This is a genomic window from Pseudomonas sp. CC120222-01a, from assembly GCF_003097235.1.
In the GTDB taxonomy this organism is placed as follows: domain Bacteria; phylum Pseudomonadota; class Gammaproteobacteria; order Pseudomonadales; family Pseudomonadaceae; genus Aquipseudomonas.
Genome location: NZ_QEQQ01000021.1, coordinates 57672 through 98828, shown reverse-complemented (window position 1 = coordinate 98828; position 41157 = coordinate 57672). Strand labels below are relative to the sequence as shown.

Annotated in this window: 41 protein-coding genes (1 of these 41 cut by a window edge); 20 read left to right on the top strand and 21 right to left on the bottom strand. The window is 62.9% G+C overall.

Annotation, left to right across the window (positions count from 1 at the left end; all coding sequences use genetic code 11):
- Positions 1-610 precede the first annotated feature (610 nt).
- Together rhtA and N430_RS23000 are read left to right on the top strand one after the other, a co-directional pair.
- Entirely contained in the window at positions 611-1498 is an 888-nt protein-coding gene (rhtA, locus tag N430_RS23005; RefSeq protein WP_110639085.1) for a threonine/homoserine exporter RhtA, read from the top strand.
- 190 nt (positions 1499-1688) lie between these two features.
- Positions 1689-1970 (top strand): hypothetical protein, encoded by a 282-nt coding sequence (locus N430_RS23000; protein ID WP_110639084.1) that lies wholly within the window; start codon positions 1689-1691, stop codon positions 1968-1970.
- Between the two features lie 52 nt (positions 1971-2022).
- Here N430_RS23000 and N430_RS22995 read toward each other — a convergent pair whose 3' ends face one another.
- Positions 2023-3831 carry an aminopeptidase P family protein gene (locus N430_RS22995; RefSeq protein ID WP_110639083.1) on the bottom strand — a complete coding sequence of 603 codons (1809 nt, stop codon included), beginning with the start codon at positions 3829-3831 and terminating at the stop codon, positions 2023-2025.
- Positions 3832-4051: 220 nt separating this feature from the next.
- Between N430_RS22995 and N430_RS22990 the strand changes: the two genes are divergently transcribed.
- Together N430_RS22990 and N430_RS22985 are read left to right on the top strand one after the other, a co-directional pair.
- Complete coding sequence (locus N430_RS22990; RefSeq protein ID WP_110639088.1) at positions 4052-5170, top strand: DUF3182 family protein; 1119 nt, start codon at positions 4052-4054, stop codon at positions 5168-5170.
- The gene (locus tag N430_RS22985) at positions 5154-5924 is read left to right on the top strand and encodes a S9 family peptidase (protein WP_110639082.1); all 771 of its coding nucleotides are present in this window, start codon (positions 5154-5156) and stop codon (positions 5922-5924) included. Before N430_RS22990 ends, N430_RS22985 begins: the two co-directional genes overlap by 17 nt.
- Here the strand turns inward: N430_RS22985 and N430_RS22980 are convergent.
- On the bottom strand, positions 5903-6283 hold the full coding sequence (locus N430_RS22980; protein ID WP_110639081.1) for an antibiotic biosynthesis monooxygenase: 381 nt from the start codon (positions 6281-6283) through the stop codon (positions 5903-5905). The genes N430_RS22985 and N430_RS22980 overlap by 22 nt on opposite strands.
- A gap of 86 nt (positions 6284-6369) precedes the next feature.
- Here N430_RS22980 and soxR point away from each other — a divergent pair, with 86 nt between their 5' ends.
- Entirely contained in the window at positions 6370-6822 is a 453-nt protein-coding gene (gene soxR, locus N430_RS22975; RefSeq protein WP_110639080.1) for a redox-sensitive transcriptional activator SoxR, read from the top strand.
- Here soxR and N430_RS22970 read toward each other — a convergent pair.
- On the bottom strand, positions 6814-7803 hold the full coding sequence (locus tag N430_RS22970) for a GlxA family transcriptional regulator (RefSeq protein WP_110639079.1): 990 nt from the start codon (positions 7801-7803) through the stop codon (positions 6814-6816). The genes soxR and N430_RS22970 overlap by 9 nt on opposite strands.
- An 82-nt stretch (positions 7804-7885) precedes the next feature.
- On the opposite strand from N430_RS22970, the gene N430_RS22965 reads away from it, so the two are divergent.
- The gene (locus N430_RS22965; RefSeq protein WP_110639078.1) at positions 7886-8434 is read left to right on the top strand and encodes a cysteine hydrolase family protein; all 549 of its coding nucleotides are present in this window, start codon (positions 7886-7888) and stop codon (positions 8432-8434) included.
- 12 nt (positions 8435-8446) lie between these two features.
- Here the strand turns inward: N430_RS22965 and N430_RS22960 are convergent, their stop codons facing one another.
- Positions 8447-9010 (bottom strand): helix-turn-helix domain-containing protein, encoded by a 564-nt coding sequence (locus tag N430_RS22960; protein ID WP_110639077.1) that lies wholly within the window; start codon positions 9008-9010, stop codon positions 8447-8449.
- An 83-nt stretch (positions 9011-9093) separates the two neighbouring features.
- Between N430_RS22960 and N430_RS22955 the strand changes: the two genes are divergently transcribed.
- The 7 genes from N430_RS22955 (at position 9094) to N430_RS22925 (ending at position 16251) form a co-directional block, all read left to right on the top strand.
- Positions 9094-10044, top strand: coding sequence for a DMT family transporter (locus N430_RS22955; protein ID WP_110639087.1), 951 nt, complete (start codon positions 9094-9096; stop codon positions 10042-10044).
- A 149-nt stretch (positions 10045-10193) separates the two neighbouring features.
- Positions 10194-13109 carry a monovalent cation/H+ antiporter subunit A gene (locus N430_RS22950; protein WP_110639076.1) on the top strand — a complete coding sequence of 972 codons (2916 nt, stop codon included), beginning with the start codon at positions 10194-10196 and terminating at the stop codon, positions 13107-13109.
- Positions 13109-13453, top strand: a complete 345-nt coding sequence (locus tag N430_RS22945) for a Na+/H+ antiporter subunit C (protein ID WP_003250128.1) — start codon at positions 13109-13111, stop codon at positions 13451-13453. The genes N430_RS22950 and N430_RS22945 overlap by 1 nt, the downstream gene beginning before the upstream one ends.
- A complete protein-coding gene (locus N430_RS22940) occupies positions 13450-15129 on the top strand; it encodes a monovalent cation/H+ antiporter subunit D (protein ID WP_110639075.1) in 1680 nt (559 codons plus the stop codon). Before N430_RS22945 ends, N430_RS22940 begins: the two co-directional genes overlap by 4 nt.
- A complete protein-coding gene (locus N430_RS22935) occupies positions 15126-15614 on the top strand; it encodes a Na+/H+ antiporter subunit E (protein WP_110639074.1) in 489 nt (162 codons plus the stop codon). Before N430_RS22940 ends, N430_RS22935 begins: the two co-directional genes overlap by 4 nt.
- Positions 15611-15889, top strand: a complete 279-nt coding sequence (locus tag N430_RS22930) for a K+/H+ antiporter subunit F (protein WP_110639073.1) — start codon at positions 15611-15613, stop codon at positions 15887-15889. Before N430_RS22935 ends, N430_RS22930 begins: the two co-directional genes overlap by 4 nt.
- Positions 15886-16251 (top strand): Na+/H+ antiporter subunit G, encoded by a 366-nt coding sequence (locus tag N430_RS22925; protein ID WP_110639072.1) that lies wholly within the window; start codon positions 15886-15888, stop codon positions 16249-16251. Before N430_RS22930 ends, N430_RS22925 begins: the two co-directional genes overlap by 4 nt.
- An 11-nt stretch (positions 16252-16262) precedes the next feature.
- Here N430_RS22925 and N430_RS22920 read toward each other — a convergent pair whose 3' ends face one another.
- Complete coding sequence (locus tag N430_RS22920) at positions 16263-16475, bottom strand: hypothetical protein (RefSeq protein WP_110639071.1); 213 nt, start codon at positions 16473-16475, stop codon at positions 16263-16265.
- On the bottom strand, positions 16472-16942 hold the full coding sequence (locus N430_RS22915) for a hypothetical protein (protein ID WP_085673022.1): 471 nt from the start codon (positions 16940-16942) through the stop codon (positions 16472-16474). Before N430_RS22915 ends, N430_RS22920 begins: the two co-directional genes overlap by 4 nt.
- 307 nt (positions 16943-17249) lie before the next feature.
- Here N430_RS22915 and N430_RS22910 point away from each other — a divergent pair, with 307 nt between their 5' ends.
- A complete protein-coding gene (locus N430_RS22910; RefSeq protein ID WP_110639070.1) occupies positions 17250-17447 on the top strand; it encodes a hypothetical protein in 198 nt (65 codons plus the stop codon).
- Positions 17448-17453: 6 nt separating this feature from the next.
- On the opposite strand, the gene N430_RS22905 is transcribed toward N430_RS22910, so the two are convergent.
- The 10 genes from N430_RS22905 to N430_RS22860 form a co-directional block, all read right to left on the bottom strand.
- Positions 17454-17648: a hypothetical protein gene (locus tag N430_RS22905; protein ID WP_110639069.1), complete on the bottom strand. Its 195-nt coding sequence runs from the start codon at positions 17646-17648 to the stop codon at positions 17454-17456.
- 186 nt (positions 17649-17834) lie between these two features.
- On the bottom strand, positions 17835-18239 hold the full coding sequence (locus N430_RS22900; RefSeq protein ID WP_110639068.1) for a TraR/DksA family transcriptional regulator: 405 nt from the start codon (positions 18237-18239) through the stop codon (positions 17835-17837).
- Positions 18240-18528: 289 nt separating this feature from the next.
- Positions 18529-19302 (bottom strand): enoyl-CoA hydratase, encoded by a 774-nt coding sequence (locus tag N430_RS22895; protein ID WP_110639067.1) that lies wholly within the window; start codon positions 19300-19302, stop codon positions 18529-18531.
- Between the two features lie 13 nt (positions 19303-19315).
- Positions 19316-20443 carry an acyl-CoA dehydrogenase gene (locus N430_RS22890; RefSeq protein WP_110639066.1) on the bottom strand — a complete coding sequence of 376 codons (1128 nt, stop codon included), beginning with the start codon at positions 20441-20443 and terminating at the stop codon, positions 19316-19318.
- Positions 20444-20451: 8 nt separating this feature from the next.
- A complete protein-coding gene (locus N430_RS22885) occupies positions 20452-21645 on the bottom strand; it encodes an acetyl-CoA C-acyltransferase (protein WP_110639065.1) in 1194 nt (397 codons plus the stop codon).
- Between the two features lie 11 nt (positions 21646-21656).
- Positions 21657-22424, bottom strand: coding sequence for an SDR family NAD(P)-dependent oxidoreductase (locus tag N430_RS22880; RefSeq protein ID WP_110639064.1), 768 nt, complete (start codon positions 22422-22424; stop codon positions 21657-21659).
- Positions 22425-22438: 14 nt separating this feature from the next.
- Positions 22439-24085 carry an acyl-CoA synthetase gene (locus N430_RS22875; RefSeq protein WP_110639063.1) on the bottom strand — a complete coding sequence of 549 codons (1647 nt, stop codon included), beginning with the start codon at positions 24083-24085 and terminating at the stop codon, positions 22439-22441.
- A gap of 90 nt (positions 24086-24175) precedes the next feature.
- Complete coding sequence (locus tag N430_RS22870) at positions 24176-28756, bottom strand: NEL-type E3 ubiquitin ligase domain-containing protein (protein WP_110639062.1); 4581 nt, start codon at positions 28754-28756, stop codon at positions 24176-24178.
- Positions 28757-28825: 69 nt separating this feature from the next.
- Positions 28826-29848, bottom strand: coding sequence for an AraC family transcriptional regulator (locus N430_RS22865; RefSeq protein ID WP_110639061.1), 1023 nt, complete (start codon positions 29846-29848; stop codon positions 28826-28828).
- Positions 29849-29886: 38 nt separating this feature from the next.
- Positions 29887-30750 (bottom strand): LysR substrate-binding domain-containing protein, encoded by an 864-nt coding sequence (locus tag N430_RS22860; RefSeq protein ID WP_110639060.1) that lies wholly within the window; start codon positions 30748-30750, stop codon positions 29887-29889.
- Positions 30751-30862: 112 nt separating this feature from the next.
- Here N430_RS22860 and N430_RS22855 point away from each other — a divergent pair, with 112 nt between their 5' ends.
- On the top strand, positions 30863-31969 hold the full coding sequence (locus N430_RS22855) for a 2-aminoethylphosphonate--pyruvate transaminase (protein WP_110639059.1): 1107 nt from the start codon (positions 30863-30865) through the stop codon (positions 31967-31969).
- Positions 31970-32004: 35 nt separating this feature from the next.
- On the top strand, positions 32005-32832 hold the full coding sequence (phnX, locus tag N430_RS22850; RefSeq protein WP_110639058.1) for a phosphonoacetaldehyde hydrolase: 828 nt from the start codon (positions 32005-32007) through the stop codon (positions 32830-32832).
- Positions 32833-32941: 109 nt separating this feature from the next.
- Here phnX and N430_RS22845 read toward each other — a convergent pair whose 3' ends face one another.
- Positions 32942-33502, bottom strand: coding sequence for an NADPH-dependent FMN reductase (locus tag N430_RS22845; protein ID WP_110639057.1), 561 nt, complete (start codon positions 33500-33502; stop codon positions 32942-32944).
- Positions 33503-33660: 158 nt separating this feature from the next.
- Between N430_RS22845 and N430_RS22840 the strand changes: the two genes are divergently transcribed.
- Positions 33661-33879, top strand: a complete 219-nt coding sequence (locus N430_RS22840) for a hypothetical protein (protein WP_027919089.1) — start codon at positions 33661-33663, stop codon at positions 33877-33879.
- Here N430_RS22840 and N430_RS22835 read toward each other — a convergent pair.
- The 4 genes from N430_RS22835 to N430_RS22820 form a co-directional block, all read right to left on the bottom strand.
- Positions 33863-36112: an Orn/Lys/Arg decarboxylase N-terminal domain-containing protein gene (locus N430_RS22835; protein WP_110639056.1), complete on the bottom strand. Its 2250-nt coding sequence runs from the start codon at positions 36110-36112 to the stop codon at positions 33863-33865. The two genes, N430_RS22840 and N430_RS22835, sit on opposite strands and share 17 nt — an antisense overlap.
- Before the next feature lie 159 nt (positions 36113-36271).
- Positions 36272-37036 carry a DNA polymerase III subunit epsilon gene (dnaQ, locus tag N430_RS22830; protein ID WP_110639055.1) on the bottom strand — a complete coding sequence of 255 codons (765 nt, stop codon included), beginning with the start codon at positions 37034-37036 and terminating at the stop codon, positions 36272-36274.
- Between the two features lie 51 nt (positions 37037-37087).
- Positions 37088-37534, bottom strand: coding sequence for a ribonuclease HI (gene rnhA / locus N430_RS22825; RefSeq protein ID WP_027919086.1), 447 nt, complete (start codon positions 37532-37534; stop codon positions 37088-37090).
- Between the two features lie 13 nt (positions 37535-37547).
- Positions 37548-38321, bottom strand: a complete 774-nt coding sequence (locus N430_RS22820; protein WP_110639054.1) for a class I SAM-dependent methyltransferase — start codon at positions 38319-38321, stop codon at positions 37548-37550.
- A gap of 85 nt (positions 38322-38406) precedes the next feature.
- Here N430_RS22820 and gloB point away from each other — a divergent pair, with 85 nt between their 5' ends.
- The 3 genes from gloB to N430_RS22805 all read left to right on the top strand — a co-directional run.
- Complete coding sequence (gene gloB / locus N430_RS22815; protein WP_110639053.1) at positions 38407-39186, top strand: hydroxyacylglutathione hydrolase; 780 nt, start codon at positions 38407-38409, stop codon at positions 39184-39186.
- Between the two features lie 100 nt (positions 39187-39286).
- Positions 39287-40711 (top strand): lytic transglycosylase domain-containing protein, encoded by a 1425-nt coding sequence (locus N430_RS22810; RefSeq protein ID WP_110639052.1) that lies wholly within the window; start codon positions 39287-39289, stop codon positions 40709-40711.
- Between the two features lie 178 nt (positions 40712-40889).
- On the top strand, positions 40890-41157 hold the beginning of the coding sequence (locus N430_RS22805; protein WP_110639051.1) for an extracellular solute-binding protein. It continues 1505 nt past the right edge of the window; the window shows 268 of its 1773 coding nt (coding positions 1-268); it begins with the start codon at positions 40890-40892; the stop codon falls past the right edge of the window.

Sequence of the window (41157 nt, the reverse complement as noted above, 5' to 3'; positions counted from 1 at the left end):
AGTTCAATACTGCTTGGGTTTTTAAGAAACCCTAAACTTGGCTCAGCAATCTCAAATGACTATGTGATTTCTCGCATGGCCACTTGTGATGCTGATAATCTTTGTGACTATCAGTCCGTACTCACAAGCACCCACACGAATTGCTTGATTCAATTTGTTAAAGAGCGTTTGGTTAAGATCTTTTCGTCTCAACCGAGGCGCGCATTCTACGCTTTCCTCAGAGCCTGTCAAGCGTTTATTTTGAAGTTTTTTGCGAGAAACTCGTTTAGCTTCAAACACTTGGCTCGCTGCGATCTCTCGTAGCGGGAGGCGAATAATACAGCGTTTAAAACCGCTGTCAACCTTCACCTCAACCGCTATCGACCTTTCGATCGAAGCCCCTCCAACACCACCTTAACCACCTAACTCATTGAATTTCAAGGAGTTTGTCGTTCCGATGTCGCTGGAAGTGGGGCGCATTATAAGGGGATTCGAAAGCGCGTCAACCCTTATCCTCATGAAATTGAAAAATTTACTGAAAAAGCCTAATAAAGGAACCTTGCACCTCGCACCACCAATTGCGCACTATATTGCACAACCCCGCACACCTCCCAAGGATAGCCGCGCAGAAATGAACACCCAACCCCGCAGCTTGGCCGCCACTCTCTTCCCGATCGGCCTGCTGCTCATCGCCATGGCCTCGATCCAGTCCGGCGCCTCATTGGCCAAAAGCATGTTCCCCATCATTGGTGCTCAAGGCACCACCGCCCTGCGCCTGATCTTCGCCAGCATCATCATGCTGCTGATCCTGCGACCATGGCGGGTGCGCATGACCGCCAACACCCTGCGCAACGTGGTCATCTACGGCATGTCTTTGGGTGGCATGAACTTCCTCTTTTATATGTCCCTGCAGACCACACCGCTGGGCATCGCCGTCGCCCTGGAGTTCACCGGCCCGCTGGCCGTGGCGCTGTTCGCCTCGCGCCGTGCGCTGGACTTCGTTTGGATTGCCCTGGCCGTCGCCGGCCTGCTGTTGCTGCTACCCGTCGGGCACGGCGGCCAGCCGCTGGATCTGCTGGGCGCCGTCTATGCACTGGGCGCGGGTGTGTGCTGGGCACTGTATATTCTGTTTGGCCAACGTGCCGGCGCCGAGCACGGTATCCAGAGCGCCGCTCTCGGCGTGGTGGTCGCGGCCCTGTTTGTCGCGCCCATAGGCATCGTGCATGCTGGCAGTGCATTGCTCACCCCTGCCGTCATCCCATTGGCCCTGGGTGTCGCCGTGCTTTCAACCGCCCTGCCCTACAGCCTGGAAATGGTCGCCCTGACCCGCATGCCAGCCCGTACCTTCGGCACGCTGATGAGTATCGAGCCGGCGATTGGCGCACTGTCAGGCCTGCTCTTCCTCGGCGAAGTACTGAGCACCACCCAGTGGCTGGCAATTCTTGCCATCATCGCAGCCTCGGTCGGCGCCACTCTGTCCATGCGCCGTGAGGCGAACCCTGCACTTGCTGCAGACTGATTTGAGAAGTATTTTCATTTAAGACAAGATTAATCATTGTCCCCGTTTGCCTTGCTGATTAAGCTGTCACAAAATCATAATCTTTACGCTATCTACTTGTGCGGACACGGAAGCCGAGGAACATTCAGGACGAACCGATGCGATAACGACAGGGCCAGACAGCTGATCAGCCCTGCATTTAAGGACAGGAATGAAACGTATTTTGCTCATCCTGGCCGTCTTGGCCATGGCCGGATGCGCCGCAACGGCCAAGACTGAGGTCAAGAAAGGGAAAAAAGGCTTGCATATCAATTGCTCCGGCCTGTCTTCGTCATGGGACAAGTGCTACAGCAAAGCGGCCACTTCCTGCAGCTCTCGCGGTTACAAGGTGATCGCCCGCTCCGGAGACACCGACGAGGAACCCGGGGATTACCTGTTCGGCATAAACCCCGCTGGTTATACCAGCCGCAGCATGATCGTCATCTGCAAATAAGAAAGGGCAGCCCATGGGCTGCCCTTCTTTTATCTACCTACCGCCAACGCAATCACAACGGCACTGTGCGCGCCTCCAACCAAGCCAGTGCAGCCCCATGCAGCAACGGCGAAAGGCGTTCGCGCACCGTAGCGTGATAGTGGTTGAGCCATTCCCGTTCATCCTTGGTCAGTTGCTCAACCAGCAAGCAGCGCGTATCAATAGGGCACAGCGTCAGGGTCTCGAAGCACAGAAACTCACCGAACGCACTCTTGCCCGCGTCGCGGTTCGCCACCAGGTTCTCGATGCGCACACCCCATGCGCCAGGCCGGTAGGTACCTGGCTCGATCGAGCTGATCATGCCCTCCTGCATTGCCGTCTGTGGCGCGGTTGCCGCCTGATAGGCAATCACCTGGGGACCTTCGTGCACGTTCATGAAGTAGCCAACGCCATGCCCGGTACCATGACCGTAGTCGACCTGGTCTGCCCAGATCGGCGCCCGTGCAATGGCATCGAGCAAAGGTGACAGGATGCCCCGCGGGAAGCTGGCACGCGACAAGGCGATCATACCCTTGAGAACGCGGGTGCAGTCCTGCCTCTGCTCCAGGGTCGGATTACCCACCGGGACCATCCGCGTAATGTCGGTGGTTCCGCCCAGATACTGGCCTCCGGAGTCGATCAACAGCAGGCCATCACCCTCAATGACCGCATGGGACTCTTCAGTGGCGCGGTAATGCGGCATCGCGCCATTGCCGTTGAACGCGGCAATGGTCGAAAAACTCAGCGAGACGAAGCCCGGTCGGCGGGCACGCGCAGCGCTCAACTGCTCATCCACAGTCAATTCGGTGATGGTCTGCTGACCCTGATGCGCCTCAAACCAGGCGAAGAATTCGCACAAGGCCGCGCCATCCTGCTCCATGACCTGGCGTATGTGCACCAGTTCCTCTTCACCTTTGCGTGATTTGCTCAGCGTTGTCGGGTTCAGCCCTTCGACCAGTTGCACCTGGGCATCCAGGTGCTTCAGCAAACCGCAGGTCACGCGAGCCGGGTCGACCAGCAGGCGAGTATTCGGAGCCAGCTCCGCCAACGCCTGCTGAACCGCGGTGTAGTCGCGCACTTCGATGCCGTCGACCGCAAGGACGTGGCGCAAGTGCTCATCGAGTTTTCCGGCACCGACGAACAGGGTCGCGTGGTCCTTTCCGATCAGAGCAAAGGCAACGAAAACCGGGTTGTAGGACACATCACTGCCACGCAGGTTGAACAGCCAGGCGATGTCGTCCAGGGTCGCTATAAAGTGCCAATCGGCCCCCTTTTCCTGCAACGTAGCCCGCAGCTGGCCAAGCTTCTCGGCCCGGCTGACCGTGGCATGGGGCGGCAAGTGCTGATAGATCGGATTGCCTGGCAGCCTCGGGCGGCCCTCCCATACTTCGGCTAGCAAGTCTCGATCGGTTAACAGACGCACTTCGCGAGCGTTGAGTCGCGCTTCGAGCTGGCGCGCCGAGGCCAGCGCCATGACCGCACCGTCCACCGCAACGGCGCCTTTCAGCCGAACATTGTCACCCAGCCATTCCAGCGCTCCCGGCTTGCCTGGTAGCAGTTTCATCAGGACGATGCCGCTACCGTCCAGCTCCTTCTCGGCTTGCTCCCAGTAACGGCTGTCGACCCAGACACCGGCAAAGTCCGCGGTAACCACCAGGGTGCCTACAGAACCATCAAAGCCCGACAGCCACCGACGCCCCTGCCAGTAGCCCGGCAGATACTCGGAAAGGTGCGGGTCGGCCGACGGCACCAGCAGGGCATCGACCCCCTCCCGAGCCATGACTGCGCGCACGCGCGCCAGGCGCTCCGGCACACTTTGCTGAATCGTGGTCTGAACGTTCATGCGCACTCCTGCGGACACATCGTGATTATTCCAGGATGAGAATAATGGAACAGCTGCCACGGTGCCGCAATCGTGGCGGCCGACTCACGGCACGCTATGCCCATCCCGCCACCTGCAAACAAGACGCTTCCTACAACCGGGCCGGGACCATCAGTCACTTCCAGCTGAACTTACCGCTGACAGGGGCTTCACAACCTGTACATTCATTGCACACAGGCAGATACCCATGCCCAGTGCCAACGACCGGAAGACCGCCGTGGTATTGCTCGATACCCGTGAGCACACCCCGGAACATGAACATGCCGTGCACTTGAAACTGGCTGACCGACTAGCCCGGTTACTCGGCTGCCACGCCGTACTGACCGATGTGCCAGCCAGGCAAGACTCGCACTTCTATTACTTGCCTACCGAAACCCTGGTCGGCCCTGAGCGTTATGCCGCCATGGGCATTTACAGCGAGCAGGACCTGTTCGGTGGATTGGTCAGCCACCCTTACATGGCCACCAAGGCCATTTCCCACCCGCTGCCGGCAGATGCCGAGTTCCCTCCGGGCTGGACCGATGCCTTCGCCCGCCAGGCCAGTGATGCCCTGCTCTGCGGCTACACCGCATTCAGCAAGGCCGATGCCTGGCGCGCGGCCCGATTGCTACTGCGTGATGGACCATTGCGGATCAAGCCAGTGCTGGCTTGTGCGGGCCGTGGTCAGCAAGTCATCACCCAGGCGGATCAACTGGAACCGCTGCTGGCCAACGTCGATGAACGGGACCTGGCCCTTTGGGGCCTGGTGCTGGAAGAAAACTTGAGCAACGTCGAGACCTTCAGCGTTGGCCAGGTTCGCGTCGGGGGCCTGACCTGCAGCTATCACGGCACCCAGCAGCTGACTCGCGATCACCAAGGTACCGAGGTTTACGGAGGCTCCGAACTGGTCGTGGTGCGGGGCGACTACCATGCCCTGCTGCAGTTGCCCCTGGAAGATCACCTGCGCCTGGCCATCAACCAGGCGATGACCTACGAACGAGCTGCCGAGCAGCACTTCCCAGGTTTCATCGCATCGCGACGCAACTACGACATCGCCCGCGGCACCACGGCCGACGGCCATCTGCGCAGCGGCGTGCTCGAGCAATCCTGGCGTCAGGGGGGAGCCAGCAGCGCAGAACTGCTGGCATTGCAGGCATTTGCCGACGACCCGGCACTGCAGCAGGTCTGCGCCTCCACCCACGAAGTATTCGGCACCCCCGAACTGCCTGCTGACGCCACCCTCTTCTATCAAGGAAACGACAGTGAACTCGGACAACTCAGCAAATACGCGCGGATTCGCCAGCATGAGCATTCAGAGTGAAACCGTGGAACTGCAGGTCGAAGATGACAGCATCGTCGGCACCCTGGTCAGCCCCGGCAGCAAGATGCCCGGCATTCTTTTCGTCCACGGCTGGGGCGGCAGCCAGCAGCGCGACCTGGCGCGCGCCCGGCACATCACCGGCCTGGGCTGCGTGTGCATGACCTTCGATCTGCGCGGCCACGAGAAAACCGAAAGCCAGCGCTTGACCGTCACCCGCGAGCAAAACCTCAAGGACCTGCTGGCCGCCTATGACCGGCTGGTCAGCCACCCGGCAGTGGACAGCAGCGCCATCGCCATTATCGGCAGCAGTTACGGTGGCTACCTGGCCACCCTGCTGACCTTGCAGCGGCCAGTGAAATGGCTGGCCTTGCGCGTGCCAGCAATGTACTGGGACGACGAATGGAACATGCCCAAGCAGGCCCTTGATCGCCAGCGCCTGAACGATTACCGGCTGCGCCTACTTGGCCCTTCCGATAATCGCGCACTGGCCGCCTGCGCCGAGTTTGCCGGCGATGTATTGCTGGTCGAGTCGGAGCAGGATGACTATGTGCCGCACGCCACACTGATGAGCTACCGCTCGGCGTTCGTCAGCGCTCATTCGCTGACCCATCGCATCGTCGATGGTGCCGATCACGCGCTATCCAGCGAAGAAAGCCAGAAGGCCTACAGTTCGATCCTGGCCGCCTGGATCAGCGAGATGGTGGTCGGCGCACGCCTGGACCGCTACCCGCACTACGCCCCCTGGTATGCCTGAGGGTCACCGACCTGGCAATGCAGACCACCATCAGACCCACGTACCAGGCTGCGCAACGTCTGGTACGCGGCAAAGTTGACACCACGCGCCTGATGGCGGCTGAGCAGGTCGAAGAATGGCTCTTCGGCAAAACAGTCCGCAGCCTCCACCCAGGCCAGGCGTGATTGCCATTGCAGGTACTGCAAGACCCGGCTGCCATCGTCACTGGCCTGGATGCTGACGCTTTGCAAACCGTGGCAACGCGCAGCCAACTCTTCACTGCGCGTGACCAATGCCTCAGCCAGCGCTGCCTGGCGCGAAGCGGGTACTTCATATTCGATCATCTGGGTGAACCACAGGGAATGCGGGCTGGCCGTCATGGCGAGTCTCCTTGCTGCGAACGCTTGCTTCGGAATGGACAGCAGGGTAAAACCTCCAGTTAACTCAAGGTCAAGCGTTTTTTCCCATGCCCAACACAGCACCTGCCGCGACGGAAAAGCTGCTCAGTGTCGGCCAGCTGGCTGCTCGCAGCGGCGTGGCAGTGACCGCGCTGCATTTCTATGAAACCAAGGGCCTGATCCAGAGCACCCGCAATGCGGGGAACCAGAGGCGCTATCCGAGGGCGATGCTGCGCCGGGTCGCGGTAATCAAGATGGCCCAGCGCCTGGGCATTCCGCTGGCCGAGATTGCCTCTGCCCTGGCCGCCCTGCCCAACGACCACACCCCGACCGCCGAAGACTGGCGGCTGCTCTCGGCGCGCTGGCGCGAGGACCTGAACCGCAGGATCGACGAGATGGTCAGGCTGCGCGACCAGCTCGATGGCTGTATTGGCTGTGGTTGCATGTCGCTGAAGGAATGCCCGCTGCGCAACCGCCAGGATCACCTGGCTGATGAGGGGCCGGGGCCGCACCTACCCTGAGCAGGGCAAGGCGAAGCGCTGCCGGTACTCGCTGGGTGTCAGGCCGGTGATGCGTTGAAACACCTTGCGAAAGGCTCCTGGGTCCTGATACCCGACTCCCCAGGCAATCTGCTCGACCGTGCGCCGGGTGAACTCCAGCATCCGGCAGGCACGCCCCACCCTTACCTGCTGGCAGTACTCGGTAGGTTTAAGGCCGGTGGCCGCACGGAAGCGCCTGAGGAATGTGCGCGCCTCCAGCCCGGCGCAGGCTGCCATGCCGGTGAGGTCGGCATCTTGCGCACCGTCTGCCTGCAGCCAGTGCTGAACCTTCAGCACCGCTTCGTCACCGTGATCCAGCCGTGGACTGAATAACGCTCCCGGCAAAGGCCTGGTAACCGGCTCGACCGACATATAGCGCGCCGTCTCCCAGGCCACCGAGGCGCCGAGATAGCGCTCCAGCAGGCGCAGGCCCAGTTCGGTCCATGCCATCAACCCGGCGGATGTCATGATGTCGCCGTCATCCAGCAGTGGCTGGTTGGCCTCCACATGGACCTTGGGGTAACGCTCGGCAAGGCTCTGCGCGTAATTCCAATGAGTGCTGGCTGCCCGGCCATCCAGCAGGCCACTGGCAGCGATGAAGAACACGCCGATGCACACCGACGCCAGCACCGTGCCCTGGCCATGCCGCTGGCACAAGGGCTGCTTGTGCCGCTCTAGCAAGTCTGGCAGCGGGGTCGACTCAAGGCTCGGTGGAATGATCAACACACGCAGCGGCTGGCTCGGTGGGCCAAGGCTATCCTCAATGAACTGCAACTGACCCGCTTCATCGACCTGCCAGTGGCTTACCCGGATCTGCGGCAGCCCGGCAGCGCCCAGCTCGGCGGCCACGCGATTGGCCACGCTGAACAGGTCGCTCAGACCATGCAACGCAGCGCGTTGCGCGCCCGGGTAATGCAGCAGGCCGATTTCCAGGCTGCCAGGGCTGTCAGTTTTTGCCGTCATTGTGTCGATCGCGCCAATCCTCAAGTCGATGCCCACAGCCTATAACTATCGTCATCCAACGACTACTGCCACAGGAGGCAGCATGAGCAAGCAGGCCCTGATCATCATCGACATCCAGAACGACTACTTCCCCGGCGGCAAATGGACCCTCGACGGTGCCGACAAGGCGGCTGACAACGCCGCACGCCTGCTCGCTGCGGCACGTGAGAAAGGCGACCTGGTGGTTCACGTGCGGCATGAGTTCGACAGCGCCGATGCGCCATTCTTCGCCCCGGGCACCCAAGGCTCGGCCATTCATTCGAAGGTTGCGCCAACGGCGGGCGAACCCGTGGTCCTCAAACACAAGGTCAACGCATTCCTCGGTACCGACCTGAAGCAGACGCTGGACCAGCATCAGGTCAAGGCCGTGACCATCGTCGGCAGCATGAGCCACATGTGCATCGACGCCGCCTCCCGCGCGGCTGCCGACTTCGGATTCGACGTCACCGTGGCACACGATGCCTGCGCCACCTTGCCGCTGGAGTTCGATGGCAAGCAGGTACCGGCCGCCCATGTGCACGACTCGGCCATGGCCGCGTTGGCGTTTGCCTATGCCAAGGTGGTGAAGACCGACGAACTGCTCAAGGGCTGACCTTCAAACCGGTCAGATCACCACATTACGCACGAAGCGCACGGGCACTGCTCCATCATTGCGGTAGGCATAGCGGCAGTTGCTGGGGAACACATGGAACTGCCCGACCTGCAGGCAGTGCTCGGCGCCTTCGATGATCAGCGTCAACTGGCCTTGAGCCACGTAGATCTGCTCACTCCAGCCCTCGGCATCGGCTTCGCTGGTGTAGCGCTCGCCAGGCGCGAGTGTCCACTCCCAGATTTCCACTTCGCGCCGGGCGCTGCTGCTGGCCAGCAGCACAGCCTTGCTCTGCGGGTGCTCGCCGGTCCAGGCAAGCTCGTCGATGCGGCTGGGGTCGCGCTGGTCCGGGGCCTGGATCAGGGTGCTGAAGGCGACCCCGAGGGCTTCGGCAATCAGGTCGAGGGTGGTCAGGCTGACATTCTTCTCGCCTGCCTCGATCGCCACCAGCATCCGCCGGCTGACCCCGGAGCGTTCGGCCAGGGCGCTCTGGCTCATCCCGGCCGCGTTGCGCAGGCTGCGGACATTGAGGCTGACGTGCTGCAGGACCGATGCACGGTGCGCGGAATCTTTGTGCACTATATTGCTCACTTGTACGGATTGCGCAGTATACTGCCCACTTTGCGGCGATTGTGCGCCGCCTCCTGCGAGTGCGCAAGACCATGAGCCAACCGACCAGCAGCCCACAGACCGCGGTATCTTTTCGCCTGAGCAAGGCGGAAATGGTGCTGGTGTTCATTACCATGCTGTGGGGCGGTACCTTCCTGCTGGTGCACAATGTCATGACCGTGAGCGGCCCGATGTTCTTCGTCGGCCTGCGTTTCGCCGCCGCGGCGCTGTTCGTCGGCCTGGCCTCGGCGCGTGCATTGCCTGGCCTGACCTTCACCGAACTGAAGGCCGGCGTGCTGATCGGCGTGTCCATCATGCTGGGCTACGGCCTGCAGACCATGGGCCTGCAGACCATCAGCAGCAGCCAGTCGGCCTTCATCACCGCGCTCTATGTCCCGTTCGTGCCACTGTTGCAGTGGCTGGTACTGGGCCGCCGCCCAGGGCTGATGCCGAGCATCGGCATCTGCCTGGCGTTCGTCGGCCTGATGCTGCTGGCCGGCCCCGAAGGCGGCGCACTGCACTTCAGTGAAGGTGAAGTGGTGACCCTGGTGAGCGCCGTGGCCATCGCCGCCGAGATCATCCTGATCAGCCGCTTCGCCGGCCAGGTCGATGTGCGCCGGGTCACCGTGGTGCAGTTGGCGACCGCTTCGCTGCTGGCGTTCCTGATGATCGTGCCGACCCAGGAGCGTCTCCCTGACTTTTCCTGGTTGCTGTTGCTCAGCGCGCTGGGGCTGGGCGCCATGAGCGCGGTGATCCAGGTAGCGATGAACTGGGCACAGAAGTCGGTTTCGCCCACCCGCGCCACGCTGATCTACGCGGGCGAGCCGGTATGGGCCGGCATCGTCGGGCGCATTGCCGGCGAGCGCCTGCCAGGCATCGCGTTGATCGGTGGGTTGCTGATCGTCATCGCCGTGGTGGTCAGCGAGTTGAAGATCCGCCGCAACCGCGAAACCAGTGAAGCCCTCGAAGCACCAGCCCACCGCGAAACCGAAGCCGGGCTGTGAAGTGTCCGGCAGCGTCTATGCTCTGTAAAAAACTGTTATAAAAAAACAGCTTGCCACAGCGCTTTTGTAGGATTCTGCGACAGCTTGCGTGTTGGTGATCAACGGCCCGGCACGTATGATCCTTGCAAACCTTTCCAGAATAGAACGCTATGTCATTGATAGTGCTACTGCTTCTGCCGTTCGTGGGCAGTTGCCTGGCAGCTGTGCTGCCACACAACGCACGTAACGCCGAGTCCATCCTTGCCGGGCTCGTGGCCCTGGTCGGCACCGTCCAGGTAGCACTGCTGTACCCTCAGATTGCCGATGGCGGCGTAATCCGCGAAGAACTGCTGTGGCTGCCCAGCCTGGGCATGAACCTGGTCCTGCGCATGGACGGTTTCGCCTGGCTGTTCTCATTGCTGGTACTGGGCATCGGCACCCTGGTGTCGCTGTATGCCCGCTATTACATGTCGCCGCAGGACCCGGTGCCGCGATTCTTTGCCTTTTTCCTCGCATTCATGGGCGCCATGCTCGGCCTGGTGATCTCCGGCAACCTGATCCAGCTGGTGTTCTTCTGGGAACTGACCAGCCTGTTCTCGTTCCTGCTGATCGGTTACTGGCATCACCGCGCCGACGCCCGCCGCGGCGCCTACATGGCCTTGATGGTCACGGGGGCCGGCGGTCTATGCCTGCTGGTCGGGGCTCTGCTGCTCGGCCATGTGGTCGGCAGCTACGACCTGGACAAGGTCCTGGCTGCCGGCGAAATCATCCGCCAGCACGCACTGTACCCGGTGCTGCTGCCGCTTATCCTGATCGGCGCACTAAGCAAGAGCGCACAATTCCCCTTCCAGTTCTGGCTGCCCCATGCCATGGCAGCACCCACTCCGGTTTCCGCTTATCTGCACTCGGCGACCATGGTCAAGGCCGGGGTGTTCCTGCTGGCGCGTCTCTGGCCCGTGCTGTCTGGCAGTGAAGAATGGTTCTGGATCGTTGGCGGTGCGGGTGCAATCACCCTGTTGCTGGGCGCCTTTGCCGCGATGTTCCAGAACGACCTCAAGGGTCTGCTGGCCTATTCGACCATCAGCCACCTGGGCCTGATCACTCTGCTGCTAGGCCTCAACAGCCCGCTGGCCGCGGTCGCCGCGGTGTTCCACATTCTCAACCACGCCACCTTCAAGGCCTCGTTGTTCATGGCCGCCGGCATCATCGACCATGAAAGCGGCACCCGTGACATCCGCCGCCTGAGCGGCCTGATCCGCCTGGTGCCCTACACCGCGACCCTGGCCATGGTGGCCAGCGCCTCGATGGCCGGCGTGCCGTTGATGAACGGCTTCCTCTCCAAGGAAATGTTCTTTGCCGAAACCGTGTTCATCAGCTCCACCGCCTGGGTCGAAGCGACCCTGCCGGTAATCGCCACCCTTGCCGGCACTTTCAGCGTCGCCTATGCCCTGCGCTTCACCGTCGACGTGTTCTTCGGGCCGACGGCAAAGGACCTGCCGCACACGCCGCACGAACCACCGCGCTGGATGCGCGCACCGGTCGAGCTGCTGGTGCTCACCTGCCTGGTGGTGGGTATCTTCCCGGCCCAGTCGGTCGGCCCGCTGCTGGCTGCCGCCGCTTTGCCGGTGGTGGGTGGCACACTGCCGGAATACAGCCTGGCCATCTGGCACGGCTGGAATGCCCCGCTGATCATGAGCCTGGTGGCCATGAGCGGCGGTATCGTGCTCTACCTGCTGCTGCGCAACCAGCTGCGCCTTGGGCGCTTCCCGTATCCGCCGCTGATCGAACGCTTCAATGGCAAGCGCCTGTTCGAACACGGTCAGGTCCGGCTGATGCTGCTGGCGCGACGCATGGAGCGGTTGATGACCAGCCGCCGCCTGCAGTCGCAACTGTTCATGCTGGTGCTGGCAGCCTTCCTCGCCGGCCTCACGCCACTGCTGTACAGCGGCCTGAGCTGGGGCGACCGGCCGAAGATCCCGGGCTCCGGCGTGTTCGTCGCGTTGTGGCTGATCGCAATTGCCTGTGCCATCGGCGCCGCCTACCAGGCCAAGTACCACCGCCTGGCGGCGTTGATCATGGTCGGCGTCTGCGGCCTGATGACCTGCATCACCTTCGTCTGGTTCTCTGCACCGGACCTGGCCCTTACCCAACTGGTGGTCGAGGTAGTCACCACGGTGCTGATCCTGCTCGGCCTGCGCTGGTTGCCACGGCGTATCGAAGGTGTCTCGCCGCTGCCCGGCAGCCTTGACCGCGCCCGCGCCCGACGCCTGCGCGACCTGCTGCTGGCGGTGCTGGTCGGCGGCGGCATGGCGGCGCTGTCGTACGCCATGCTGACCCGGCCAACGCCCAACGACATCTCGTCGTTCTACCTCAGCCGTGCCCTGCCGCAAGGTGGCGGCACCAACGTGGTCAACGTGATGCTGGTGGACTTCCGCGGCTTCGACACCCTCGGCGAGATCACCGTGCTGGTGGCCGTGGCGCTCACCGTTTTCGCCCTGCTGCGGCGCTTCCGCCCGCCGAAGGAGAGCATGCAGTTGCCGGCCCAGCAGCGCCAGTTGGCCCCCGATGTGGTCACCGACCTGATCAACCCGCGGCATGCCACCGACACCGCGCTTGGCTTCATGATGGTGCCGGCCGTACTGGTGCGCCTGCTGCTGCCAATCGCTCTGCTGGTGTCGATGTACCTGTTCATGCGTGGCCATAACCAGCCGGGCGGCGGTTTCGTTGCCGGCCTGGTGATGTCGGTGGCGTTCATCCTCCAGTACATGGTGGCCGGCACCCAGTGGGTTGAAGCACAGATGAGCCTGCGGCCGCTGCGCTGGATGGGCACCGGCCTGCTCTGCGCGACCTTGACCGGGGTCGGCGCCATGCTGCTCGGCTACCCGTTCCTCACCACCCATACCGCCCACCTGCACCTGCCGCTGCTCGGTGACGTGCACGTGGCCAGCGCGCTGTTCTTCGACATCGGCGTGTACACCGTGGTGGTCGGCTCTACCCTGCTGATCCTCACCGCCCTGGCACACCAGTCGGTGCGCGCCTACCGCCCGGGCAATCCGTCGAAGTCCAGCCAAGCAGGAGCCGCCTGATGGAAGAAGTCATTGCAGTCGCCATCGGTGTACTGGCCGCCTCGGGGGTGTGGTTGATCCTGCGCCCGCGTACCTACCAGGTGATCATGGGCCTGTGCCTGCTGTCCTATGGGGTCAACCTGTTCATCTTCAGCATGGGCAGCCTGTTCATCGGCAAGGAGCCAATCATCAAGGACGGCGTGACCCAGGACCTGCTGCACTACACCGACCCGCTGCCACAGGCGCTGGTGCTCACCGCCATCGTCATCAGCTTTGCCATGACCGCGCTGTTCCTGGTGGTGCTGCTGGCATCGCGCGGCCTGACCGGCACCGACCATGTGGACGGCCGGGAGCGTGACGAATGAGTGGCATGAGTCAACTGATCGTCGCCCCCATCCTGCTGCCGCTGCTGACGGCGGCGGTGATGCTGTTGCTGGGCGAGAAGCATCGCCAGATCAAGGCACGCCTGAACCTGCTGTCCACCTTCACCGGGCTGGCCATCGCGGTCTGCCTGCTGCTGTGGGTGCGCACCCAGGGGCAAGCGGAATCGATCGGCGTCTACCTGCCCGGCAACTGGCCCGCACCCTTTGGCATCGTGCTGGTGGTGGATCACCTTTCAGCCCTGCTGCTGACCCTGACCGGCGTGATCGGCATCAGCGCCCTGCTGTTCGCCCGCGCCCGCTGGGATGGTGCCGGCGCCAGCTTCCATGCGTTGTTCCAGATCCAGCTGATGGGCCTGTACGGCGCCTTCCTCACCGCGGACCTGTTCAACCTGTTCGTGTTCTTCGAGGTGTTGCTGGCTGCCTCCTACGGCTTGCTGCTGCATGGCTCGGGCCGTGCGCGGGTGCGTGCCGGGCTGCATTACATCGCCATCAACCTGTTTGCCTCATCGCTGTTCCTGATTGGCGCGGCGATGCTGTATGGGGTGACCGGCACCCTCAACATGGCCGACCTGGCCCTGAAGGTCCCGCTGGTACCAGAAGCCGATCGCGGCCTGCTGCACGCGGGCGCAGCGATCCTGGCCATCGCGTTCCTGGCCAAGGCCGGCATCTGGCCGCTGAATTTCTGGCTGGTGCCCGCCTACGCCTCGGCCAGTGCGCCCGTCGCCGCGCTGTTCGCCATCATGACCAAGGTCGGCCTGTATGCCGTACTGCGCCTGTGGACCTTGCTGTTCTCCGGGCAGGCCGGTGCTTCGGCGCACTTCGGCGGACAATGGCTGGTCTACGGCGGCCTGGTCACCCTGGCCGTGGCAGCGGTGTCGATACTGGCCGCGCAGCGCCTGGAGCGGATGGCCGCGCTGAGCATCCTGGTTTCCGCTGGCACTCTGCTTGGCGCAGTCGGTTTCGCCCAGCCGGCGCTCACTGGCGCAGCGCTGTTCTACCTGGTCAACTCGACCCTGGCGCTGTGCGCGCTGTTCCTGCTCGCCGAACTGGTCGAGCGCTCGCGCTCGGCCAACGAAGCGCCGCTGGATGAAGAAGAAGACGCCATGCCTTCACCGCTCGAGTCGCTGCACCCACCCAAGGGCATCAACCTCGACGACGATCAGAAGGTGGTCATCGGCCAGATCATTCCCTGGACCATGGCGTTCCTCGGCCTGAGCTTCATCGCCTGCGCCCTGCTGATCATCGGCATGCCACCGCTATCCGGGTTCGTCAGCAAGCTCAACCTGATCAGCGCACTGTTCAATCCGCAGGGTCTGGGCATGCCAGCCGAACAACCCCTGTCGGCAGCGGGCTGGGTGCTGGTGGCCCTGCTCATCCTGTCGGGCATGGCTTCGCTGATCGCCTTCGGCCGGGTCGGCATCCAGCGTTTCTGGAAGCCTGAAGAGCGCCCCTCGCCCGTGCTGCGCCGCTACGAGTGCCTGCCGATCGTGATCCTGCTCGGCCTGTGCATCATCCTCAGCTTCAGGGCTGAACCGCTGCTGCGCTACACCCAGGACACCGCGGCCAGCCTGCAGGCTCCGGACGCCTACATCGAAGCCGTGATGGCTGCCCGCCCTATCCCTGGCCCGACCACACTCGACGTACAGGTGCAGCCATGAGCCGACTGTTCCCCGCTCCGCTGCTGTCCGTTGCTTTGTTCGTGCTGTGGCTACTGTTGAACCTGTCGGTCAGCCCCGGCAACCTGTTGCTTGGTGCAGCACTTGGCGTGCTGGCTCCGCTGCTGATGGCACCGCTGCGCCCGCAATACGCGCGTGTGCGCAAACCCTGGGTGGTGGCAAAGCTGATTGGCCGGGTCGGCATCGATGTCATCCATTCCAACCTGCTGGTGGCCATCAGCGTGTTACGCGCCGGGCAACGCCCACCTCGCTCGGCCTTCGTGCACATCCCACTGGACCTGCGCGACGCCCACGGGCTCGCAGCCCTGTCGATGATCACCACGGTCGTGCCGGGCACCGTATGGTCGGAGCTGGCCCTGGACCGCAGCGTACTGCTGCTGCATGTGTTCGATCTGGACGACGAGTCGGCCTTCATCGAGCATTTCAAGCTCACCTACGAACGCCCGTTGATGGAGATATTCGAATGACTGGCCTGCTCGCCAACGCAGTCCTCGCCAGCCTGTTCATCTTCGCCCTGGCCATGGGCCTGGCGTTGATCCGGCTGTTTCGCGGCCCCTCCGCACAGGACCGGGTGCTGGCGCTGGACTACCTGTACATCCTGGGCATGCTGATGATGCTGGTACTGGGGATCCGCTATGCCAGTGACACCTACTTCGAGGGTGCGCTGCTGATTGCCCTGTTCGGTTTTGTCGGCTCGTTCGCCCTGGCCAAGTTCCTGTTGCGTGGTGAGGTGATCGAATGACCGAATCCCTTGAACTGCCGTTCTGGCTGGAACTGGTCACCGCCGCCCTGCTGCTGGTCGGCAGCCTCTTCGCGCTGATCGGCGCCATTGGCCTGCTGCGCCTGAAAGACTACTTCCAGCGCATGCACCCACCGGCACTGGCGTCGACCATCGGCGCCTGGTGCGTGGCCCTGGCCTCGATCATCTACTTTTCCTGGCTCAAGGGAAGCCCGGTGCTGCACGCGTGGCTGATTCCGATCCTGCTGTCGATCACCGTGCCAGTCACCACCCTGCTGCTGGCCAGGGCGGCACTGTTCCGCAAGCGCATGGCGAAAGAGGCCGTACCGGAAGAAGTGAGCAGCGGCCGCGATCGCGGCAATTGAAACGGCTGAACTCAGCCCTGAGTCAGGCGCTGCAACTCGCGCCTTACCATGGCGGCATAAGGTGGCGGACCCAGCTGATACAATTGGGCCGCCACCCAGGTCAGCCAGCCCGAGCCCATCGCCTCACGCTGCGCCAGCAAGCGCTGGGCCTCGGCCATGGCTTGCGCCTGGTGCTGCCGATGAAACTCGGCACGCGCCCCAGGCGCTTCGTCACTTGCGCTCATTCACTGGCCTTGAAGGTGGTCAGCTCGCCCTTGCGCCATTTGGCGACCTTGCCGGTCACCGCCTTGAGCAACTTGCCCAAGCCTTCCTGAACCTGTTGTTGCGCGGCGAACACCAACATCACGCCCTGGCCTTCGCGGAACACGATGCCCTCGCCTTCCGGCACCGATACAAATGCGTAGTCGCCCACACCGTAAACGTTCAGCTTGATTTCGCGAAAGCGCATTTCCAGTTTGCCGCCTTCGCGGCTAGGCAAAACGGCTGCACGGAAGTGATCACCGACTTTCAATTCCAGGCGTTGCTTGTCATCGACTACCAAGGCGCTCTCGGTGTCGATCTCGGCCATGTACAGACCTTCGGGGTTCTGTTCGGTGACATAGATGAAACGGCCCTGAAACAGCTTGGCCAACTTGCCGCGCAAATCGCCCAAGGCAAACAAGGCGTGGGTATCCAGTGTACTGACTGCCAATGAAGTAATCCTCAAACCGGTGACATCCGCCCTCACTCGGAGTCGGTGAGGCACGGCCATTTCAATTCGATAGGCGAAAAGAATAATAAAGTGATGCACGAAACGTCTGTATCTGCTGACGATGCAGCTCGCAGGAAACATTACTCTGCCGTGCCAGACGCGGCCTCAAAACAGGCTTTCGGCATATTCCCTGTCAGGGAAGCGTAATGTCTGACAACAAACCCGCCAGAAAAGATGCGATAGATAACTGCAAGCCCCTCGGCAGAACGGGCTCAGGTATCCATCAACGCATTACCGGGGAATAAATATGCACGAAAACACTGAAATCCGTCGAGAGGTAAAGAACATTTCTTACCTCGCGTGCGCCAATAACAGGCCTCGTTACGTCGTCATACCCGCAGGTATCGAGTTCTTCCACGTCACCGAAAGCGCCACTGGCAGGGTCAAAGGCTTTCGCCGGCTGCACCGTGAGGCCTGCGCGCTGGCCCGCAGCCTGGAAGCATGAAGCCGCTCAGGCTGCGTGGCCATCCTGCATGAGCTGCAACCAGGCGGCTTGGCATTCCATGGCCTCACGACGGGTGGCGAACGCTGTACCACGGCGCTCGCCATTGACCAGGACCACCCAACATACCCGCTTGCCCAGTGCCTGCAAGCCTGCTGGCACACCTGAACCGATCATCACGGCGACATCGACTCGGCTGTTCATCATTCCCTCCGGCACTTAGATAGCACCCTAACGATAAGGTCATGATACGCCCGCCGACTGCCGTGTAACAGAGCATCCTCGTACAGCAGTGTTACGTCCTGAGCAACAAAACGCTCAAGCCTCCTAACGCAATAAACGCAAAAAGCCCCAGGGATTGCTCCATGGGGCTTGGCGCATTGCGCCAGGTCAGACCTGACGCTGGTGGCGGTCGAGCTGCTCGTGGCGCTCCTGGGCTTCGATGCAGTACTTGGTGGTCGGGCTGATCAGCAGACGCTTCAGGCCGATCGGCTCACCGCTGTCATCACACCAGCCGAAGCTCTCGTCGGAGATACGGTCCAGGGCCATTTCCAGCTGTGGCAGCAAGCGCTGGTCGCGGTCGATGGCATTCACCAGCCAGCTGCGCTCTTCCTCGACCGACGCCACGTCGGCAGGGTCCGACGGCGTGTCCAGGCCTTCGATGGTAGTGCGGCTGAGCTCGATGCGTTCATGGGTTTCGACTTTCATCGCCTGCAGCAGCTCAGTGAAGAAGGCCAGCTGTTCAGCGTTCATGTAGTCATCGGCCGACATGGCCAGCAACTGTTCCTTGGTCATCGATTTCTCTATGAAAATATGTGCATTTGGGCGATTCGGGTGCCGCCGACGCCTTGGCCTCGGCAGCAGAATTCTTCAAGCGCCAACCGGCACTCTTTTACAGGGGGCGGCAGTCTAAGGCGCCAAGCCGCCGTGAGCAACAGCAATCAAGGGGGAAATTGCCCGAAATGGCTTGGAATCCGCCCGCTGGCACCCTTGCCCTATACAAAAAAGAACGCGCCACGGCATCCCGAAGGACGCCGTGGCGACAAATAGCCCGCCGGTGCACCTGGACGGTGCTCTGCCCAGATCAGCGATCCTTGAACTGCGCCTCACGCTTGGCGATGAAGGCCGCCATGCCCTCTTTCTGGTCCTCGGTGGCGAACGCGGCATGGAACACTCGACGTTCGAAGCGCACGCCTTCACTGAGGGTAACCTCGAAGGCACGGTTGACGCTTTCCTTGACCATCATGCTGACCGGGATCGACTTGGCGGCGATGGTTGCAGCTACCTTCAGCGCCTCCTCCACCAGTTCGGCCTGCGGCACGATACGTGCCACCAGGCCGGCGCGCTCGGCTTCCTCGGCGCCCATCAGGCGACCTGTCAGGCACAGCTCCATGGCCTTGGCCTTGCCCACGGCACGGGTCAGGCGCTGGGTGCCGCCCATGCCCGGCAGCACGCCGAGGTTGATTTCCGGCTGGCCGAACTTGGCGTTGTCGGCGGCGAGGATGAAGTCACACATCATCGCCAGCTCGCAGCCACCGCCCAGGGCGAAGCCGGACACTGCTGCGATAATCGGCTTGCGACGGTTGGCGATGCGGTCCGAATCGCTGAACAGGTCTTCGACGTAGATCTGAGGGTATTGCAGCTCGGCCATTTCCTTGATGTCGGCGCCAGCGGCAAAGGCCTTGGCCGAACCTGTCAGTACCACGCAGCCGATGTTCGGGTCACGCTCGAGCTGGTCCAGGGCCTGATTGATCTCGCTGACGATCTGCGCGTTCAGCGCGTTCAGCGCCTGCGGACGGTTGAGGGTGATCAGGCCGACCTTGCCGTGGATGTCCAACAGGATGGTTTCGAATGCCATGCAGACTGCTCCTTCAAAGATTGCGCGCAATGACCATGCGCTGAATGTCGCTGGTGCCTTCATAAATCTGGCAGACCCGAACGTCGCGGTAGATCCGCTCCAGCGGGAAGTCGCTCAGATAGCCATATCCGCCCATGGTCTGCAAGGCATCCGAACAGACCTTTTCGGCCATTTCCGAGGCGAAAAGCTTGGCCATCGACGCTTCCACCAACGCCGGGCGCCCGGCATCACGCAATGCAGCGGCGTGAAGCACCATCTGCCGGGCTACGGCAATCTTCGTCGCCATGTCGGCCAGGCGGAAGGCTACGGCCTGGTGCTCGATCAGCGGCTTACCAAAGCTTTGCCGCTCGTTGGCATAGTCGCGCGCCACTTCGAAGGCCGCACGCGCCATGCCGACTGCCTGCGACGCAATACCGATACGACCGCCTTCGAGGTTGGCCAGGGCGATCTTGTAACCCTCGCCTTCCTCGCCCAGTCGGTTGGCCGCGGGCACACGCACATTGTCGAAGACGATCTGGCAGGTATCGGAGGCGTGCTGGCCGAGCTTGTCTTCGACCCTCGCCACCTGGTAGCCGGGCGAATCGGTAGGCACGATGAAGGCGCTGATGCCACGCTTGCCGGCCTGCGGATCGGTCACGGCAAAGACGATCACCACACCGGCATTCTGCCCGGAGGTGATGAACTGCTTACTACCGTCAAGCACGTAGTGGTCACCCTCAAGCCGTGCACGTGCCTTCAGGCTGCTGGCATCCGAACCGGCCTGCGGCTCGGTCAGGGCGAATGCCCCGAGCATCGAGCCCATGGCCAGGGGGGTGAGGAACTGCTCTTTTTGCTGTTCATTGCCGAAGCGCAGGATCGGCACGCAACCCACCGAGTTGTGCACGCTCATGATGGTCGAACAGGCACCGTCACCGGCGGCGATCTCTTCCAGCGCCATGGCATAGGCCACGTAACCGGTGTCACTGCCGCCCCACTGCTCCGGCACCAGCATGCCGAAGAGGCCGAGCTCGGCCATCTCCTCGATGGCCTCCTTCGGGAAGCGGTGTTCCTTGTCCCATTGCTCGGCAAACGGCTTGAGGCGCTCCTGGGCAAAAGCGCGTACCGCATCGGCGATCTGTTGTTGCTCGTCAGTTACCAGCATGGTTCACCTCAATACAGGCATTCGACAGCCATGGCCGTGGCCTCGCCACCGCCGATGCAGATGGCCGCCACGCCACGGCGCAGGTTGTTCTGGCGCAAGGCCGACAGCAGGGTCACCAGGATGCGAGCGCCCGAAGCGCCAATCGGATGGCCCAGGGCGCAGGCGCCGCCATGGATGTTGACCTTGTCGTGGGGCAGATCGAGGTGCTTCATGGCCGCCAGGGTAACCACGGCGAAGGCTTCGTTGATCTCGAACAGGTCGACCTCAGCGAGGCTCCAGCCGGTGCGCTTCATCAGTTTGTCGATGGCACCGATCGGCGCCGTCGGGAACAGCGCCGGAGTATCGGCGAAGGCCGCGTGACCGTGGATCACCGCCAGTGGCTTGAGGCCGCGTTTGTCGGCTTCGGAGCGGCGCATCAGCACCAGCGCCGCCGCACCATCAGAAATGGAGCTGGAGTTGGCGGCGGTCACCGTGCCACCTTCGCGGAAGGCCGGCTTGAGCTGCGGGATCTTGTCCAGACGCGCCTTGGGTGGCTGCTCGTCGTCCTTGATGACGCGCTTCTCCTTGCCCTCGGTGACCTCCACCGGGACGATCTCGGCAGCGAAACGGCCGCTCTTGATAGCGTCCTGGGCGCGGGTCAGCGAGGTGATGGCGAACTGGTCCTGGGCTTCGCGACTGAAGGCATTGGCCTGGGCGCAGTCCTCGGCGAAGGTGCCCATCAAGCGGCCTTTGTCGTAAGCGTCCTCCAGGCCATCCATGAACATGTGGTCGATGATCTTGCCGTGGCCCATGCGGTAGCCGCCACGGGCCTTGTCCAGCAGATACGGGGCGTTGGTCATGCTTTCCATGCCACCGGCCACCACCACGTCGGCACTGCCGGCCAACAGCAGGTCATGGGCCATGATCGCCGCCTGCATGCCCGAACCGCACATCTTGTTCAGGGTGGTGCAGGTGGTGTGCTTGTCCAGCCCGGCGCCGAGTGCCGCCTGGCGCGCCGGAGCCTGGCCCTGGCCGGCGGGCAACACGCAGCCGAACAGCACCTGCTCGACACTGGCGGCATCGATACCGGCGCGCTCGACGGCACCACGAATGGCCGCGCTGCCCAGTTGCGGCGCGGTCAGGCTCTTGAGGTCGCCCTGCAGGCCGCCCATGGGCGTGCGCACGGCGCTGACGATAACGATTGGGTCATTGGCGAGGGACATGTGCATTCTCCTTACTTGGCAGCCATGCGCAGTGCGCCGTCGAGGCGGATCACCTCGCCATTGAGCATGCTGTTCTCGATGATGTGGCGGGCCAGCGCGGCATATTCCTGTGGACGGCCCAGGCGCGGCGGGAACGGTACGCCAGCCGACAGCGATGCACGCACTTCATCGGTCATGCCGGCCATCATCGGCGTTTCGAAAATGCCTGGGGCAATGGTCATCACGCGAATGCCGTACCGCGCCAGTTCGCGCGCGGCTGGCAAGGTCAGGCTGGCAATCGCACCCTTGGATGCCGCGTAGGCGGCCTGGCCGATCTGGCCGTCGTAGGCGGCGATGGAGGCGGTGTTGATGATCACCCCCCTTTCGCCACCTTCATCGGCAGCACCTTCGGCCATGGCCGATGCCGCCAGGCGCAGCAGATTGAAACTACCGACAAGGTTCACGTTGATGACTTTGGCGAAGCTGGCCAGGCCGTGCGGCCCTTGCTTGCCCAACACTTTCTCGGCACCGACGATACCGGCGCAGTTGACAAGCCCGTGGAGGCTGCCAAAGGCCGCGACGGCTGAATCGACTGCCGCCTGGGCAGCCTGCTCGTCGCTGATATCGGCGACTGCGAAGCGGGCGTTATCACCCAGTTCGCCGGCCTTGGCCTCGACGGCCTGGGCATTGAGGTCGACCAGCATGACCTTGGCGCCGGCTTCGATCAGCATCTGCGCGGTGGCAGCACCCAGCCCGGATGCAGCGCCGCTGACGATGAAGTGTTTGTTGGCTATCTGCATGATCTCGTTCCTTTTCAGGCGCTGGCAGGGGTGGCCTGTTGCGCTTGTTGTTTGGCGACTTCCTGATTGCGCAGGATGAAGCGTTGCAGCTTGCCGCTCGGGGTCTTGGGCAGCTCACTGACGAATTCGATTTCTCTGGGGTAGGCATGCGCATAGAGGCGCTTGCGCACGTGCTGACGCAGGGCTTCCTCCAGTTCGGCGCTGCCCTGGTATCCGTTGGCCAATACGACGAAGGCCTTGATCAGCTCGGTGCGCTCGGGGTCCGGTTTGCCGATAACTGCCGCTTCGATCACCGCCGGGTGCTCGATCAGCGCGCTTTCCACGTCGAACGGACCCACACGATATCCGGATGTGGTAATCACGTCATCGCTGCGGCCAACAAAGCTGATGCTGCCATCCTGATTCAGTTCGACGGTGTCGCCGCTGAGGTAGTACTTACCGACGAAGGCCTTGGTCGGCAAACCGTGGTAGCCGCCAAACCAGCACAGCGGCGATTGCTCGCGGTCCACCGCCAGGATGCCCGGCTGGCCTGCCGGCAATTCATTGCCCTGCTCGCCCAGTACGACGATGCGGTGACCGGGGATGGCGAACCCGGCTGAACCTTGGTGCACGGGATGCTGCAGGCCGTGGTGGTTGCACAGCACCATGCCCAGTTCGGTCTGGCCGTAATGGTCGTGGATGGTGACGCCCAGTTCATCGGCGAACCAGCGGATTACTTCCGGGTTGAGGGGTTCGCCGGCGCTGCTGACGACCCGCAGGCGGCCTTTGATCGGTGTCGAGAAGTCTTTGCCGGCAGCGATCAGCAAACGGTATGCCGTAGGTGAACCCGCGAGGTTGGTGATACCCAGCTTGTCGATCACCCGCGCGCAGCTGTCGACGCTGAACGGGCCATCGTAGAAGGTGGTAGCGCAGCCCAACGCCAGCGGCCCGGTGACCGCGTAGTACAGGCCATAGGCCCAGCCCGGATCGGCCAGGTTCCAGAAGTGATCATCGGGACGCAGGTCGATGGCATCGCGCATGTAGCCCTGGAAGGCAACGATGGCGCGCAGCGGCACTTCCAGCGGCTTGGCGGGGCCAGTGGTACCGGATGTAAACATCAGCAGGAACGGGTCATCCCCGCAACGCATCACGGGCTCGCAGACATCACTCGCAGCCTCCAGGCACTGGCGAAAATCCAGCTCGCCACTGCGGGCCTTGACCGTGATGATCGTTGGGCAGCCCTGTACATCGTCGAGCTTGGCGCGATTCTGCGCGTCGGTGACGACTACGCGAGCACCGGACTGCTCCAGGCGATGCTCGATGGCCTTGGGGCCGAAGGCGGTGAACAACGGCTGGTAAACCGCGCCCAGTCGCCAGGTGGCGAGAATCGTCACCAGCAGCTCGGCGGTGCGCGGCATCAGGCCGGCGACCCGATCTCCGGAGCACACACCTTGCGCCTTGAGCACATTGGCGAAGCGGGCGGCCTGGACTTTGAGCTGGTCGAAACTGTAACGGGCACTGTTGCCGTCACGGTCTTCGCAGACCAGCGCCAGCTTGCCGGCCCCGGCATGGCGGTCACAGCATTCGACACAGGCATTGAGGGCGGTGAGCTCGCCATGCAGCGCCGCGGCGGCGGCCTGGGCATGGCCGAACGCACGAATGGCCTCGGCGTAATCGCGCATCGTCGGACTCCTGGTTTCTTGTTTTTGGAGTTGAACCATCGGTCCGAGGATGTTCGCGCCGCGGCGGCGCGGGGGCAATGGCCTAAGCCGTCAATCTGGATGACTGGTTTGGCCGGTTTCCAGCGCTTGCGTGGTCAGTAGTATCTTCAGGCGCGACAGACGGGCCTCCCTATCGACTGCCAGCGCGTCCCACTGCTCCTTGTATTGCCTATCACTCAGGCTTTCGCGCGTCTCATACAGTTGCGCCCCGAGCGAGTCGAGTTCATTGGTTACTGCCGCGAACTCGTCTGGATACTGCGCTTGCAGCCAGGTACTCCAGAATCTCTGCTCACTGATGAAACCTGCCTTGGCCTCAACGGTTTCAGCCGCGCTCACATAAGCCCGCGCTTTCGTTAGCTGGGCTGCGGTTCCACCGCTGATCGTCTCGAACCTCATCGAGGCGGGCTGGCCGGGAAGTTGCAGTTCCGCTGCGAGATTGACGATGTAGTACAGCCTGGCTTCAATCTGATCCAGGTCGGGCGTTATCTGCAGGCGCTGCTCGATATCTGCATGAATGAAGGCTTCGAGTGTCTTCAGGCGGAACAGCCCAGAACCGAGCTTCAGCAGTTCATCACGCTCACCTGGCGCCGTACGTTCAGCGTTCGCGACCAACACCCGCAGTTGTAAATCAGCGAAACGCTCGGCAACACTGTCTGCGCAGGTGACAGGCTCGTCAGCAATCAAACGTAACTCCTGCGCCAGTTGCGCATCAGCATCCATAGTATCGAGCACGCTCCATACCTGGCGGGTAAGTACCTCTCGGTAGGCCCTGTTGTGGAAATCGGCACTTTCCCGCAGCTCGCTCAGAATGCGCAGGATACTGTCTGGTTGCTCATCGTCAGCCTGGGCTGGAAACAGACGGTCCCAACGAGCACCGCGCGCCTCTGCCTGCTCGCCTGTCACCCACAGCGCCCTGGCGGATGGCGCCGAGTCTGCCGCCGCGCTTGGGCCATGCATCAGATGCACCGGACGCGTGTAGAGAAGTTCCAGGCGCGTGCGCTGAATGGCATTGCGCTCCAGCTGGATGGATGCGCGAAACTCATACGGCAGTTGCATGATCACGTCGGGAATGCTGGTCAGTAAGTTGGAATTCAAGTTGACGAAGCGAAGCTGACCACAATGCTGCAACCCTTCAGGCCACTCCAGCAGACCACAGTGCATCAGGTGCAGGCGCCGCAACACCGGAACCCCAGTAAAGCGCAGCACCATTGTGCGCAGTGGGTTGAAGCTCAGATCCAGTGCGATGAGGTTGTGAAGTTCTCCAAGGATACCTGTCGCCACATCATTCCACCTGATGCGGTTGTAAGACAGTTGCAGCCGCTGCAACTGAGCCAACTGACGGATCCCCATGGGTAACGCCCGCAGGTTGTTTCTCGACAGATTGACCCGTCGCAACGCACCAAAACAGCTGAAGAACGATTCCGGCACCTCTTGCAGCGGCGAGTTGACCATCAGCATGGAAGTCACGAAGTGAAAGTCGAGCTCCTGACTCATTTCAGGCAACGAGGTTACCTGGACCCCACTCAGATCCAGGATATACCCCTGGAAGTCCTGATGCTCCAGATCAATATCCAGTTGCCTGCGCCAGGCCGCTCGCAGCCGCTGCGACACAACACGGCGCGCAGCCAGCTCAGCTTCTGATGCAGCAGTAACCCACTCGCTCAGGCGGCTCTCTAGCATTTGCAGGTTGTGCTCTTCGAAAACCAGCTGCTCGAAAGGGTCCTCGGTATCCAGCACCCTCTCGATGTGCTCCTGGATCTGTCGAGGAGAGTCGTCTTCGTAGAGAGCCGCCAGCCGACGCCTCAGTTGCAGAAAGGCCCCTCTCTCGCTTGAAATGCCACCACCGAGCGCATAACCGACTCGACCATCGGGCAGTCGTTGCCCTGGGTTGAACCAGCCTTTGCTTTCAACCTGCCCGAGCGCGCTCATCAGCCGCTGACGTTCGCGTGGCAGTTTGCTCAACACCAATTGCCGCAAGGCATCGGCAGGATTCACCTGGCCAAGATCAAGGCGTTCGCGCTGCGAGGGCTCCAGCAGGCAATAAACCGCCTGGAAGAAGTCGTCGGGCTCTGTGGGTTGCGCCTCAAGCTCCAGACCACGGTGGTCATACAGCGTGAATTGTCCGTCGCGATGCACCAGGATCTGCTGGGTCGCCTCGGGCGATTGCGAGTTGAGCACCGCCAGCAGTCGCCCCGACGAGGAGTTTTCCCGCAGTTCCAATCGCGTATTCAGCGGCCAATGATCAACCTTCGCGAACAGATTAAATGCCAGCTCACCTGCCTCGTCGACATAGGCATTGCGCAACATCAGGCCTTGCTGGGCTCGGTTGAGCCTGGCCAGTTGCAACAATGAGCGGGCTCTTTGCGCCACGCTCAACGGTAACCGCCGCCTCAGCTCGATCACCTCTCGTTCGGAGGCACTCAGCGTCCTGACCAGTTCGCTGACATAGTCTGATGGCAAACCGGCAAAATCACGCCGGGTCACCTGCGCAGCCTGATCGGTGGACGGCTCGATCTCGGTCAGATGCCTGAACAGAGCCGAACGCAGGCGGCTTGCGTTCTTCTCGAGTGCATCATGCAAACGCTCGCCTTCCATTTCAGCGAACTCCGGGCGTTGCTTGCACCACTCAAGCAGTACCCGATCATCGAAACGCGCCCCAACGGGAGGCTTGCCGAAGAAGCGCTCGATACGCTCGTCAGCCTCGAAACGGCGCAACGTATCGCGCAAGTTGGCTGGCATGGCACGGTTTTCCACCGCAATGCCACGCAACTCATCGACATCACTGCAGGCAGCTTGCAGCACTCGCCGCGCTTGCAGAGGATCGAGCGGACGCTCCCGGGGCCAGAGCCGATCGAGCAACTTTGCTTCATCGTTCCAGGCTTGCGGGAGCTCGCCACGCACTCGCCAGAAGCGCTCGCCGTTACGTTCGACAACCGGGCCGTAAGCGGTGTTTCGAAGCGGATGCTGGAGGCGCCAAGGGCCCTGATTCTCAACCTGACGAATCTCATAGTAGTGCTCGTCCACACGCAGCAGGCGCCGCGCTCCGCTGTGGTAGAGGCCATCATCCTCTAGCGTGGCCCCGTTCGCCGAGGTCCGATAGGGCGTCAGGTCGGCGCTCCACAAACGCTGGGTGTGTGGCCCAACGCCAACAGGTTCAAGGCCATCGACAAAAGCACTGCGCACGAATGCACTGGCAGCAGCGCCTGCTCCTGCCGCTGCCGCCGTGGTGGCTGCAACTGCCGCCACCGTCTCGGCAACGTTCAAAACATGCTGCAACGCTTCGTGATCGTGCCCATCCGCCCAATCCTCGCCCCCCTCGAACACCTCTTTGCATACATGCGTGACCAGGTGAGCGAGCAACAGCGCCCCAACCACGGGTATGAAGAACCCGGCCAGGCTGGCCAGGCCCCATCCCAGCGAAGCCCAGGCTTCCAGACGTTCACGACTGGCATCGGCATCGGCATCGGCGGTAGGCACCAGAAGCAACCTGGCATCCGCCTTGACGCGCTCGATCTGCTCGTCGACCCAACGCTTGAAAACTGCCTCATGGTGGGCATCACCCTCCACCTCCAGGTCGGGTTCGTCATCCTTGAGCCGCAATTGCAATGTACTGAAGAAAGCCGCACGGTCCTTCAGTGCGATCAATTGAATGAACGCCGCGAGCTGGTCCTTGTGCTTGAGTGAAGCGGCCATTTCCTTGACCCACTCCAACTTGGAGGCGAACCAGCGCAGCGGTTCTGGCTGGCCGGGCAAGTAGACGACAATGCCGTCGTCCTGGTCATCGACGCCGCGCAGCTGGACAAACAATGCTTCATGGACGCGTACGCCCAACATCGACATCAGGCCAGGATAGGCTGTGAGCACCGGCGCATCGCCTGGCTGAGCCGGTACGGCTGCAGCGGCCGCAGTGGGCTCGCCATTGGCTTGTGCCGAACCGCTGACACTCGCAAGCAAGGCCGCCCTGACGTCAGCCATGATGGCGCCTCTCAGGAATGCCACCTGCACGGCCAGACTGAAACCTGCCAGCTTGTCTTCCATGAGCAGGGCGGCGTTTCGCTCAAAGATGCTGCCCAGCTGCGTCTGATAGCGGGCCCCCACATCCAGCTGGCGACAGGTTGCGATAAAGCTCCCCACGTCACCCGACAATAGCGTGTCGCTGCCCGCAGCAACCAGACCACTGCCATCCAGCGGCGTGGCATTTTCGGCAAAGTTCTGCATCAGGCGCGCCAGCGCAGGCTGCAGTTTGTATTCGGGCTCTAAACGAGGCACCGAGTAGCCTTCCAGCGTCAGGACCTTGTCCTGCCAAAGCAACTGGCTCACGCGATGGCCGACTGGCAAGAGGTCTGCCAGGGTTTGAGAAAACGCGCTATCGGCAAATGCATGGGGCGTTACTGCGGCCGCCGTCGCAGCGCTCACCTTTTTCTGGGTGTTGTGGTGCTGGAGGTACAGGCTTCGCAACTTGCGGATGTCTGCCACAGAAGCCGCCTTGATCCATCGCGGCGTCCGCTGATGGATGAAGGTATCGGTTATCTTCTGGCTGAGTGAAGCATCGCTGACGGGCTGATCGACTGCAGGTGTGTCGGCGGCGACGTTGCGCGCATTTGCAGGGTTGGGGAAATTACGTTTGAGCACGGGCGTCTCCTAAGCAATGGAAGCGCAGACTCTTTCATTGCTTGCCTGCCCGGTTCAGAGGGAACTGGGCTACCCGTGTGCTCCGCGTGCATGAGCCAGCGCGCGATAGTGCCCAGGGTTGCAACCGAACCATTTGCGAAACGCCTTGTAGAAAGAGCTGCTGTCGGCAAAGCCCAGGCGCGCCGCAATTTCGCCCATGCCAGGCTCGGCATGGCTTAGCCACGCGATTGCCAGCTCCCGCCGCACGCTGTCCTTGAGCCCTTGATAGGTCTGCCCCTCTTCTGCCAGGCGCCGACGCAAGGTAGACGGCGACAGGCACAATTGCCGTGCCAAGGCATCACCATCGGGCCAGTGATTGGGGTCCTGATGCAGCAAGTCATGGCGGATGCGCCGCCCCAGGCTGGCAGCATCCCGGTACTTGACCAGGATGTTGCCAGGTGCCTCGGCCAGAAAACGCTGCAGTTCCTCGGGCGTACGCCGCAGCGGTAGGTCAAGGCTTTCAGCACTGATGATCATGCGTGTGCGCGGGCGCTCGAACTGCAGGTTTTGCGAAAACATCACCCGGTAGTCGTCGCAAAACGGTGGTTCGGCGCAGCGCAGCTCGATGGCCAGGATCGGAATGCGCCGCCCTGCCAGCCAGCAGGCCAGGCCATGGACGATCATCCAGAAGGTGAAATAGGTGAAGGCACGACGCGGCTGGTCGCGAGGCTCGTTGATGACGATTTCGGCCAGCTCGTACTGGCGCACCAGGCTCGGTTGCAGGTCTTCAAGCATCAGCGACAGGAACTCCAGAGCAGTGCCCAGCCCTGCACCCAGCGTCGGCTGGCCCATGCTCGCCCGGCACATGAACGCCAGGCTGCCGCTGCGCAGGCCGCGCGGGTCCATGGCGAAGAATTCGTCGTTGCAGCGGCGTGCCAACAGCCGCCACAGCCGTGCATAGGCCTCGGCGCTGACCCGCGCTGCAGGCGCCTGCAATTGCCCGGCGTCGATCCCGGCACGGGCCAGCAGTGCGGCATCCGCCTCGCCCGCCGGGCAGGTCTGCAACAGCGCTTCGCGCACCAGTTGCATGGAGATGGTGTCTTTTTCGCTCATTGCCAATCCATTCGCTGATGCAGGCATCTTAGGCTGGCTCAAAGGCTCGACGCCAGGCCGAGGAAAGCCTGGATCAAGCGCAGCTCGCGGCGCCGTTCCAGGCAGCCAACCATATGCTGGTTGCGCAGGCCCTGGCCAGCCAGGGCCCGCGCCACCACCCGTGGGTCGTTGGCCACCTCGGTCGACGACACCACGCCAATGCCCAGCTCCGACGCCACCGCCTCGGTCACCGCTTCGCGGCTGTCCAGCTCCAACAACACCCTTGGCTGCACGCCAGCCATGCCGCAGGCCTTGTCGAAGGTGCGCCGGGTGGTGGAGCTGGGCTCGCGCAGCACCATGATCTGCTGGTGCAGCTCGGCCAGTGGCAGGTCTTGCTCGGCCTGCGCCCAGGCGTGGCCCGCTGGCAGCAGCGCACACAGGCGCGACTCGCAGAGGTTCTGCAGGTGCAGCCCTTTGCGCGGCTCGATCTCGGTCAGCACGGCGACGTCGGCGTGCTCGTTGAGCAGCGCCGCCAGGGTTTCCTGGGCATTGCCCAGGCGCAGGTTGACGGTGATGCCCGGGTAGCGCTCGCGCAGCATCGCCAGCATCGGCATGACCCGGTGCGGGCCATCGGCTGCCACCTCCAGGCGCCCGGTCAACAATTGCCGATTGGCCTCGAGCATGGCCTGCGCCTCTTCGGCCAGGCCGAACATGGCCCGCGTGATCGCCGCCAGGCGGGTGCCCTCTTCCGTCAGCTCCACCCGCCGTGCGGTGCGCCGCAGCAAAGTGATCTGGTAGTGCTCCTCCAGTGCCTTGACGTGCCCGGTCACTGCCGGCTGGCTGATGAACAGCCGCGCAGCGGCGCGGGTGAAGCTGCCTTCACGGGCAACGGCATCGAAGGCTCGCAGCTGAAACAGGTTCATTAGTATCGGCCTTACTTATAGCTCGGATAACAACAAACAATTTGATTGATGGCAACGCGAATTGCAACCTAGGCCCCGTAGTTTCAGCCCACTGCTTGTGAGGAATAACGGAATGAGCAACGCCCCGATCTTGCTGACCCCTGGCCCACTGACCACTTCAATCCGCACCCGCCAAGCCATGCTCGTGGACTGGGGCTCGTGGGACCGCGACTTCAACCAACTGACCGCCAGCGTCTGCGAGCAACTGCTGGCGATCATCGACGGCAGCGCCAGCCACCACTGCGTGCCCCTGCAAGGCAGCGGCACCTTTGCCGTGGAAGCGGCCATCGGCACACTCGTGCCGCGAGACGGCAAGGTCCTGGTCCTGATCAACGGTGCCTACGGCCAACGCCTGGCGAAAATCTGCAAAGTGCTGGGCCGCACCTACAGCACCTTCGAAACCGCCGAAGACCAGCCGACCACCGCTGCCGACGTCGACCGCCTGCTTGCCGCCGACCCGGCCATCACCCACGTGGCGCTGATCCACTGCGAAACCAGCACCGGCATCCTCAACCCGCTGCCAGAGATCGCCCAGGTGATCAAACGCCACGGCAAGCGCCTGATCATCGATGCCATGAGCTCGTTCGGCGCGCTGCCGATCGATGCCCGCGAAATCCCCTTCGAAGCGCTGATCGCCGCTTCCGGCAAGTGCCTGGAAGGCGTGCCGGGCATGGGCTTCGTCTTTACCGAGAAAACCGCCCTGGCCGCCGCCGAAGGCAATGCCCACTCGCTGGCCATGGACCTGCACGACCAGCACGCCTACATGGCCAAGACCGGCCAGTGGCGCTTCACCCCACCGACCCACGTGCTCGCTGCCCTGCACGAAGCCCTGCAGCAGTACAACGAGGAAGGCGGCCTGCCAGCGCGCCACCAGCGTTACGCCGACAACTGCAAGACCCTGCTCGACGGCATGGCCGCCATCGGCCTGCGCAGCTTCCTGCCTGCCGAGATCCAGGCGCCGATCATCGTCACCTTCCACGCGCCAAACGATGCCCGCTACCAGTTCAAGGACTTCTACGAGCGGGTCAAGGCCAAGGGCTTCATCCTCTACCCGGGCAAGCTGACCCAGGTCGAGACCTTCCGCGTCGGTTGCATCGGCGTGGTCGGTGCCGAAGGCATGCAGGCCGCCGTCAATGCCGTGGCCGACGTGCTGCGGGAAATGGAAGTGCTGGACATCTAACCCCTTTGCCCACCCGATTTCAGGAATCAGCGCACATGAACTACAGCAATCCTACTCAGCTGCAAGCCGCCATCCTCGACTGGGCCGGTACCGTGGTCGACTTCGGCTCCTTCGCCCCGACCCAGATCTTCGTCGAAGCCTTTGCCGAGTTCGACGTGCAAGTTTCCATCGAAGAAGCCCGCGGCCCGATGGGCATGGGCAAGTGGGACCACATCCGCACCCTGTGCGATGTGCCGGAGATCGCCGAGCGCTACCGCAAGGTGTTCGGCCGTACCCCGAGCGACGATGACGTCACCGCCATCTACAACCGTTTCATGCCACTGCAGATCGAAAAGATCGCCGTGCACTCGGCACTGATCCCCGGCGCCCTCGACACCCTCACCGGCCTGCGCCAGGATGGCCTGAAGATCGGTTCCTGCTCGGGCTACCCGAAGGTGGTGATGGACAAGGTGGTGGAGCTGGCTGCGCAGAACGGCTACGTCGCCGACCACGTGGTGGCCACCGACGAAACCCCGAATGGCCGCCCATGGCCGGCCCAGGCCCTGGCCAACGTGATTGCCCTGGGGATCGATGATGTGGCGGCGTGCGTGAAGGTCGACGACACCGTGCCGGGCATCCTCGAAGGCCGCCGTGCCGGTATGTGGACCGTGGCCCTGGTGTGCTCGGGCAATGCCCTTGGGCTGACCTGGGATGGTTACCAGGCGCTGAGCGCAGAGAAGCTGGAGAGCGAGCGCAAGCGCATTCATCAACTGTTTGCCGGCTCGCGGCCCCACTACCTGATCGACACCATCAACGACTTGCCAGAGGTGATTGCCGATATCAACCGCCGCCTGGCCAAGGGTGAGATGCCGCAGGCCTTCTGACAGACCGGTGTCTGGCCATTCGCGGGCACGCCCGCTCCCACAGGGTCATGCATTCCTCTGTGGGAGCGGGCGCGCCCGCGAATACGTCAGCTCAGGCAACAACGATGGGTCAGACTGCCCGGTTCAACTTCACCCAGGACGCAAACTTGTCGATAAAGCCCTGCAGGAACGGCCGGGTCTTGTCACTGAGCTTGCCGCCCTCATCGAACAGGCTGGCCACCCCACCGATATACGCCTCAGGCATCTGCATGCACGGCATGTCGAGGAACACCAGCGATTGACGCAGCGCATGATTGGCACCGAACCCGCCAATGGCGCCCGGCGACACGCTCGCCACCGCCGCCGGCTTGCCACTCCAGGCACTCTGCCCATAAGGCCGCGAACCCACGTCGATGGCGTTCTTCAGGCCACCGGGTACCGAACGGTTGTATTCCGGGGTGACGAACAGCACCGCATCACTGCGGCGGATCTCATCGCGAAAACGCTTCCAAGCCTCGGGCACGCCCTCGGCCTCGACATCCTCGTTGTACAACGGCAGGTCGCCAATCTCGACAATCTTCAGGGCAAGGCTGGACGGCGCCAGCTCCGAAAGTGCGCGGGCCACCTTGCGGTTGTAGGAGTCCTTGCGCAAGCTGCCGACGACAACCGCTACCGAATACACCTGGCTCATGGCGTTATCCATCCTTTGCTGGGAAAAGGGACGTCAGTAGTTATAGATGACCGTTCCTCGGCGGCCTGGATTTTTTTCCACTGGGTGAAAACTTCCGGGTACCTTCTACGGTCTATGCCTGAAGACATTTCCTACGTAATTCAGAGGTTTTCACCCAAATGGCAGCAGTAATGGTCGGCCAATTCCACGCCCGTGACGCCGAAGGCCGTATCTACCCCGTGCACGAATTCCAGGAGTCCACCCTCCAGGCAGACGGCAGCGCACTGGGAGCCCCGATCACCACCTACCGCCTGGCCATCGGCGACCGCGTCAACCACCTGGGTGAAAACCGCTTCGAACTGGCACAGACCGGCGTCGAGATCATTCGCATTCCTTGATGCAATCGACCGTGTACTGGCCGCTTTCATTCTGCAGGCCATGCACATCGGCGACGAAGCCTGGGAAGCCACTGTTGAACGCCCGGGCGAACGCCAGGTAGTCGAGGATCGAGCGGGTCGCTTCGGTGAACCGCTCGCCCGGCATGATCAGCGGAATCCCTGGCGGGTACGGCACCAGCATCACCGCCGCAACCCGACCCAGAAGGGCCTCGATCGGCACCGCCTCCACCTCCCCGCGCACCATCTGGTCATAGGCCCGCGCCGGGCTCACGGCCACTTCCGGCAACCGCGTGAACAGCCGCTTGAGCTGCTTGGCCGTGGCATTGGTGCGGTAGCAGTCATGCAACTGGTCGCACAGCTCACGCAGGCCCAGCCCTTGGTAACGTGCAGCATCGACCGCGACGACGCTCGGCAGGCAGCTACTCAACGCCGTGTTGCCGTCGTAATGGCGCTTGAACTCCAGCAACTCGGTGAGCAGCGTGCTCCACTTGCCCTTGGTGATGCCCATCGAGAACAGCACCAGGAAGCTGTACAGGCCGGTCTTCTCCACCACCAGCCCGCGCTCCCAGAGAAACTTGCTGACCACCGCAGCCGGTATGCCGTGCTCCCCCAGCACACCACCGGCGCTGAGCCCAGGCATCACCAAGGTCACCTTCAGCGGGTCGAGCAGGACGTAGTCGTCCGCCACTTCGCCAAAGCCATGCCACTCGGCCCCCGGCTGCAGCAACCAGTCCTGCGCCGCCAGGCGCTGGATGCCCTCCGCCGCGAGCGGCTGCCAGATGCTGAACCACCAGTCCTCGGCGGCGATGTGCTCGCGCAGGTTGGCCAGGGCACGACGGAAACTCAGGGCTTCGTCGAACATCTCCTGCAGCAGCGAGCGCCCGGCCGGGCCTTCCATCATGGTCGAAGCCACGTCCAGCGAGGCGAGGATGCTGTATTGCGGCGAGGTGGAGATATGCATCATGAACGCTTCGTTGAAGCGGTCGCGGTCCAGCTGGCGCTGGGCGCCATCCTGCACGTGAATCATCGAGGCCTGGCTGAAGGCGGCCAGCAGCTTGTGGGTGGAATGGGTACTGAACACAAGCGGACTGCCCTCGCTGCACGCGGTGCCCATGGCGTAACGACCCTCGAAGAACTCGTGAAACGCCGCATAGGCGAACCAGGCCTCGTCGAAATGCAGCACCTCGACGCTGGTGCCCAGCGCTTGTTTGATCAGCCCGGCGTTGTAACACAACCCGTCGTAGGTGGAGTTGGTCACCACAGCCAGCTTGATCCGCGGTTCACGCCCCTTGGCCAGCGGGTTGGCCTGCACCTTGGCCTTGATCGACTCAGGGCTGAACTCGCTCAGCGGTATCGGGCCGATGATGCCCAGCTCGTTGCGCTCGGGGCACAGGTAGATGGGGATGGCGCCGGTCATGATGATGGCGTGGACCACCGACTTGTGGCAGTTGCGGTCGACCAGCACCAGGTCATCGCGGCCGACCATGGCGTGCCAGACGATCTTGTTGGCGGTGGAGGTGCCATTGATGACGAAGAAGGTGTGGTCGGCGCCGAAGTTGCGCGCGGCACGGGCCTCGGCCTCGGCCAACGGGCCGGTATGATCGAGCAGCGAGCCCAGCTCCGGCACCGATACGGACAGGTCCGAGCGCAGGGTATTTTCGCCGAAGAACTGGTGGAAGGCCTGGCCTACCGGGCTCTTGCGGTAGGCCACACCGCCACCATGGCCAGGCGTGTGCCAGGAGTAGTTGGACTGGGCGGTGTGCTGGACCAGGGCCTTGAAGAACGGCGGCAACAGGCCATCGAGGTAGTTGTGCGCGGCGCGCGCTACCTGACGGGCGAGAAACGGCACAGTGTCTTCGAACAGGTAGAGAATGCCGCGCAGCTGGTTGAGCTCGCTCATGGCCTCGGCCGGGGCGTTTTCCAGGGTGACCTGTTCACCCAGGGCGAAGATCGGCAGGTTGGGCGCACGCAGGCGGGCCAAGCGAATCAGCTCGGCCATGTTCTGCAGCAAGTGGGTGTTGTCGCCGACGCCTTCGGCGGCGATCAGCATGCAGGCCAGGCCATGGTGAGTGGTGGCGACCAGGCGCGCTTCGGTGTGATCGGCAGCCTTGATGATGGCAAAGCCGTCCTGGCTCAGTTCTTCGGCGATGCCGCGGATGCGCTCGCCGGCAACGCTGTCGGCCTTGATCGCACGGTGGACGATGAGGATCGGGAACTTGAGGTCCTTGTACATCCGGCTGCTACCCTCGCAGGACTTGTTGTCCTGTTAAGGGTAGTTGGCCTTGTGCTGCCTGTACCGGCCTCTTCGCGGGGCAAGCCCGCTCCTACAGGAGTCAGGAGATCTCTGTAGGAGCGGGTTTGCCCCGCGAAAGGGCCGGTGCAGCTTTACGAATCAGCCAGCCGGTGTCTCGGTCAGGGCTTGCCACATCGATGGCCCACCCGCCGACTTGGCCACCGCCGCCAGCCGCTCGGCATGCGCCTCCAGCTCTTCGGCAGACGCCATGATCACCCGCCCAGGCGCACGCCCGACGATGCGGCGGATCTCGCTACCACCAGCGCCCTGCCCGTCACCGTCACCGTCACCGTCAGCCCCGTGCCCAGCCAGCGACAGGCTGGTCTGGCCGCCGGTCATCGCCAGGTAGACGTCGGCCAGCAACTCGGAGTCGAGCAACGCGCCGTGCAGTTCACGGCCGGAGTTGTCGATGTCGTAGCGTTTGCACAGCGCATCGAGGCTGTTGCGCTGCCCCGGGTGGCGGGCACGGGCCAGCAGCAGGGTATCGAGGATGGTGCAGTGGTTGGAAATGTCGGCGCGGTCGCTCTGCCCCAGCAGGGCGAACTCGTTGTTGATGAAGCCGACGTCGAACGCCGCGTTGTGGATGACCAGGGTGGCGCCCTGGATGAACTCGAAGAACTCTTCGGCCACATCGGCGAAGCGCGGCTTGCCGACCAGGAATGCATCGGTAATGCCGTGGACGTTGATTGCGCCCTCGTCACTTTCGCGGTCAGGCTGCAGGTAGACGTGGAAGTGCCGCCCGGTCAGGCGCCGGCCCATGACCTCGACACAGCCGATCTCGATGATCCGGTGGCCTTCGCTGACCGGCATACCGGTGGTTTCGGTATCGAGAATGACCAGGCGTTTATCTTGCTGCTGCTCCACGCGGGGCGCTCCAACTTGCATCAGTTACAAAGGCGACGATTGTACCGCAGCTCAACGCTTGGCGCGCACTTCCTCGACGCCGCGGTTGGCCAGTTGGTCGGCGCGCTCGTTGCCGGGGTGGCCGATGTGCCCGCGCACCCACTTCCAGGTGACCTTGTGGCGGTTGACCTGCTCGTCGAGCAACTGCCACAGGTCGGCGTTCTTCACTGGCTCCTTGGCCGCTGTCTTCCAGCCGCGCTTCTTCCAGTTGACCATCCACTCGTTGATGCCCTTCATCACGTACTGCGAGTCGGTGGTCAGCACCACTTCGCACTCACGCTTGAGCGCCATCAGCCCCTGGATCGCCGCCATCAGTTCCATGCGGTTGTTGGTGGTTTCGCGCTCGCCGCCCCACAGTTCCTTCTCGACGCCCTTGAAGACCAGCAGGACGCCCCAGCCGCCCGGGCCGGGGTTGCCCTTGCAGGCGCCATCGGTATACATCTCGACGCTATCGCTCATGTACCACTCATGTTCAGTGCTTTTCGGTATCCGGATTGGCGGCGCTGCGGTTGACCTTGGCCAGCGGCAGCGGCAGCAGCTTGCCCATCGGCTCGCGGCGCACCTGGCGCAACGGCCGCAGGCCGACCACCATCTTGCGCGCCACCAGCAGGTAGACCCCGCCGCCGGCACTCTGCCAGCCGCCCGCCATCCGTTCCCAGCCTGCCAGGCGTTGCTGCCAGGCCGGCGAAGTGAGCGGCGGACGATAGCACCCGAAGCGGCGTTTCTCCAGCGCGAAGCCCAGCAGGTTGAGCCAGTCGCCCACCCGTGACGGCGAGATGCAGCGCGCCTTGCGCAAGGCGCCATGGCTGAAGAAATGGCGCATGCCCCAGCCGCTCCAGGGGTTGATACCGACGATCAGCAGGTGCCCGCCCGGGCGCACCGCACTGGCGGCCTCACGCAACAGGCCATGGGGCGACAGACTGAAGTCCAGGCCATGCTGCAGCACCACCACGTCGGCGGCGTGCTCGCTCAAGGGCCAGGCCTGTTCCTCGCAGACAATCTCCACCCCCGGCAGCGGTGCACCAAGGCGCACATTACGCTGCACCTGAGGCGCGCTGGGCGGCGCCTCGGCACAGGGGCCATAGTGCACAAGGTAGCCACCGAAGAAGCGCCCGAGCTCTTCTTCCAGGAGTTTTTCCTCTTCCTTCAACATCAGCTGGCCGAGTGGGCCGTTGAACCACTCACGGGCCAGGCTGATCAGTTCGACCCATTCCGGGTCGGCCTGAGCAAAGGCTTGGTCGGTCATTGCGCTCTCCCTCGAAGGTTCTCGCACCGCGCCATCGCGGCTAAGATGCCCTCATGTGCCACGCCTGGCGATACGGATCCGCACCATGATACAGATCGACGCTCTCCCCGCTTTCTCCGACAACTACATCTGGTTGTTACAGGATACTGCCAAACGCCGTTGCGCGGTGGTCGACCCCGGCGATGCCAGCCCGGTGGAGGCCTGGCTGGCCGCCCACCCCGGCTGGGCGCTGGACACCATCATGGTGACCCACCACCACCATGACCATGTCGGCGGTGTCGAACGCCTCAAGCAAAAGACCGGTGCCCGCGTCTGCGGCCCGGCCCACGAGCAGATCCCGGGCCGCGACCTGGCGCTGGACGAGGGCGACACGGTCAGCGTGCTGGGCGTGCCCTTCCAGGTACTGGCCGTGCCAGGCCACACCCTGGGGCATATCGCCTACTTCAGCGACCAGCCGGCCACACCGCTGCTGTTCTGTGGCGACACCTTGTTCGCCGCCGGTTGCGGGCGCATGTTCGAAGGCACGCCAGAGCAGATGCAGCCCGCCCTCGCCCGCCTGGCCGCGCTGCCGGAGCAGACCGAAGTCTACTGCACCCACGAATACACCCTGAGCAACCTGCGCTTCGCCAAGGCCGTGGAGCCCACCAATCCGCACGTTCTGCAACGGTTCGAAGACGTTACCCGGTTGCGCGCCGAAAATCGCATCACCTTGCCATCAACGATCGGCCTGGAGCGCCTGACCAACCCGTTTCTGCGTACCGCTGAAACATTAGTTAAACAAAAAGCAGACGAATGGAAGGGACATTCAAACGACTCGCAGGTCACTGTTTTTGCTGCTTTGAGGTCTTGGAAGGACACCTTCTGATAACCTCAAGATATATCGCAGAGGGTTCACAACGGTTGACCCAGGCGGGAGCGGTTTCTAGAATCGCCGAAATTTTTCGCTCGGAAACCTGTGTCAGCCGATGTCTTCCCGTAGCCGCAGAACCGCTCATGCAGTCGCCCTGACGCGCCTGGCCCAAATCAGTGCGCTGGCGCTGGCCGCCACCCTGGTGGGCTGCCAGAGTACCCGTCAGCTCGACGAAGCCGACAGCGTTCGCGCGCACAATTACCAGGCTCGGATCAAGCACAAGCCCTCACCGCTGGCGGTCAAACCTGCCGAACCGCCGCAGGATGTGTGGGAGCGCATGCGCCAGGGCTTCGCCCTGCAGGACAACATCGACGTCAACCCGCGCATCGAGCAGCAGCGCCTGTGGTTCGCCAGCAACCCGACGTTCCTCGAGAGCGCCGGCGAGCGTGGCAGCCTCTACCTGCACTACATCGTCGAGCGCCTCGAAGAACGCGACATGCCGCTGGAGCTCGCGCTGCTGCCGGCCATCGAGAGCGCCTACAACCCCATGGCCTACTCGCGCGCCAGCGCGGCGGGCATGTGGCAGTTCATGCCCGCCACCGGCCGCCATTTCAACCTGCGCCAGACCAACTTCTACGATGGCCGTCGCGACATCACCGCGTCGACCAACGCCGCGCTGGACTACCTGACCCGCCTGCACGACATGTTCAACGGCGACTGGCTGCTGGCCCTGGCGGCCTACAATGCGGGCGAAGGCACCGTCAGCCGTGCCATCGAGCGCAACGAGAAGCTCGGCCTGCCCACCGATTACTGGAACCTGCCACTGCCACAGGAAACCCGTGACTACGTGCCCAAGCTGCTGGCACTGTCGCAGGTGGTCTCCACGCCTGAAGCCTATGGTGTGAACCTTACGCCGATCGCCAACGAGCCCTACTTCGAAGCGGTGGCCATCAACGACCGCCTCGACCTTTCGCGGGTTGCCGCCTTCGCCAACATCGACGAAGACGAACTGATCCAGCTCAACCCGGCCTTCAAGAAACGCATGACCGTGGACGGCCCCAAGCAGCTGCTGGTGCCGACCGCCAAGGCGCAACTGCTCAGCGACAGCCTGTCCAACCTCAAGCCCGAGCAGCTGGTCAGCCTGCAGCCGAACAAAGCCGTGTTCGCCGCCGCCGTGGCCGAAGCCAAGGGGCCTGCGGCGCGCAGCTACCGGGTCAAGCGTGGCGACAGCCTGAGCAGCATCGCCAAGGCTAACCGCGTTGCGGTCAAGGACATCCAGCGCTGGAACAAACTGCCGGGCAACCGCGTCAAGGCTGGCCAGGTCCTGGCCCTGCGCGGCGGCAGCGCACCGAGCGCCGCAGGCAACCGGGTGGCCGCTTCCGGGCAGCGCTCCACCCAGTACAAAGTGCGCAAGGGTGATTCGCTGTATCTTGTAGCCAAACGTTTCAACGTCGAGATGCAGCACCTCAAGCGCTGGAATCCGCGCAGCGGGCATGCGCTCAAGCCAGGCCAGACCCTGACCGTCTACCTGTCGCACTGATACACGACCAAGGGCCGCTATGCGGCCCTTTGCAATCCCCTGGACCCCACTCTTTTTCCATACCCGGCAAGCTGTTACTGTACCCCGACCAAAGCCCAACGCCTCTGGATCGGATGCCGACTTGATACGTCCCCTCCTGCTGTCACTCAGCCTGGCCTTGAGCTTCCCCGCCGTCGCGATGGTGAGCGAAAGCCACGGATACGCGCAGTTCGGCACGCTCAAGTACCCAGCCACATTCACCCACTTCGACTGGGTCAACCCGCAAGCGCCCAAGGGCGGTACCTTGCGGGCCATGGCATTCGGCACCTTCGATACGCTCAACCCCTATACCTTCAAGGGCACCAGCCCCGTCACCACGCCTAACTTCCTGCAGTACGGCGTCAGCGAGCTGAACGAAACGCTGATGGTCGGCACCGGCCAGTACGACCCTTCCGGTGACGAGCCCA

Coding starts and splice junctions, on each gene's coding strand:
- N430_RS22810 (WP_110639052.1), top strand. CDS start 39,287: ATGTCTTCCCGTAGCCGCAGAACCGCTCATGCAGTCGCCCTGACGCGC.
- N430_RS22845 (WP_110639057.1), bottom strand. CDS start 33,502: ATGAGCCAGGTGTATTCGGTAGCGGTTGTCGTCGGCAGCTTGCGCAAG.
- N430_RS22995 (WP_110639083.1), bottom strand. CDS start 3,831: ATGAACGTTCAGACCACGATTCAGCAAAGTGTGCCGGAGCGCCTGGCG.
- N430_RS22980 (WP_110639081.1), bottom strand. CDS start 6,283: ATGACGGCCAGCCCGCATTCCCTGTGGTTCACCCAGATGATCGAATAT.
- N430_RS22940 (WP_110639075.1), top strand. CDS start 13,450: ATGAGTGGCATGAGTCAACTGATCGTCGCCCCCATCCTGCTGCCGCTG.
- N430_RS22955 (WP_110639087.1), top strand. CDS start 9,094: ATGAGCCAACCGACCAGCAGCCCACAGACCGCGGTATCTTTTCGCCTG.
- N430_RS22865 (WP_110639061.1), bottom strand. CDS start 29,848: ATGAGCGAAAAAGACACCATCTCCATGCAACTGGTGCGCGAAGCGCTG.
- N430_RS22820 (WP_110639054.1), bottom strand. CDS start 38,321: ATGACCGACCAAGCCTTTGCTCAGGCCGACCCGGAATGGGTCGAACTG.
- N430_RS22910 (WP_110639070.1), top strand. CDS start 17,250: ATGCACGAAAACACTGAAATCCGTCGAGAGGTAAAGAACATTTCTTAC.
- rnhA (WP_027919086.1), bottom strand. CDS start 37,534: ATGAGCGATAGCGTCGAGATGTATACCGATGGCGCCTGCAAGGGCAAC.
- phnX (WP_110639058.1), top strand. CDS start 32,005: ATGAACTACAGCAATCCTACTCAGCTGCAAGCCGCCATCCTCGACTGG.
- N430_RS22880 (WP_110639064.1), bottom strand. CDS start 22,424: ATGCAGATAGCCAACAAACACTTCATCGTCAGCGGCGCTGCATCCGGG.
- N430_RS22950 (WP_110639076.1), top strand. CDS start 10,194: ATGTCATTGATAGTGCTACTGCTTCTGCCGTTCGTGGGCAGTTGCCTG.
- rhtA (WP_110639085.1), top strand. CDS start 611: ATGAACACCCAACCCCGCAGCTTGGCCGCCACTCTCTTCCCGATCGGC.
- N430_RS23000 (WP_110639084.1), top strand. CDS start 1,689: ATGAAACGTATTTTGCTCATCCTGGCCGTCTTGGCCATGGCCGGATGC.
- soxR (WP_110639080.1), top strand. CDS start 6,370: ATGCCCAACACAGCACCTGCCGCGACGGAAAAGCTGCTCAGTGTCGGC.
- N430_RS22885 (WP_110639065.1), bottom strand. CDS start 21,645: ATGTCCCTCGCCAATGACCCAATCGTTATCGTCAGCGCCGTGCGCACG.
- N430_RS22925 (WP_110639072.1), top strand. CDS start 15,886: ATGACCGAATCCCTTGAACTGCCGTTCTGGCTGGAACTGGTCACCGCC.
- N430_RS22935 (WP_110639074.1), top strand. CDS start 15,126: ATGAGCCGACTGTTCCCCGCTCCGCTGCTGTCCGTTGCTTTGTTCGTG.
- N430_RS22855 (WP_110639059.1), top strand. CDS start 30,863: ATGAGCAACGCCCCGATCTTGCTGACCCCTGGCCCACTGACCACTTCA.
- N430_RS22920 (WP_110639071.1), bottom strand. CDS start 16,475: ATGAGCGCAAGTGACGAAGCGCCTGGGGCGCGTGCCGAGTTTCATCGG.
- N430_RS22965 (WP_110639078.1), top strand. CDS start 7,886: ATGAGCAAGCAGGCCCTGATCATCATCGACATCCAGAACGACTACTTC.
- N430_RS22905 (WP_110639069.1), bottom strand. CDS start 17,648: ATGAACAGCCGAGTCGATGTCGCCGTGATGATCGGTTCAGGTGTGCCA.
- N430_RS22895 (WP_110639067.1), bottom strand. CDS start 19,302: ATGGCATTCGAAACCATCCTGTTGGACATCCACGGCAAGGTCGGCCTG.
- N430_RS22835 (WP_110639056.1), bottom strand. CDS start 36,112: ATGTACAAGGACCTCAAGTTCCCGATCCTCATCGTCCACCGTGCGATC.
- N430_RS22860 (WP_110639060.1), bottom strand. CDS start 30,750: ATGAACCTGTTTCAGCTGCGAGCCTTCGATGCCGTTGCCCGTGAAGGC.
- N430_RS22840 (WP_027919089.1), top strand. CDS start 33,661: ATGGCAGCAGTAATGGTCGGCCAATTCCACGCCCGTGACGCCGAAGGC.
- gloB (WP_110639053.1), top strand. CDS start 38,407: ATGATACAGATCGACGCTCTCCCCGCTTTCTCCGACAACTACATCTGG.
- N430_RS22890 (WP_110639066.1), bottom strand. CDS start 20,443: ATGCTGGTAACTGACGAGCAACAACAGATCGCCGATGCGGTACGCGCT.
- N430_RS22930 (WP_110639073.1), top strand. CDS start 15,611: ATGACTGGCCTGCTCGCCAACGCAGTCCTCGCCAGCCTGTTCATCTTC.
- N430_RS22970 (WP_110639079.1), bottom strand. CDS start 7,803: ATGACGGCAAAAACTGACAGCCCTGGCAGCCTGGAAATCGGCCTGCTG.
- N430_RS22900 (WP_110639068.1), bottom strand. CDS start 18,239: ATGACCAAGGAACAGTTGCTGGCCATGTCGGCCGATGACTACATGAAC.
- N430_RS22945 (WP_003250128.1), top strand. CDS start 13,109: ATGGAAGAAGTCATTGCAGTCGCCATCGGTGTACTGGCCGCCTCGGGG.
- N430_RS22875 (WP_110639063.1), bottom strand. CDS start 24,085: ATGCGCGATTACGCCGAGGCCATTCGTGCGTTCGGCCATGCCCAGGCC.
- N430_RS22985 (WP_110639082.1), top strand. CDS start 5,154: ATGAGCATTCAGAGTGAAACCGTGGAACTGCAGGTCGAAGATGACAGC.